Origin of the sequence: Pseudoprimorskyibacter insulae (assembly GCF_900302505.1) — a bacterium.
In the GTDB taxonomy this organism is placed as follows: Bacteria; Pseudomonadota; Alphaproteobacteria; order Rhodobacterales; family Rhodobacteraceae; genus Pseudoprimorskyibacter; species Pseudoprimorskyibacter insulae.
Window position 1 is genome coordinate 1 of sequence record NZ_OMOJ01000012.1, and the last position, 56,052, is coordinate 56,052.

At 60.3% G+C, this 56,052-nt stretch carries 57 protein-coding genes (1 of these 57 only partly in view); 38 read left to right on the forward strand and 19 right to left on the reverse strand.

Going from position 1 to position 56,052, the window contains the following annotated elements; all coding sequences use genetic code 11:
- The coding region (locus PRI8871_RS17115; RefSeq protein WP_146188704.1) for a cytochrome P450 at window positions 1-433 on the forward strand (433 nt) is incomplete at its 5' end.
- 3 nt (window positions 434-436) lie between these two features.
- On the opposite strand, the gene hpaH (PRI8871_RS17120) is transcribed toward PRI8871_RS17115, so the two are convergent.
- From hpaH (PRI8871_RS17120) to PRI8871_RS17130, 3 genes are read right to left on the reverse strand one after another with little or no spacing between them, the layout of a single operon-like run.
- Window positions 437-1,219 (reverse strand): 2-oxo-hept-4-ene-1,7-dioate hydratase, encoded by a 783-nt coding sequence (gene hpaH / locus PRI8871_RS17120; RefSeq protein ID WP_108887418.1) that lies wholly within the window; start codon window positions 1,217-1,219, stop codon window positions 437-439.
- 9 nt (window positions 1,220-1,228) lie between these two features.
- Window positions 1,229-2,122: a dioxygenase family protein gene (locus tag PRI8871_RS17125; protein ID WP_108887419.1), complete on the reverse strand. Its 894-nt coding sequence runs from the start codon at window positions 2,120-2,122 to the stop codon at window positions 1,229-1,231.
- Window positions 2,123-2,136: 14 nt separating this feature from the next.
- Complete coding sequence (locus tag PRI8871_RS17130) at window positions 2,137-2,838, reverse strand: GntR family transcriptional regulator (protein ID WP_181389510.1); 702 nt, start codon at window positions 2,836-2,838, stop codon at window positions 2,137-2,139.
- 198 nt (window positions 2,839-3,036) lie between these two features.
- On the opposite strand from PRI8871_RS17130, the gene PRI8871_RS17135 reads away from it, so the two are divergent.
- Window positions 3,037-3,474 carry a (R)-mandelonitrile lyase gene (locus PRI8871_RS17135; protein ID WP_108887421.1) on the forward strand — a complete coding sequence of 146 codons (438 nt, stop codon included), beginning with the start codon at window positions 3,037-3,039 and terminating at the stop codon, window positions 3,472-3,474.
- Here PRI8871_RS17135 and PRI8871_RS17140 read toward each other — a convergent pair.
- Window positions 3,442-4,032 (reverse strand): DUF1190 domain-containing protein, encoded by a 591-nt coding sequence (locus PRI8871_RS17140; protein ID WP_108887422.1) that lies wholly within the window; start codon window positions 4,030-4,032, stop codon window positions 3,442-3,444. The two genes, PRI8871_RS17135 and PRI8871_RS17140, sit on opposite strands and share 33 nt — an antisense overlap.
- A gap of 17 nt (window positions 4,033-4,049) precedes the next feature.
- Window positions 4,050-5,276 carry a glutathionylspermidine synthase family protein gene (locus PRI8871_RS17145; protein ID WP_108887487.1) on the reverse strand — a complete coding sequence of 409 codons (1,227 nt, stop codon included), beginning with the start codon at window positions 5,274-5,276 and terminating at the stop codon, window positions 4,050-4,052.
- Window positions 5,277-5,454: 178 nt separating this feature from the next.
- Here PRI8871_RS17145 and PRI8871_RS17150 point away from each other — a divergent pair, with 178 nt between their 5' ends.
- A complete protein-coding gene (locus PRI8871_RS17150; protein ID WP_108887423.1) occupies window positions 5,455-7,746 on the forward strand; it encodes an arginine/lysine/ornithine decarboxylase in 2,292 nt (763 codons plus the stop codon).
- A gap of 81 nt (window positions 7,747-7,827) precedes the next feature.
- On the opposite strand, the gene ilvD is transcribed toward PRI8871_RS17150, so the two are convergent.
- Window positions 7,828-9,675: a dihydroxy-acid dehydratase gene (ilvD, locus tag PRI8871_RS17155; protein WP_108887424.1), complete on the reverse strand. Its 1,848-nt coding sequence runs from the start codon at window positions 9,673-9,675 to the stop codon at window positions 7,828-7,830.
- A 97-nt stretch (window positions 9,676-9,772) separates the two neighbouring features.
- Here ilvD and PRI8871_RS17160 point away from each other — a divergent pair, with 97 nt between their 5' ends.
- The 6 genes from PRI8871_RS17160 to hpaH (PRI8871_RS17185) all read left to right on the forward strand — a co-directional run bounded on the left by PRI8871_RS17160 (window position 9,773) and on the right by hpaH (PRI8871_RS17185) (window position 15,380).
- Window positions 9,773-10,660 (forward strand): LysR family transcriptional regulator, encoded by an 888-nt coding sequence (locus tag PRI8871_RS17160; RefSeq protein WP_108887425.1) that lies wholly within the window; start codon window positions 9,773-9,775, stop codon window positions 10,658-10,660.
- Window positions 10,661-10,755: 95 nt separating this feature from the next.
- A complete protein-coding gene (locus tag PRI8871_RS17165; protein ID WP_108887426.1) occupies window positions 10,756-11,151 on the forward strand; it encodes a 5-carboxymethyl-2-hydroxymuconate Delta-isomerase in 396 nt (131 codons plus the stop codon).
- A gap of 3 nt (window positions 11,152-11,154) precedes the next feature.
- A complete protein-coding gene (gene hpaE, locus PRI8871_RS17170; protein ID WP_108887427.1) occupies window positions 11,155-12,666 on the forward strand; it encodes a 5-carboxymethyl-2-hydroxymuconate semialdehyde dehydrogenase in 1,512 nt (503 codons plus the stop codon).
- 34 nt (window positions 12,667-12,700) lie between these two features.
- Window positions 12,701-13,681: a 3,4-dihydroxyphenylacetate 2,3-dioxygenase gene (gene hpaD, locus PRI8871_RS17175; protein ID WP_108887428.1), complete on the forward strand. Its 981-nt coding sequence runs from the start codon at window positions 12,701-12,703 to the stop codon at window positions 13,679-13,681.
- Window positions 13,682-13,707: 26 nt separating this feature from the next.
- Entirely contained in the window at window positions 13,708-14,580 is an 873-nt protein-coding gene (locus PRI8871_RS17180) for a fumarylacetoacetate hydrolase family protein (RefSeq protein WP_108887429.1), read from the forward strand.
- Window positions 14,577-15,380 (forward strand): 2-oxo-hept-4-ene-1,7-dioate hydratase, encoded by an 804-nt coding sequence (gene hpaH / locus PRI8871_RS17185; RefSeq protein ID WP_108887430.1) that lies wholly within the window; start codon window positions 14,577-14,579, stop codon window positions 15,378-15,380. The genes PRI8871_RS17180 and hpaH (PRI8871_RS17185) overlap by 4 nt, the downstream gene beginning before the upstream one ends.
- 45 nt (window positions 15,381-15,425) lie before the next feature.
- On the opposite strand, the gene PRI8871_RS17190 is transcribed toward hpaH (PRI8871_RS17185), so the two are convergent.
- Window positions 15,426-15,713, reverse strand: a complete 288-nt coding sequence (locus tag PRI8871_RS17190; protein WP_108887431.1) for a WGR domain-containing protein — start codon at window positions 15,711-15,713, stop codon at window positions 15,426-15,428.
- Window positions 15,714-15,885: 172 nt separating this feature from the next.
- On the opposite strand from PRI8871_RS17190, the gene PRI8871_RS17195 reads away from it, so the two are divergent.
- Both PRI8871_RS17195 and PRI8871_RS17200 read left to right on the forward strand, forming a co-directional pair.
- Entirely contained in the window at window positions 15,886-16,578 is a 693-nt protein-coding gene (locus PRI8871_RS17195; protein ID WP_108887488.1) for a fumarylacetoacetate hydrolase family protein, read from the forward strand.
- Window positions 16,579-16,602: 24 nt separating this feature from the next.
- Window positions 16,603-17,619, forward strand: a complete 1,017-nt coding sequence (locus PRI8871_RS17200) for a class 1 fructose-bisphosphatase (protein WP_245897933.1) — start codon at window positions 16,603-16,605, stop codon at window positions 17,617-17,619.
- A gap of 38 nt (window positions 17,620-17,657) precedes the next feature.
- Here the strand turns inward: PRI8871_RS17200 and PRI8871_RS17205 are convergent, their stop codons facing one another.
- Both PRI8871_RS17205 and PRI8871_RS17210 read right to left on the reverse strand, forming a co-directional pair.
- Window positions 17,658-18,548, reverse strand: coding sequence for a fructose bisphosphate aldolase (locus tag PRI8871_RS17205; RefSeq protein ID WP_108887432.1), 891 nt, complete (start codon window positions 18,546-18,548; stop codon window positions 17,658-17,660).
- A gap of 414 nt (window positions 18,549-18,962) precedes the next feature.
- On the reverse strand, window positions 18,963-19,979 hold the full coding sequence (locus PRI8871_RS17210; protein WP_108887433.1) for a replication initiation protein: 1,017 nt from the start codon (window positions 19,977-19,979) through the stop codon (window positions 18,963-18,965).
- A 626-nt stretch (window positions 19,980-20,605) separates the two neighbouring features.
- On the opposite strand from PRI8871_RS17210, the gene PRI8871_RS17215 reads away from it, so the two are divergent.
- The 5 genes from PRI8871_RS17215 (at window position 20,606) to PRI8871_RS17235 (ending at window position 25,220) form a co-directional block, all read left to right on the forward strand.
- Entirely contained in the window at window positions 20,606-21,808 is a 1,203-nt protein-coding gene (locus tag PRI8871_RS17215; protein WP_108887434.1) for an AAA family ATPase, read from the forward strand.
- Complete coding sequence (locus PRI8871_RS17220) at window positions 21,805-22,770, forward strand: ParB/RepB/Spo0J family partition protein (protein ID WP_108887435.1); 966 nt, start codon at window positions 21,805-21,807, stop codon at window positions 22,768-22,770. The genes PRI8871_RS17215 and PRI8871_RS17220 overlap by 4 nt, the downstream gene beginning before the upstream one ends.
- A 232-nt stretch (window positions 22,771-23,002) precedes the next feature.
- Entirely contained in the window at window positions 23,003-23,707 is a 705-nt protein-coding gene (locus tag PRI8871_RS17225) for an ABC transporter permease (RefSeq protein ID WP_108887436.1), read from the forward strand.
- A 5-nt stretch (window positions 23,708-23,712) separates the two neighbouring features.
- The gene (locus PRI8871_RS17230; RefSeq protein WP_108887437.1) at window positions 23,713-24,417 is read left to right on the forward strand and encodes an ATP-binding cassette domain-containing protein; all 705 of its coding nucleotides are present in this window, start codon (window positions 23,713-23,715) and stop codon (window positions 24,415-24,417) included.
- The gene (locus tag PRI8871_RS17235) at window positions 24,414-25,220 is read left to right on the forward strand and encodes an ABC transporter substrate-binding protein (RefSeq protein ID WP_108887438.1); all 807 of its coding nucleotides are present in this window, start codon (window positions 24,414-24,416) and stop codon (window positions 25,218-25,220) included. The genes PRI8871_RS17230 and PRI8871_RS17235 overlap by 4 nt, the downstream gene beginning before the upstream one ends.
- Before the next feature lie 8 nt (window positions 25,221-25,228).
- On the opposite strand, the gene PRI8871_RS17240 is transcribed toward PRI8871_RS17235, so the two are convergent.
- Window positions 25,229-25,903 (reverse strand): GntR family transcriptional regulator, encoded by a 675-nt coding sequence (locus tag PRI8871_RS17240; protein ID WP_245897935.1) that lies wholly within the window; start codon window positions 25,901-25,903, stop codon window positions 25,229-25,231.
- Between the two features lie 94 nt (window positions 25,904-25,997).
- On the opposite strand from PRI8871_RS17240, the gene PRI8871_RS17245 reads away from it, so the two are divergent.
- The 9 genes from PRI8871_RS17245 (at window position 25,998) to PRI8871_RS17285 (ending at window position 35,724) form a co-directional block, all read left to right on the forward strand.
- Entirely contained in the window at window positions 25,998-27,347 is a 1,350-nt protein-coding gene (locus PRI8871_RS17245) for a glutamine synthetase family protein (protein WP_108887440.1), read from the forward strand.
- A complete protein-coding gene (locus PRI8871_RS17250) occupies window positions 27,348-28,658 on the forward strand; it encodes an NAD(P)/FAD-dependent oxidoreductase (protein WP_108887441.1) in 1,311 nt (436 codons plus the stop codon).
- Window positions 28,659-28,906: 248 nt separating this feature from the next.
- Complete coding sequence (locus PRI8871_RS17255; RefSeq protein ID WP_108887442.1) at window positions 28,907-29,356, forward strand: M14 family metallopeptidase; 450 nt, start codon at window positions 28,907-28,909, stop codon at window positions 29,354-29,356.
- A 93-nt stretch (window positions 29,357-29,449) separates the two neighbouring features.
- A complete protein-coding gene (locus tag PRI8871_RS19830) occupies window positions 29,450-30,874 on the forward strand; it encodes a mechanosensitive ion channel family protein (RefSeq protein WP_219929045.1) in 1,425 nt (474 codons plus the stop codon).
- Window positions 30,871-31,482, forward strand: a complete 612-nt coding sequence (locus PRI8871_RS17265) for a paraquat-inducible protein A (RefSeq protein ID WP_245897937.1) — start codon at window positions 30,871-30,873, stop codon at window positions 31,480-31,482. Before PRI8871_RS19830 ends, PRI8871_RS17265 begins: the two co-directional genes overlap by 4 nt.
- Complete coding sequence (locus tag PRI8871_RS17270; RefSeq protein ID WP_108887443.1) at window positions 31,452-32,093, forward strand: paraquat-inducible protein A; 642 nt, start codon at window positions 31,452-31,454, stop codon at window positions 32,091-32,093. The genes PRI8871_RS17265 and PRI8871_RS17270 overlap by 31 nt, the downstream gene beginning before the upstream one ends.
- On the forward strand, window positions 32,086-34,425 hold the full coding sequence (locus PRI8871_RS17275) for a PqiB family protein (RefSeq protein ID WP_108887444.1): 2,340 nt from the start codon (window positions 32,086-32,088) through the stop codon (window positions 34,423-34,425). The genes PRI8871_RS17270 and PRI8871_RS17275 overlap by 8 nt, the downstream gene beginning before the upstream one ends.
- A gap of 2 nt (window positions 34,426-34,427) precedes the next feature.
- Entirely contained in the window at window positions 34,428-34,973 is a 546-nt protein-coding gene (locus tag PRI8871_RS17280; protein WP_108887445.1) for a PqiC family protein, read from the forward strand.
- Window position 34,974: 1 nt separating this feature from the next.
- Window positions 34,975-35,724: a MipA/OmpV family protein gene (locus tag PRI8871_RS17285; RefSeq protein ID WP_181389511.1), complete on the forward strand. Its 750-nt coding sequence runs from the start codon at window positions 34,975-34,977 to the stop codon at window positions 35,722-35,724.
- Window positions 35,725-35,762: 38 nt separating this feature from the next.
- On the opposite strand, the gene PRI8871_RS17290 is transcribed toward PRI8871_RS17285, so the two are convergent.
- The 4 genes from PRI8871_RS17290 to mgtE are packed head-to-tail and all read right to left on the reverse strand — an operon-like array spanning window position 35,763 to window position 39,581.
- Window positions 35,763-36,815 (reverse strand): succinylglutamate desuccinylase/aspartoacylase family protein, encoded by a 1,053-nt coding sequence (locus PRI8871_RS17290; RefSeq protein ID WP_108887447.1) that lies wholly within the window; start codon window positions 36,813-36,815, stop codon window positions 35,763-35,765.
- Complete coding sequence (gene rimK / locus PRI8871_RS17295; RefSeq protein WP_108887448.1) at window positions 36,815-37,720, reverse strand: 30S ribosomal protein S6--L-glutamate ligase; 906 nt, start codon at window positions 37,718-37,720, stop codon at window positions 36,815-36,817. The genes PRI8871_RS17290 and rimK overlap by 1 nt, the downstream gene beginning before the upstream one ends.
- Complete coding sequence (locus tag PRI8871_RS17300) at window positions 37,717-38,211, reverse strand: ATP-dependent zinc protease family protein (protein WP_108887449.1); 495 nt, start codon at window positions 38,209-38,211, stop codon at window positions 37,717-37,719. The genes rimK and PRI8871_RS17300 overlap by 4 nt, the downstream gene beginning before the upstream one ends.
- Entirely contained in the window at window positions 38,211-39,581 is a 1,371-nt protein-coding gene (gene mgtE / locus PRI8871_RS17305) for a magnesium transporter (RefSeq protein WP_219929046.1), read from the reverse strand. The genes PRI8871_RS17300 and mgtE overlap by 1 nt, the downstream gene beginning before the upstream one ends.
- Window positions 39,582-39,660: 79 nt before the next feature.
- Between mgtE and PRI8871_RS17310 the strand changes: the two genes are divergently transcribed.
- The gene (locus tag PRI8871_RS17310; protein ID WP_108887450.1) at window positions 39,661-39,936 is read left to right on the forward strand and encodes a hypothetical protein; all 276 of its coding nucleotides are present in this window, start codon (window positions 39,661-39,663) and stop codon (window positions 39,934-39,936) included.
- Between the two features lie 173 nt (window positions 39,937-40,109).
- Window positions 40,110-41,042 (forward strand): LysR family transcriptional regulator, encoded by a 933-nt coding sequence (locus tag PRI8871_RS17315; protein WP_108887451.1) that lies wholly within the window; start codon window positions 40,110-40,112, stop codon window positions 41,040-41,042.
- A gap of 4 nt (window positions 41,043-41,046) precedes the next feature.
- Here the strand turns inward: PRI8871_RS17315 and PRI8871_RS17320 are convergent, their stop codons facing one another.
- The 4 genes from PRI8871_RS17320 to PRI8871_RS17335 are packed head-to-tail and all read right to left on the reverse strand — an operon-like array spanning window position 41,047 to window position 43,489.
- Window positions 41,047-41,526 carry a DUF6505 family protein gene (locus PRI8871_RS17320; RefSeq protein WP_108887452.1) on the reverse strand — a complete coding sequence of 160 codons (480 nt, stop codon included), beginning with the start codon at window positions 41,524-41,526 and terminating at the stop codon, window positions 41,047-41,049.
- Entirely contained in the window at window positions 41,523-42,227 is a 705-nt protein-coding gene (locus tag PRI8871_RS17325) for a biotin/lipoate--protein ligase family protein (RefSeq protein ID WP_108887453.1), read from the reverse strand. The genes PRI8871_RS17320 and PRI8871_RS17325 overlap by 4 nt, the downstream gene beginning before the upstream one ends.
- A 2-nt stretch (window positions 42,228-42,229) precedes the next feature.
- Entirely contained in the window at window positions 42,230-43,297 is a 1,068-nt protein-coding gene (locus tag PRI8871_RS17330) for an Mrp/NBP35 family ATP-binding protein (RefSeq protein WP_108887454.1), read from the reverse strand.
- On the reverse strand, window positions 43,298-43,489 hold the full coding sequence (locus PRI8871_RS17335) for a DUF6494 family protein (protein ID WP_108887455.1): 192 nt from the start codon (window positions 43,487-43,489) through the stop codon (window positions 43,298-43,300).
- A gap of 58 nt (window positions 43,490-43,547) precedes the next feature.
- Here PRI8871_RS17335 and PRI8871_RS17340 point away from each other — a divergent pair, with 58 nt between their 5' ends.
- A complete protein-coding gene (locus PRI8871_RS17340) occupies window positions 43,548-44,285 on the forward strand; it encodes a hypothetical protein (RefSeq protein ID WP_108887456.1) in 738 nt (245 codons plus the stop codon).
- On the opposite strand, the gene PRI8871_RS17345 is transcribed toward PRI8871_RS17340, so the two are convergent.
- Window positions 44,279-46,228: a 4Fe-4S binding protein gene (locus PRI8871_RS17345; RefSeq protein WP_108887457.1), complete on the reverse strand. Its 1,950-nt coding sequence runs from the start codon at window positions 46,226-46,228 to the stop codon at window positions 44,279-44,281. The genes PRI8871_RS17340 and PRI8871_RS17345 overlap by 7 nt on opposite strands.
- 373 nt (window positions 46,229-46,601) lie before the next feature.
- Between PRI8871_RS17345 and PRI8871_RS17350 the strand changes: the two genes are divergently transcribed.
- The 10 genes from PRI8871_RS17350 to PRI8871_RS17390 form a co-directional block, all read left to right on the forward strand.
- Window positions 46,602-47,138 carry a DUF3305 domain-containing protein gene (locus tag PRI8871_RS17350; RefSeq protein WP_108887493.1) on the forward strand — a complete coding sequence of 179 codons (537 nt, stop codon included), beginning with the start codon at window positions 46,602-46,604 and terminating at the stop codon, window positions 47,136-47,138.
- Complete coding sequence (locus PRI8871_RS17355) at window positions 47,135-47,725, forward strand: DUF3306 domain-containing protein (protein WP_108887458.1); 591 nt, start codon at window positions 47,135-47,137, stop codon at window positions 47,723-47,725. The genes PRI8871_RS17350 and PRI8871_RS17355 overlap by 4 nt, the downstream gene beginning before the upstream one ends.
- A 13-nt stretch (window positions 47,726-47,738) precedes the next feature.
- The gene (locus PRI8871_RS17360) at window positions 47,739-48,344 is read left to right on the forward strand and encodes a TorD/DmsD family molecular chaperone (protein ID WP_108887459.1); all 606 of its coding nucleotides are present in this window, start codon (window positions 47,739-47,741) and stop codon (window positions 48,342-48,344) included.
- Window positions 48,345-48,392: 48 nt separating this feature from the next.
- On the forward strand, window positions 48,393-48,584 hold the full coding sequence (locus PRI8871_RS17365; RefSeq protein WP_108887460.1) for a twin-arginine translocation signal domain-containing protein: 192 nt from the start codon (window positions 48,393-48,395) through the stop codon (window positions 48,582-48,584).
- Between the two features lie 116 nt (window positions 48,585-48,700).
- Window positions 48,701-51,706, forward strand: a complete 3,006-nt coding sequence (locus PRI8871_RS17370; protein ID WP_108887461.1) for a formate dehydrogenase subunit alpha — start codon at window positions 48,701-48,703, stop codon at window positions 51,704-51,706.
- 11 nt (window positions 51,707-51,717) lie between these two features.
- A complete protein-coding gene (gene fdh3B, locus PRI8871_RS17375; protein WP_108887462.1) occupies window positions 51,718-52,311 on the forward strand; it encodes a formate dehydrogenase FDH3 subunit beta in 594 nt (197 codons plus the stop codon).
- A 146-nt stretch (window positions 52,312-52,457) separates the two neighbouring features.
- Window positions 52,458-53,648 carry a formate dehydrogenase subunit gamma gene (locus PRI8871_RS17380; protein ID WP_108887463.1) on the forward strand — a complete coding sequence of 397 codons (1,191 nt, stop codon included), beginning with the start codon at window positions 52,458-52,460 and terminating at the stop codon, window positions 53,646-53,648.
- Window positions 53,649-53,705: 57 nt separating this feature from the next.
- Complete coding sequence (locus PRI8871_RS20155) at window positions 53,706-53,831, forward strand: hypothetical protein (protein WP_281258645.1); 126 nt, start codon at window positions 53,706-53,708, stop codon at window positions 53,829-53,831.
- A 28-nt stretch (window positions 53,832-53,859) separates the two neighbouring features.
- Window positions 53,860-55,194, forward strand: coding sequence for a sigma-54-dependent transcriptional regulator (locus PRI8871_RS17385; protein WP_108887464.1), 1,335 nt, complete (start codon window positions 53,860-53,862; stop codon window positions 55,192-55,194).
- A gap of 23 nt (window positions 55,195-55,217) precedes the next feature.
- On the forward strand, window positions 55,218-56,052 hold the start of the coding sequence (locus tag PRI8871_RS17390) for a sensor histidine kinase (protein ID WP_108887465.1). It continues 1,121 nt past the right edge of the window; only the first 835 of its 1,956 coding nucleotides appear in the window; the start codon lies at window positions 55,218-55,220; its stop codon lies off the right edge, out of view.

Below are 56,052 nucleotides of genomic sequence, written 5' to 3' on the forward strand. Positions count from 1 at the left end.
GGGGCGGCACCCGGAACACCATGCGCTGCTGACGGCAGACCCAAGCCTGATCATCGACGCGACCGAAGAATTGCTGCGCCTCTATACGCCCTATCGCGGCTTTGCCCGCACAGCGCGGGTGGATACAGAATTGGCCGGATGCCCGATCAAGGCGGGTGATCCGCTGGCTGTTGTCTTTACCTCGGCCAATCGGGATGCCGCAGTGTTCGAAGACCCCGACACCTTCCGGCTGGACCGCGAAGCGCGGGATCTGCTGACCTTTGGCCGTGGCCCGCATATGTGCCCCGGATCGCCGCTTGCACGCATGTTGCTGCGCGAAGTGCTGCGCCAACTGGTCACCAAGACGCGCGTTTTGCGCCCAGTTGGCGGGTTGGAAATGACGCGCTGGCCGGAATATGGCCCGCTCAGCGCGTCCTTCCGAGTTGAGGTCTAATAGCTATTCGAACGACACTCCGATGGCCCCAAGCGGGCCATAATCGGCGAAAATCACGTCCCCGGACCGGATATCAACGGGCCGGGTGAACGACCCGCCCAAAACGATATCACCCTTCTTCAGCCCGTCGCCCTGCGCAGCCAGCTTGTTCACCAGCCACGCCAGCCCCGCCGCCGGATGGCCCATCACGCCCGCCGACAGGCCCGTTTCTTCGATATTGCCGTTTTGCGACAAGGTCGCCCCCAGCCAGCGAAGATCCACATCGAAAGGGCGCACCGGGCGGCCGCCCAGCACGATCGCTCCATAGGCCGCGTTGTCGGCAATCGTATCCACGATCTGGCGCGGCACTTCGGTGCGATAGTCGATAATCTCAAGCGCGGGGGTCACGTATTCCGTGGCGCGCAGCACATCATGCACCTGACACCCTGCGCCAATTAGATCCGCACCCATGACAAAGGCCAATTCGACCTCTAGTCGGGGTTTGATGAAAGTGCCGGCCTTGATCCGGGCACCGTCGCGGAACAGCGCATCATCCAGAATGACGCCGTAATCTGGCTCGGTCATCTTCGACGCTTGCTGCATCGCCCGAGAGGTCAGACCGATCTTGCGGCCGACGATCTTGGCCCCGTCGGCGACCCGCGCCTCGGCCCAGCGGCGCTGAACGTCATAGGCGTCTTCGAGCGTCATTTCGGGCCATGTCTTGGACGGCTGCGGGCAGACAATGCGGCTCTGTTCCGCCTGAAGAATAGCCTCGGCGGCCTCTTGTCGTTGAGCTTCGGTTAGCATCAGGTCACCTCACTTGATCGGGGGAATGGGCAGCTTGGACACGCCCGGTTCCAGCATGAACGTGTGGTCTAGCGTGAACCATTCGCCCACATCGCCGTCATCGGGATGAGGCGTGTCATGCGCGGTCAGGTTGCCAACCAAGGCGCGGGTGACCCCGAACTGCACATCGGTGTGCAGGTAAACGGTGTCATCCACGTAGATCTGACTGATCAGCGTCTTGAAGCCCTCTTTATGCGCCAAGACATGCACATGGGCCGGGCGGTAGGGATGACGGCCCTGCGCCTCGAGCAGTTGCCCCACGGTCGTATTGGTCGGGATCGGATAGCCGATGGGCCGAACAGACCGGAACCGCACCATGCCATCAACCCCGGTCACGAACTTGCCGCGCAGGTTGTGATCGGCCTGACTGTCATCTTGGTTTTCATAAAGCCCAACCGGCGAGGCATGCCAGATATCGACTTCAAGCCCCTCAATCGGGTCGCCCGCCTTATCGATAAACCGAAACGCCCCATCCAGACGCGGCCCCGGCGTTTCAGACCGCAGCAGCGATCCGCCTTGTTCCGTCATCGGCTGATTCAGCCGCCAGAATGGGCCAAGCAGGTTTTGCGTGGTTTCAGTCGCGCCATTGTCGCCGTTGTTCAGCAGGCACACCAATGCCGACACCCCAAGCGATCCGGCCATCAGAACGAATTCATTGTGCTTGTCGTTGGTCTGCTGACCCATGGTATTGAGGATTTTGGTCGCTTGCTGGAACTCGGCCTCGGTCAGTTTCACATCCTGAACAAATCCGTGCAGATGTGTGATCAGGCTGTGCATGATTTCGCGCAAACGCGGGTCGGTCGTCTGCTCCATCACGCTTTGAACGGCAGGCGTGACATCCTGCAACGTGTTGATAATTGGCATGGTCTCCTCCTAAATCAGATGCTGGTCGCGTCAGGCAGTTCCGCCGCGATCAGGCGGCGCAGGTTCCGGGTTGAGCGGGTGATATGCCCGGTCAGCAAAGCCGCGGCCTCATCGGCACGGCGGTCCACAGCGGCATTCGCAATCGCGGTATGTTCGTCGATCACATCGCGCTGGATAGGCGTCGCCTTCAGGTAAATCAGGCGATATCGGTCATTCAGAGCGACCAGCTGATGGTACATCTTGATCAAAAGCGGCATGTCACATCGCGCGATCAACGCTTCATGGAAGGCGTTGTTGGCGGCTTCCCAATCGCTCAGACTGGCTGGATCGCCATGGATGCGGTCCGTATGGTTCAGCCGGTGTAATGCGCCCATAACGCCCGCCTCCCAATCCAAGCCGCCGTTTTCCATCGACCGGCGCAGGGCATAGGGTTCAAGCTCAATCCGCAGGGCCGCGACCTCATCAAGGTTGGCAACAGAAATCGGCGTGACGGTATAGCCCTTCATCGCCTCGGACTCGACCAAGCCCGTGGCCACCAAACGATTCACCGCCTCGCGCAGCGGCGACAGACCAACGGCCATCGACTCGCGCAGACGATCAAGGTTCAACTTGGAACCGGGGGCAAGCACGCCATGCAGAATGTCGTGACGCAACCGCGCTTCGATCTGCGCGGCGATGGTCTGCTTGGGTGTGGTTTGACGGTTGGTATTGGGCACGAGCATTCCTTTCCCGTGCATGGATAGACCGTCGGCAAGGCACGACGCAAAGGAATAATCCGTTATTTGGAAAATAATCGATTATTAAAAGTCGTTAAGAAAATATTAACATAAATCTCATTCTGCGCCCTATTCAATTCCACTTGGCAAGCCCCTGCAATAAGCGCAGGCTCCCCAAACGAGGACAGGAGGACATTCATGCAGATCCATCGCAACGGCAGCCGCCCCACGGTCAACGGCCCGTCAGACCGGTTCACGGGTCACGTCTGGCAAGACCCCATCATCTCGACTCCGGCGCCGGGTCTGCTGAAATCAAACCTTGTTCATTTTGACCCCGGCGCGCGCACCGCGTGGCACACGCACCCGATGGGCCAGACGCTTTATGTTACGCAAGGGTCCGGGCTGATCCAACGCTGGGACGGCGAAGCGCATTTTATCGTACCGGGGGACGTCATCTGGATTCCGCCGGGCGAAAAGCACTGGCACGGGGCGCGCTCTGCGAATGGCATGACGCATGTTTCGATGCAGGAATCCGAACCTGGCGACGAAGCCGTCGTCTGGTTGGAACATGTCACGGACGATCAATACACCAAGGCCGAAGCCCTAGCCGCCAAAGCCGCGCAAACCGCCGGTTGACCGCGTACTGCTAGATCCAAAGCCGCCGCGCGATGCAGCGGTGGCTTTGGTCATCGGCGGTTTGCCAACGGTCGTCGGGGCCTTGGCAAAGGTAGCCGGGTTCAGATTGGCCTTGCCCGAATTGCTGGAAAAGCTGGTGCCACCGCCGGGGGTGCTGAACCGCCCATTGGCATTCTTGTAAAGCGGTTGCGACGCGATCCCGCGCCCCCCGCCCAGCATATTGCCGATTAGGTAACCGGTCAGCAGCGGCATAAAGATGCTGCCCGACCCGCCCGACGTGGCTTGCTGTTCACTGCCGCAGTTGCCTTCGCCATACTGTTCTTCGCAGACCTGAAGGCTGTCGTAGCGCGGGGCGGTTTCCACGTGCAGCGCCTGCGCTTCGGCAAAGGCCGAGGTGCAGTCCGCCTCAGAAAACAGATTGTCAGCTTTGGCGCTGCGGATGCAGGCATCAAGGTCGGGAAAGGCCTGCGCGTCGACTTTTTCTTCTTTGCACCCCGAAAGGGCAAAGGCGGCAGCCCCCACGATGAACAGGGCGGCGGTTTTGGAACGTTTCGTCATGGTCGTCTCCTGTGGGGTCAGCCGCGGATGAAATGCGGTTTGAAGCGGGAAAGGTCTTGTGTGATGCGGGCGCGGTCTTCGCGAATGCCCATACCAACGCAGGCCTCGCCCACCATCCATGCGCCGATGATCGGATGGAAGCCGTCAAACTCTGGCAGCGGTTGGTAGGCTTGGATGATACGCGGGTGTTCGCCGTAGGCGGTGTCGGTCGCCGCTTCGGTCTTACGCCCGCCCTCAAAAATCTCGATCGACGATCCTTCCCGCGAAAACAGCGGCTTGCGCACATATCCGGCGTCCAGCGCATCTCCGGCCCGGTCGTAAAGCCCCGAGATCGCCGCAGCAGGCGCGCCAGTTCCGGCCAGAACATCGGCGATGTCGCTTTCAAAGAAGGCCGGCAGCAGGTTGGGGTGACCTTCGAACATCTGCCACAGCACCGGCAGCAACCCCTTGTTGGACAAGATCGCCTTCCACGCCGGTTCAATCATCTGGCACTGGGCTGTTGCCAGATGCTGGGCATAGTCATCGCGCAACAAATCTTCCCACGGGTAAAGCTTGAACAGCGTGCCAATCACCCGGTCTTCATCATCGACGAACTGGCCATCGGGGCTAATCCCGACCTTTTCCAGATCCGTGTAATGCGCACCCATACCGCCTTCGCGCGCGGCCCATGCGATGGCCTCGACCGTGGCGTAATCTTCGGGGTTGTAGCTGACGGCAGCAAAATGGATATCGGTGTTTTCGTGGAAAAGCTGGCGGAACCGGTCCACCAGAGCCTCGTGTATGCCGTTAAACTGGTCGTCGCCATCGGCCAGCACACCGGCGGCAATCTGCTCTTCCAGCCATTGCCATTGAAAGGCCGCGGATTCGTAAAGAGACGTCGGGGTATCGGCATTGAATTCCAGCAATTTGGCAGGCCCCTGCCCGCCATAGATCAGGTCGAACCGGCCATAAAGTTCAGGATCACCGCGCCGCCAGCTATCGGCGATGTAGTCGCGGTGCGCCTCGGGGATGGCCAGCTTGTCCAGCAACTCTTCGCTGACCAGAACATGCGCGACCGCCTCACGGCACATGGCGTGCAATTCAGCCGACGGATCTTCGATCTGGGTTTCAACCTCATCCAAGGTGAACGCATAGCACGAGGTTTCGTCCCAATAGGGTTCGCCATGCATATCGGCAAAGGTGAATCCGAGCTGTTCTGCCGTCTCGCGCCAGTTGGTACGCTCTGGTAAGTGTTGTTTCTGCAACCGCTGGTTCCCGCTGGGCAATTGATCTGCGCTCCTTACCTAAGCCGCGCAGGTGCATTTTGAAACGGTCAACTTGCAGAAACTCGGCCGGTATGAAAACGGTTGTCCCTTGCGCCCAACGGCGGAAACATGGAACAGACAAGCTACGCCTATTGCCAGTCCCTTTGAGGAGAGACTCATGAAATTTCGTTTTCCCATTGTCATCATCGACGAAGATTTTCGATCTGAGAACACGTCAGGTCTGGGGATCCGTGCGTTGGCCGAAGCGATTGAGCAAGAAGGCTTCGAGGTTCTGGGCGTCACCAGCTACGGCGACCTGTCGCAATTCGCCCAGCAACAAAGCCGCGCTTCGGCCTTTGTTCTGTCGATCGACGACGAAGAATTTACCCCCGGCCCCGATCTGGATCCGGCCGTTCTGAACCTGCGCAACTTCATTGAGGAAGTGCGCTGGAAAAACGCCGATGTGCCGATCTTCCTGCATGGTGAAACGAAAACCTCGCGGCACTTGCCCAATGACATCCTGCGCGAACTGCATGGCTTCATTCACATGTTTGAGGACACGCCGGAATTCATCGCCAAACATGTCATCCGCGAGGCCAAAAGCTATATCGAATACATCCAGCCGCCGTTCTTTAAGGCGCTGCTGGACTACGCCGAGGACGGATCTTATTCATGGCACTGCCCCGGCCACTCGGGCGGCGTTGCCTTCCTGAAATCGCCCGTTGGTCAGATGTACCACCAGTTCTACGGCGAAAACATGCTGCGTGCCGATGTGTGCAACGCGGTCGAAGAACTGGGCCAGTTGCTTGACCACAATGGCGCGATCGGCGAGTCCGAAAAGAACGCCGCGCGGATCTTCAACGCCGATCACTGTTTCTTTGTGACCAACGGCACCTCGACCAGCAACAAGATGGTTTGGCACCACACCGTTGCCCCCGGTGATATCGTGGTCGTGGATCGGAACTGCCACAAGTCGATCCTGCATTCGATCATCATGACAGGCGCGATCCCTGTGTTCCTGAAGCCGACCCGCAACCATTGGGGCATCATCGGCCCGATCCAGCGGTCCGAGTTCGAACCCGAAGCGATCAAAGCGAAAATCGCCGCCAACCCGCTTTTGGAAGGCGTGGACCCCGAAACCGTCAAGCCGCGCATCATGACGGTGACGCAATCGACCTATGACGGCGTTCTTTACAATACCGAGGTGATCAAAGGCGCGCTGGACGGCTGGATTGAAAACCTGCACTTCGACGAAGCATGGTTGCCCCACGCCGCATTCCATCCGTTCTATGGCACCTATCACGCCATCGGCGCCAAGCGCGAACGGTCGGAAAAGTCGGTCACCTATGTCACGCAATCGGTGCACAAACTGTTGGCCGGGATCTCTCAGGCCAGCCATGTCTTGGTGAAGGACGCCAAGGAAACCAAGCTCGACCGGCATCTGTTCAACGAAGCCTACCTGATGCACACGTCGACCAGCCCGCAATATTCGATCATCGCGTCCTGTGATGTGGCCGCTGCGATGATGGAGCCTCCGGGCGGCACCGCGCTGGTCGAAGAAAGCATTGTCGAAAGCCTCGAATTCCGCCGCGCCATGAAGAAGGTGCAAAAGGAATACGGCAACAACTGGTGGTTCAAGGTCTGGGGCCCCGAGGACTTTGACGAAAACGAAGACGGCATGGGCCGCGCCAAGGATTGGCAGTTGAATCGCACCGACAGCGACGGCGTCGAACAGGGTGGCAAAGATAGCTGGCACGGCTTTGGCGACATGGCCCGCGACTTCAACATGCTGGACCCGATCAAGGCCACGATTATAACGCCGGGCCTCGATATCGACGGGCATTTCGACGACTCCGGCATCCCGGCGTCAATCGTTTCGAAATACCTGTCTGAACATGGCGTGGTGGTCGAGAAGACGGGGCTTTATTCCTTCTTCATCATGTTCACCATCGGCATCACCAAAGGCCGTTGGAACACGCTTTTGGCGGCGCTTCAGCAGTTCAAGGACGATTACGACAGGAATAGCCCCCTGTGGCGTGTCATGCCGGAATTCAGCGCAAAGCAATCGCGTTATGAACGCATGGGCCTGAAAGACCTGTGTCAGCACGTGCACACGCTTTATGCCAAGTACGACGTGGCCCGCTTGTCGACGGAAATCTACCTGAGCGATCACCGCCCGGCGATGACCCCCGCCGATGCCTACGCTCATATCGCGCAGCGCAAAACCCAGCGGGTGCCGATTGACCAATTGGAAGGCCGGATCACCACCAGCCTAGTCACCCCCTACCCGCCCGGCATTCCGCTGTTGATCCCCGGCGAGGTGTTTAACGCACGGATCGTTGATTACCTTCGGTTCAACCGCGAATTCGCCCATGAATGCCCCGGCTTTGAGACCGACATTCACGGGCTGGTGCATGAGGTGAACGACAAGGGCGAAGGCGAATTCTTTGCCGATTGCGTGGCCGAATAACCCGCTTGCGGCGGAAGCTTCGATTGGTTTCAACAAAAAGGGCGGCCCACCAGGCCGCCCTTTTCAGCGCGTGATTTGCGCTTATTTTTTCAGCTGCGTCACATCCCGCACCGCGCCTTTGGAGGCCGAGGTGGTCAGCGCGGCATAGGCTTGCAGCGCGGTCGAGACCTTGCGCTTGCGCGGCTCGGCCGGAACCCAGCCCGCTGCATCACGCGCGGCGCGGCGCTCGGCCAGAACCTCGTCCGAGACAGCAAGGTGAATGCGGCGGTTGGGGATGTCGATCTCGATCTTGTCGCCCTTTTCGACCAAGCCGATGGTGCCACCTTCTGCCGCTTCGGGCGAGACGTGACCAATCGACAGGCCCGAGGTGCCGCCCGAGAAACGGCCATCGGTCAGCAGCGCGCAGGCTTTGCCAAGACCTTTGGATTTCAGGTACGAGGTCGGATACAGCATTTCCTGCATGCCCGGCCCACCGCGCGGGCCTTCATAGCGGATCACCACCACGTCGCCTGCCTGAACCTTGCCGGTCAGAATGTCGTTCACGGCGGCATCCTGGCTTTCGCAGACATGGGCCGTACCGGTGAATTGCAGGATCGAGGCATCCACACCGGCCGTTTTCACAATGCAACCGTCCAGCGCGATATTGCCGAACAGAACGGCCAATCCGCCGTCTTGGCTGAACGCGTGTTCCTTGCTGCGGATCACGCCGCCTTCGCGGTCGGTATCCAGTTCCTTGAAGCGGTTTTCGGTGCTGAAGGCCTGCGTGGTACGCACGCCGCCGGGGGCCGCTTTGAACAGCTGCTCGGCGTCGGGGTTGTTGGCAACCTTGATGTCCCACTTGGCAATCGCTTCGCCCATGGTGCTGGAATGCACCGTGCCGCAATCATTGTTCAGCAGGCCAGCGCGCGACAGTTCCCCAAGGATCGAGAAGATGCCGCCCGCGCGGTGCACGTCTTCCATGTGCACGTTGGCAATGTTCGGCGCGACTTTGCACAGGCAGGGGACTTTGCGCGACAGACGGTCGATATCGTCCATCGTGAAGTTCACCTCGCCCTCATTGGCGATGGCCAGCAGGTGCAGAACGGTGTTGGTCGACCCACCCATGGCGATATCAAGGCTCATGGCGTTTTCGAAAGCGGAAAAGTTGGCGATGTCGCGGGGCAGCAGGCCCTTTTCCTCGCCCTCGTAGTGGCGCTTGGTGATTTCAACGATGCGGCGACCGGCTTCAAGGAACAGGCCCTTGCGGTCGGCGTGCGTGGCCAGCGTCGAGCCGTTGCCCGGCAGGGCCAGACCAAGCGCTTCGGCCAGACAGTTCATCGAGTTTGCGGTGAACATCCCCGAGCACGACCCGCAGGTCGGGCATGCGTTCTCTTCGATGTGCTGCACCTGTTCGTCAGTGTAGGTGTCGCTTGCGGCGGCGACCATCGCGTCAACCAGATCGACCTTCTTGATATCAAGCGAATCCAGATCGATCTTGCCGGCCTCCATCGGGCCGCCGGATACGAAGATCACCGGAATGTTCAGGCGCATGGCGGCCATCAGCATGCCGGGGGTGATTTTATCGCAGTTCGAGATACAAACCATTGCGTCGGCGCAATGGGCGTTGACCATGTATTCCACGCTGTCGGCGATAATTTCGCGCGAAGGCAGCGAATAGAGCATACCGTCATGGCCCATGGCGATGCCGTCATCCACGGCGATCGTGTTGAATTCCTTGGCGACACCGCCCGCCTTTTCAACCTCGGCGGCAACAAGCTGGCCCAGATCCTTCAGGTGCACGTGGCCGGGCACGAACTGGGTAAAGCTGTTGACGATGGCAATGATCGGCTTGCCGAAATCGCCGTCTTTCATGCCGGTGGCGCGCCAAAGGCCTCGGGCGCCGGCCATGTTGCGGCCATGGGTGCTGGTTCTGGAACGGTAATACGGCATCTTATCCTCCCGATGTCTGGAACGGGCGGACTGTATCCGACTGGCAGACGCGGGTGAAGTATATTATTATCGCCTCATTAAGTCATGAGGCATATCAATGGACATGCGCCAATTGCGCCATTTCGCGGCGGTTGCTGAGACGTTGCACTTCGGCCGGGCGGCGGATCGGCTGGGGATGACCCAACCGCCGCTCAGCCAATCCATTCAAACGCTGGAACGCAGCCTTGGCGCGCCGCTGTTCGAACGCACCCGCCGCAGCGTGGCGCTAACCCCGTTCGGCGCCGAGTGGCTGCCCCATGTGCGGCAGGCCATCGCTGGGGTTGAGGGGTTGGGCGGTATCGCCGAGGCAATCCTGAAGGGCGAGGCGGGACGGCTGGATCTGTCGTTTGTATCCACCGCCGATTACAGCATCCTGCCTGCCTTGGTGCATCGCTATCGTCAACTTTACCCCGAGGTGGTGCTATCACTGACCGAAGCCACGACGGATATGCAGCTAACAGCTTTGGCCGAAGGGCGCGTGCAGGCCGGGATCATCATTCCGGGCACCGAAACAGACCTTGCCGGGTTCGCCTATCGCCAATTGGTGCGCGAACCCTTGGTGGCCGCTGTACCGGAACAATGGGTGACTGAGGGGCGGCTGCCAGAAACCGCCCTTAGCCCCGAGGCCGTGATTGCCTCGCCCTTGATCGTGTTTCCCAGACGTGCTGCGCCCTCGTTCCACGATCTGGTGACGGGTTATTTCACGGCCTGCGGCGGCACCGCCCATGTGGTGCAGCAGGCGATTCAGATGCAAACGATCATCAGCTTAGTCTCGGCCGGGATGGGGATCGCGCTGGTGCCTGCCTCGCTGCGCAATCTGGCGCGGGTCGGCGTGCGATACCTTGATCTTGAGGGCGACGCCCCGCAGCTTGAAACCGGGTTGGTTTGGCGCAAAGACGACACGGCACCGACGCTCCACAATTTCCTGTCCATCGCGGACCCATAGACGCCGACTTCCTGCCAATCACCGCGTTTTTCCCATTCCCGGTTGACAGACCCGAATTTACTTAACATGTTATGTATTCAGGAAGGGGAGTCGTCATGGCACATTTGTCGATGGAATATTCCGGCGGGCTAGAGCAGCGCGCGGATATGGCCAAACTTGCCGGTGCGGCACATCAGGCGATGTTGGATGCGGGCATATTTCCCGTCGCGGGCATCCGGGTGCGGCTGCACAAGGCAGATATTGCGATCGTCGCCGATGGCTTGCCCGAAAACGACTTTCTGGCCATGACGCTATCGGTTGGGGCCGGACGCAGCACCCAGGCCCTGAAGCAGGCCGGAGACGTGATCTTTGACGCCGTGCGCGGCGCGTTGGCCGGTCCGCTGGCCACAGAACATTTCGCCCTCTCGCTTGAAATTCGGGTCATTGACCCCGCCCTCAGCTGGAAAGACACCCCCATTCACGCGCGTCTTTCCGCGCAGAAGAAGGATTGAGACATGAGCGTTCTTGATGAGAACATCGCCAAAGCTGGGGCCTATATGGCTGGCTTCCGGGCTTCGGGCGTTCTGAACCATATCGGCGGCCAGACAGTCGCGGCCCTGTCTGGCGACACGATGGACACGATCAGCCCGATTGACGGCTCGGTTCTGGCGCAGGTGGCGAAATCGGACGCGGGCGACGTTGATCGGGCAGTGGCGGCGGCTAGGGCGGCCTTTCCTGCTTGGTCGAAGCTGCCGGGGGCGGAACGGCGCAAGATCCTGATCAAGGTCGCCGAGGCCATCGAGGCCCGCGCCGAGGAAATCGCCTTTACCGAATGCATGGACACCGGCCAGGCGCTGCGGTTCATGTCCAAGGCCGCCATTCGCGGGGCGGCGAATTTCCGCTATTTCGCCGATCAGGCCCCCAGCGCCGAGGATGGCGAAGTCACCCGCACGCCGACGCAAATGAACACCACCAGCCGTCGTCCGATTGGCCCGGTTGGCGTGATCACGCCTTGGAACACGCCGTTCATGCTCTCGACCTGGAAGATCGCTCCGGCGCTGGCCGCGGGCTGTACGGTGGTGCACAAACCCGCCGAATTCAGCCCGATGACCGCCAAGAAACTGGTCGAGATCGCCGAGGAGGCGGGCCTGCCCAAGGGCGTGCTGAACGTGGTCAACGGCTTGGGCGAAACGGCGGGCAAGCGCCTGACCGAACATCCCGACATCAAAGCCATCGCCTTTGTCGGCGAAAGCCGCACCGGCAGTATGATCATGGCCCAAGGGGCCGCCACGCTGAAGCGCGTGCATTTCGAACTGGGCGGCAAAAACCCGGTCATCGTGTTTGACGATGCTGATCTGGACCGCGCTGTGGATGCCGCGACCTTCATGATCTATTCGCTGAACGGCGAGCGCTGCACCTCGTCCTCGCGCCTGTTGGTGCAGGCCTCGATCTATGACGATTTCACCGCCCGTGTGGCCGAAGTGGCCAAACGCATCAAGGTCGGCCACCCGCTGGACCCGGAAACGGTTGTCGGCCCGCTGATCCACCCGGTGCATGAGGCTAAGGTGCTGTCATACTTCGACAAAGCCCGCACTGAGGGCGCGACCATCGCAGCCGGTGGAGCCAAGATCGGCGAGGCGGGATGCTTCGTTGCGCCGACGCTGTTCACCGGCGCGACCAACGACATGGCCATCGCTCAGGAAGAGATTTTTGGCCCGGTCCTGACCGCCATCCCGTTCCAGGATGAGGCCGAGGCGCTGGCCCTTGCCAATGACGTTGAATACGGTCTGGCCGCGTACCTTTGGACCAACGACCTGAACCGCGCGATGCGGATGACCGACACTCTTGAGGCCGGGATGATGTGGGTAAACTCGGAAAACATCCGCCACCTGCCCACCCCCTTCGGCGGCGTCAAAGCCTCGGGCATCGGGCGTGACGGCGGCGATTGGTCCTTCGATTTCTACATGGAAACCATCAACGTATCCTTCCCCCGCGCCCCGCATAATATCCCGAAACTGGGCGGCTAAGCCTGAACTGAAACCCGACGACAGGAGCGACAAAATGCCGATCCCAGCACCCGTTTTGAACCCGCCGTTCAACATCATCCGCCTGAGCCATGTCGAATTCGGCGTCATCAATCTGGCCGCCAGCCGCAAATTCTATACCGAGATTTTAGGTCTTCAGATCACCGACGAAGATGAAGACACGATCTATCTGCGCGCCATGGAGGAACGAGGCCATCATTGCCTTGTCCTGAAGAAAAAGCCCGAGGCCGGGATTGATTACCTGTCCTACAAGGTCTTCTCCGAAGACGAGCTGGACAAGGCCGAGGCGTATTTCACCGGATTGGGCCACAAGGTCGAATGGGTCACGCGCCCTTTCCAGGGCCGCACCCTGCGCACCCATGACTGTTTCGGCGCCCCGATGGAGTTCTATTTCAAGATGGATCGTCTTGCCCCGATCCACCAGCAATACGCGCTGTATCGCGGGGTCAAACCCCTGCGCATCGACCATTTCAACTGCTTTGCCCCGAATGTGGATACGGCGGTTGAATTCTACGGCAAGCTGGGCTTCCGCGTGACGGAATACACCGAGGACGAAGAAACCGGTGCTCTTTGGGCGGCTTGGACGCACCGCAAGGGCGGCGTGCATGACATTGCCTTTACCAACGGCCATGGCCCACGCCTGCATCACACCGCGTTTTGGGTGCCGACGCCGCTGAACATTATCGACCTGCTCGATCTGATGGCGACCACGGGCTATGTCGGCAACATCGAACGCGGTCCGGGGCGGCATGGCATTTCGAACGCGTTTTTCCTCTATATTCTTGATCCCGATGGCCACCGGATTGAGATTTATTGTTCGGATTATCAGACCGTTGATCCCGATCTTGAGGCGATCAAATGGGATCTGAAAGACCCGCAGCGCCAAACGCTATGGGGGGCCCCTGCCCCGCGGTCTTGGTTTGAGCATGGCTCAACCTTCACCGGCGTGGGCACCCGCGACGCCGATCTGAAAGCCAGCCCGATCATCGCGCCGTAAGGCACGACACTTGTAAGGAGAGACTTATGGATATTCCCGCAAAAGTCGCCGCGTTTCGCGCCGGTGGGCAGGACCGCTATGGCCTAGTCACGGACACAGGGATCATCGATCTGACGCCCGAATTCGGCGCGCGGTTCCCGACGCTGCAAGCGGTGATTGAAGCCGGTGCCTTGGAAGAGGTAATCGCCGCCGCAACGGGCCGTGCCCCCACATGGCGCGAAGAGGATGTCGCATTTCTGATCCCCATCGCCCGGCCCGAAAAGCTGATCTGTATCGGCGTCAACTTCCCCGATCGGAACGCCGAATACAAAGACGGCACGACCGACGCCAAGGCATACCCGTCGATGTTCATCCGCTTCCCCCGGTCCTTCACCGGGCATGGGCAAAGCCTGATCCGCCCGCCGGAAAGCGAACAGTTGGACTATGAAGGCGAGGTGACGATTGTCATCGGCAAAGGCGGGCGCCGCATTGCCCGCGAAAACGCCTATGACCATATCGCCGCCCTGACCCTGTGCAACGAAGGCACCATTCGCGATTGGGTCCGTCACGCCAAGTTCAACGTCACGCAGGGCAAAAACTGGGACCAAACCGGCGCGATTGGGCCGTGGCTGGTGCCGTTCCGGTCGCCTGAACAGCTTGACGATATCGAACTGACGACGCGGGTGAACGGCGAGGTGCGCCAGAACGACCGCACGGGCCGGATGATGTATGACTTTCGCTATATCATCAATTACGTGTCGACCTTCACGACGCTGGTGCCGGGTGATGTGATCGTTTGCGGCACACCCACCGGCGCGGGGGCGCGGTTTGATCCGCCGATCTGGCTCAAGCCCGGCGATGTAATCGAGGTTGAGGCCGAGGGCATCGGCATTCTGCGCAATACGGTGGCCGACGAATGACCCTGACAGACACCCAAATCACCCAAGCCGCCGCCGATCTGCTGGCCGCAGAAGACACCCGCAGCCAGATCGGCCTGTTGTCGCTGCGCCATCCGGGTATGACGCTGGATGATGCCTATCGCATCCAATCCGCACAAATGGCGCAAAATCTGGCTGCCGGGCGCAAGATCATCGGTTGGAAAATTGGTCTGACGTCGAAAGTGATGCAAGAGGCGCTGAACATCGACACGCCGGATTCAGGCGTGATCTATGACGATATGCTGTTCGAAACCGGCGGTACCGTGCCAGCGGGCCGGTTCATCCAACCGCGCGTTGAGGCCGAGATCGCCTTTGTCATGAAGGCCCCGCTGGATGGCGATGTGACCCGCGAGGATGTGCTTGCAGCCACCGATTACGTGGTGCCGTCGCTGGAAATCCTCGACACCCGCATTCAGCGCCAAGATCCGGCGACAGGCCGCGCCCGGGTCATCACTGACACAATCAGCGACAATGCCGCCAATGCGGGGCTGGTTCTGGGCGCGGAACGCCACGCGCCCGACACCCATGATCTGCGCTGGACCGGCGCGATTGTGCGCAAGAATGGCGAAGTTGTTTCAACAGGCTTGGGCGCTGCGGTGCTGGACGATCCGGTGATGGGCCTTGTCTGGCTGGCGCAGCGCATGCACGCCTATGGTCAAAAGATCGAGGCCGGTCAGGTGGTGCTGTCAGGATCTTTCATCGCGCCACTTGAATGCCCGCCCGGCACCCAGATCGAGGCCGATTTCGGCCCGTTCGGTTTTGTCGCCATTGGGTTCGATTAGTCACTGATCCGCCAAATTTCCCATACTGGCCTTATCCCTGTTCGGTCACTCGCTTTCGGTGCCGCGCGTCAGGTCTTGCAGAAATCCGTCGCGTCGCTTTTCGGCGACGCGCTGCATCAGCGCGGAAATGGCGCGGCCTTCGTCGTCGTGATGTTCAACGCTGCGCTGCAACCCGCGACCATCGCGCCCCCATTCACAGATCAGCCGGGCGCGGCCAAACAGATCAGACTGAACCGAGATACGATAAACCCGCCGCGCCGCCCCATCGGCGGCGGGTTTCATCAGAACGATGCGGGTTGGAAAGACATCCAACTGATCGTCTTTGCGGCCCATACCCTGACGTCCTGCCCCTTGGAGTTTGCCCGCGACTCGGTGCGGATTTGGCTTTGAATGGGCAGACTTGATGCCTTTGCCACGCGCCGGGGTCAATATGGAACGGTGGCCCTTTCCTTGCGCTGCGCATTGCGCCAAATTGCCGAAAACCGCCCCGCGCAAAGGACCAATGATGACACAGTATATTTTTGAACCGGCGGCCGTCGCCTCGGTCGCGATTGATGGATCGGACGCCCGCTTTCCGGTGCGGCGGATTTTCTGTGTGGGGCGCAACTATGCCGAACACGCCCGCGAAATGGGCCATGACCCAGACCGCGAACCGCCGTTTTTCTTTACCAAGCCCGCCGACGCGATAGTCGAGGACGGGGGCACCCTGCCCTACCCGACCAAGACCAGCAATCTGCACTATGAGGCCGAACTGGTGGTCGCCATCGGCAAGGGCGGTGCCGGGATCACGCAGGACGATGCGCTGACCCATGTCTGGGGCTATGCGGCGGGCAATGACCTGACCCGCCGGGATCTTCAATCGGAAGCCAAGAAGATGGGCCGCCCGTGGGATATGTCCAAGGGTTTCGACCAATCAGCTGTTTGTGGCGCCTTGGTTCCGGCAGAGCGGATTGGCCACCCGGCCAAGGGGGCGATCACCCTGCACCAGAATGGCGAGCTGCGTCAGGACAGCGATCTGACCGAATTGATCTGGTCGGTGCCTGAACTGGTGTCCTACCTGTCCGATTTCGTCGAACTGGCCGCCGGGGATCTGATCTTTACCGGCACCCCCGCTGGTGTTGGCGCGATTGCCAAGGGCGATACGATTGTTGTCACTGTCGATGGCATCGGCAGCGTCACCACCACCATCGCAGGCTAACCCCTCCCGCTACAGGAGAGTGACGTGACCGACACCTCAATGACCTTTATCCAGTTCCTTCTGGACGAGCGCCGCAGGCTGGATACCGACCGCGACCTGACGACCTTGCTGCATAGCGTGGCAACCGCCTGCAAGGCGATCTCCAACGCGCTCAAGAACGGCGCGTTGGCGGATGTTCTGGGCAGCCTTGAGTCTGAGAATGTGCAGGGCGAGACTCAGAAAAAGCTGGATGTGATTGCCAATGAAATCTTCCTGAAACGCTGCGAATTCAGCGGCGTTTTGGGGGCGATGGTTTCTGAAGAAATGGATCACATCTATGAAATCCCGGCCAAGTTTCCCAAAGGCCGGTATGTGCTGTTGTTCGACCCGCTGGATGGGTCGTCGAACATCGATGTGAACGTCTCGGTCGGGTCGATCTTTTCGATCCTCAAGCTGAACGACGTGCCCGACACCAATTCCTACGATCAGGTGCTGCGTCCGGGCGTTGAACAGGTCGCGGCGGGTTATGCGCTTTATGGGCCGTCGACCATGCTGGTGCTGTCCACCGGGTCCGGGGTGCATGGGTTTACGCTTGATGGCAATATCGGGGAATTCCGTCTGACCCATCGCGATATCACCATTCCCGCCGATTGTGCCGAATTCGCGATCAACATGTCGCGCGAACAGTGGTGGGAACCGCCGGTGCAGCGCTACGTCAAGGAATGCGTCGAGGGTGAGGCCGGACCGCGCGGCAAGTACATCAACATGCGCTGGATTGCGTCAATGGTGGCCGAAGTGCACCGCGTTCTGATGCGCGGTGGTGTGTTCATGTACCCGATTGACGAAAAGACCCGCGACAAAGGCGGCCGGTTGCGCCTTTTCTATGAGGCAAACCCGATGGCCTTCCTGATTGAACAGGCGGGGGGTGCTGCCTCAACCGGGCGGGGCCGCATCATGGAGGTCGCGCCGAAGGATCCGCACCAGCGGGTGCCGGTCATCCTAGGGTCGCGCAATGAGGTGGCGTTGATCGAACAGTATCACGCCGAACACGACGCCACATAAGAAAACCCCGGTCAGGCAACCGACCGGGGTTTGTTTTATCACTTCACCGAAGCGTCAAAGATCGACTGAACGGCGGCGTCCAGCGTCGCGTTGAAATCGGTATCCGATTGCTGGGCCGACAGGCCTTCTGACAGGCCGCGGCTGAAGCTGGCGATCATGCCGTCGTTCTTCGACAGCAGCTCGTTCGCCTCATCCCGCGAATAGCCGCCCGATAGGGCCACAACGCGCATCACCTTCGGGTGGTCGATCAGCGGCTTGTATTGGTTGGCCTTGGTCGGCAGCGACAGCTTCAGCATAACGCTTTGGCCTTCGGGCAGCGCGTCCAGACCCTTCAGGATTTCGGCCAGCAGGATATCTTCGGCTTCGGCCTTATCCGCGATCGAGATGGTAACCTCGGGCTCGAGGATCGGCATCAGGCCGTGCGACAGAACGGTTTTGCCCACTTCGAACTGCTGGGCGACCACATCGGCGATGCCCTTTTCGTTCGCGGCATTGATAACAGACCGTTCCTTGGTGCCAAAGATGCCCTTGGCGGCGGCGCGGTCCAGAAGATCGCCCAGACCCGGCATCGGCTTGAGCAGCTGAACGCCGTTTTCTTCGGCTTCCAAACCCTTGTCGATCTTCAGGAACGGCACAACGTTCTTGGTTTCCCACAGGTATTGCGCGGTGGGGGTGCCTTCGACGTCGCGGTCCATGGTCATTTCGAACAGGATTGCCCCAATCACACGGTCCCCATTGAAGGCGGCGTCGGTGATGATCCGGCTGCGCATCTGGTGGATCAGATCGAACATGCCGGCTTCGTCGGAATAGGCATCTTCGTTGATACCATAAAGACGCAGCGCCTTGGGGGTCGACCCACCGCTTTGGTCCAGCGCAGCAATGAAACCGCGCCCTTCGCGCATCTGGGTGGCCATCTTGGTATTGGTCATGAAAGGTTCCTTGAAAGGTTGTGTATGCAAACGCCCAACGCTGTCACGTCGCTTGATCAAATTCTGCGTCTCTCGGTCGGCGGCAAGAACTCATCTACAATCGTCCCCGTGGGCATTCTAGCGCCATCTGAACCGCGCCCCGTTTTGGGATCACGGATCAGTGCGCCGGTGTGGTGCGGGTGCGTCTTTACCTTAGCCGAAGGGCCACGTCCGGGCGAGATATCGCCCGATTTGTGGCAATGCCCCTGCCCTACTTATCGCCGCGCCTGAATGATGGCGCGTCTTTAGCGCTAGCAATCTTTGGCAAGCGGCCTGATCGCCGAACAAGCCGGGTTCCGGGCCGTTTTGGCCCTGCCCTATTTGGTAAGATACAGCTCGTTATGTGACAATCCGCCGCAGGCAGTCCGCAGCGGGCTAAATCGGGTTCTTTTCCACATAGCTGCGGAAGAAGGCCAGAAAGGCGCGGTCCAAATCGCGGGCGGGTTCCTTGCCCGCTGACCAGCTGCGCCATTCGCCCTCGACATGGTAAATGTCATAGCCCGGATAGCGCAGGCGCGCGGTTTCATAGGTTTCCGTACGCAACGCCTCGCCCTTGGAGGCGAGCCATGCGGGCCGGGGTTTGACCTGCGCGACCGTCTCAGCTTCGCCCGAGATCCGCGCCTTGCGCCCCACCTTGGAAAAGCTCAACTCGCGTTCCGCCTCAGCGGTGGTGCCCGCATCCTTCCGCCACCAGCGCAATTCGATATGCGTGACCTTGCGGCCCGTTTTCACCGGATGCACCTCGACCAGATAGTCAGACAGGGCGTTCACCTCAGTCACGGCAGGATCGATGGCCCGCAGCTTGAGGTTCGACCACGATGTCAGCTTACCCTTCGGCACGCCCAGAATGCCGCGCAGATCATCGAGCGAGAATTTCTCAGACGACCGATACCGCAGGTTCCCGCGCTTCTGGATCATCTCGTAAAGGGTCAGCGCATATTTCGAACTGAGGGCAAACATGACCTCGCGCTGAAGACGGGCAAAGACGGTGCTGTCCTTGATGATCCGGCGCAGGCGCTGCGGGATTTCGTATTCCAACAACCCGTCGCGGCGGGTGGTCTCGATGTTCCCGCCGAGCAGCTGCACACGCTCAATCGCGTCTTCGCCGTCGCGGGTCACTTTGATTTTCACGATGGCCGACATAAGCCGTTCAATCGACTCGCCCACACGGTCATTGGAATTGTGCGACCCGCGCAGATCGGCCTTGGCTATGACATGAGTCACCGGCTTGTCGATCGCGTCCCAAGCATTTTCGAGCAACTGGTTATAGATCCTGCGGTCGGCCAAGGTCAGTGGCGTGACCTCGACTAGGTCGACCAGCTCTCCGGGTTTGACCAGGCTTTCGGCGTTTGGCCGTGCCTCAATAGTGCGGTACGTTTGTTTGGTGGCCATGTCTCTTACCTGACTGCTCTTACTTTTGCAGGCCTTTGCGCGTAAGGTATCACGAAGCCGTCGCGCGGTCTATCCACCCAAAACGTAAGGGTTCAAACAGCCCAATCCGAGGAAGCGATTCGCAAACCAGTGTAATTACACGCAAAAAATCAAGGAAAATGGCAGGTTTTCCGGGCTCCCGAAACGTAAGGTTTCAGCCTCACCCAATGCGTAAGGCCACAGGTCCCGAAGCGTAAGAATTCACGTCCCGAAAGGTAAGCCAATCAACCCCGATACGTATGATTTGCCGGTAATTTTGTTTTAAGGTCAAAGGCTTAATTCCCACGAACCTTGAACAAATAGAATCTCGAATAGGGGGTGTTTGTTTATTTGGTTTTTTTTGGGGTCTTAGGGCCTCGGATTCAACAAAACGACCATTGGCAGTGCATATTCATACTTTTCGGGTGGATATCGATAGACAGGTAGCGAGAATACCAGAGTTTCAGACATTCCCCATCAGGGTCGCGTCATTTCCACCCCTTCCCCAGATTTCCGCTTTTTTCAGCCCTTCCTCGAAATATTCGCACTTGAGTCGCCTGCCGTGAGGGTTCATGATTCGCGCAGCACCACCCAAACAGAGGATGGAAATGGAGCAGTCTGCCCTACCCCCCGTAACTTTGGCCGAACTCGATCAGCTGGCAACCCGTGCCTCGACCGTCATCGCGCGGCTGCGAGATCGGCTGTATGCGCCGGGCCATGAAAAGCAGCTAGAGCTTCGGTTCAACGTCCGCCGCGCCGCTGAGATGGTCGGTCGCAGTGATAAATTGATCCGCGACGCCGAGGCAGATGGCCGTTTGCCTGAGCCTGAGAAAGATCCAGAAACGGGCCGCCGCACGGGCTATAGCCTGACGGATGTGAACCGCATGCGCAGCGTCTTTGGCACCCTGCCCTACCGGGCGGATTCCGATCCGGCAATGGTTCTCGCCGTTCAGAACTTCAAAGGCGGCGTTGGCAAGTCGACAATGGTTTGTCATTTGGCGCAGTATCTGGCGCTGAAGGGTTACCGGGTCTGTGTCATCGATTGTGATAGTCAAGCCTCGACCACGTCGATGTTCGGTCTGAACCCCGATGTGGACGTGGACGAAGAAGAAGACACGCTTTACCCCTTCTTCCGCCACGGCGGCCCGTCGGACCTGTCCTTTGCGCTGCGAGCGACCTATTGGCCGAACATCGCGCTGATTCCGGCGAACCTTGGCCTGTATGACGCCGAGTATGAGTTTGCCGCACGTATGGCCCGCGATCAGGCTTTTGTGCTGGACCGTCTGCGCTATGGGATTGAGACAATCAAAGACCGCTTTGACGTCATTCTGCTGGACCCGCCGCCGGCGCTTGGGATGCTGTCCCTGTCGGTGTTGCGTGCAGCTGAGGCATTGGTGATCCCTGCCCCGCCGAACAACATCGATTTCGGCTCAACCGCGCATTTCCTGAAAATGCTTGGCGCCACGCTGAACGAATTGGCCCGCGCTGGCGGCGAACGGGATTACGCCTTTGTTAAGATCTTGGCGACCAAGATGAACGACACGAAATCGGCGCATGTCGCGATCAAGCGGATGATGGATGCGGTCTTTCCGATGGACATGATTCAGGCCGTCATCAAAGACAGCGCCGAGATTGACAACGCCACGGCCAATCTGGCCACGGTTTATGAACTGACCGGGGCGGCGACACGGACGGATACGCACAAACGGTGCCGGGCCTATTTGGATGCGGTGGGCAGAGAGATTGAGATTTTGATCCGTAAAACCTGGCCATCGCATCACGCCGCATTGCGCAAGGAGGGGCTTCTGTGACCCGCAAACACGACGCAATTTTCGACGATGTTCTAAGCGGGCTTGATGCCCCTGCCCCGGCTGGCGGTGAACGGGCCGGTGCGCGGTTCCTCAAGCGCTCGACCGCGATCAGCGAACGTATGTCTGGTGAGCTGGAGGAAAAGACGCTGCGTTGGGTCGATCCCGGACGTTGCCGTATGTGGGACAGGCACAATCGCGACTACGCCCTTCTGACCGAAGACAATTGCCGCGATTTGATTGATGGCATCCGCTCTCAGGGGCGGCAGGAATTCCCGGCAATCGTGCGCCCATCCAGTGACCCGGCTTTTGACTATGAAGTGATCTGTGGGGCGCGGCGGCATTTCGCGGTCAGCTGGCTGGCTTGGAACAATTACACACAGTTCAAGTATCTAATCGAAGTGCGCGATCTGAGCGATGAAGAAGCGTTCCGGCTGGCTGATATCGAAAACCGTGACCGCGAAGACATCAGTGATTATGAACGCGCGATGGACTATGCCGATGCGGTTGAGAGGTATTATGGCGGCCGCCAAAAGGCGATGGCTGAACGGTTGGAAGTGTCTCAGCCCTGGCTCAGCCGTTACCTGCAACTGGCGAAATTGCCGTCCGAAGTTGTCCGCGCCTTCCCTTCCATTCGGGACATCAAAGAACGCAATGCGCGGGATTTGAAGCCGCTGCTCTCGGACCCGGACACAGCGCCTTTGGTTTTGGCCGAGGCGCGGAAGATCGCCGAAACGCAGGCGAAGGCGGCCGATGGCCAGGGCGGTTATGTCGATGGCTTGGCTGTGGTTCGCCGTTTGGTGAAGGCTGGGAAGCCTGCTCGGGTGGCAGTTGACGGCAAGGCAGACTCGGAGGATGGGGTCAGTCTTCGAAAGCGCGGTCGCAAGGTTGTGATGGAGTTTTCCGCCGACATTCCTGAGAGAGAATTGCGCGCCGCCGTCGAGGCCTTTTTGACGACTCGGTAGTTGAAATCTAGAAAATTGCCCGTGGGCAATTCTACAAGACAAAGGCCCGTGGGTAGTAATTGCCCACGGGCAATTTTTTGCCCCGCGCGGATAATGGACAAAATGTCCCTCCGGAAACGCAGCGCAAAAAAACCGATAGTCACGATGACGCAAACGCGGGCCAAGCTGACTTTCCCGGCTGGACAGAGCGCGGTGAAGTGTGGACCGTCCCCGCAGGGAGGACGACGATACCATGGGCGATCTGTGGAGCGGTTTGACGCAAGCCTTTTGGCTGGTCGTCACGCTTGATTCCGAACTAGTGGAAATTGCGCTGAGGTCACTGCAAGTGACGCTTGGTGCATTGGTTGTGGCATCTGCGATTGCGATGCCGATGGCCGCGTTTCTGGCGGTCAAGCGGTTTCGGTTCCGCCGTCCGGTGATCGCTCTGCTGAACGCATTGATGGGCCTGCCGCCGGTTGTCGTGGGGCTGGTGGTCTATGTGGTGCTGTCGCGGTCCGGTCCGCTTGGGGCCTTGGGGTTGCTGTTTACGCCAACCGCGATGGTCATCGCGCAGGTGATCATCATTGTGCCGTTGATCGCTTCGATCGCGCATCAGTCCATTCGGGACCTTTGGCAGGAATATCACGACCTGCTGATTTCGATGAACGTCAGCCAGCGCCAGAAAATGCAGACGCTGATCTGGGACGCGCGGCGGGCCTTGTTGACCGCGGCTCTGGCCGGGTTTGGCCGCGCCATCGGTGAGGTCGGCGCGATCATGATCGTTGGCGGCAACATCGACCACGCCACACGCGTTTTGACCACAGCCATCGCGCTAGAAACAGGCAAGGGTGACTTCGCGCTGGCGCTGGCGCTCGGGTTTGTGCTGATCGGCCTTGCGATCACGGTTAACCTTGGCATCCACTGGCTGGGCCGAACCGAGCGGGAGGGCCGCTGGTGACACAGATGTTTCCCGTAACGCTCTCTGGGGCGACCGCACGCCGTCAGGGGCAAACGCTCGTTGGTCCTGTTGACCTAACGCTCGACGGGGGCGGCACCTGCGTCGTGATCGGCCCCAATGGATCGGGCAAGACCACGCTACTGCGGCTGTTGCACGGGGCGGCACGGCTTAGCACTGGGCGCATTGATTGGGCGTGCGACACCGAACTGGCGCATCGCGCCCAAGCCTTTGTGTTCCAGTCGCCGGTGATGTTGCGCCGGACGGTGGAGGAGAACCTCGCCTATCCGCTGCGCATCAAGGGCGAGCCGAAAAAGGCCGCGCACGCGAAGGCTCGGGACTGGGCGGCGCGCGTGGGATTGGCCGGGCTACTGAACCGCCCTGCGCCAGTGCTCTCGGGGGGCGAGCAGCAGAAACTGGCGCTGGGGCGGGCGCTGATATCCTCGCCTGAGTTGTTGTTTCTGGACGAGCCTTGCGCGGCTTTGGACGGGCGGTCCATGCGCGATATTGAAACGATCCTGACCGAGGCGAAGGCGCAGGGGACCAAGTTGATCCTGTCGACCCATGACATGGGACAGGCGCGCCGCTTGGCTGACACGGTTGTATTTCTATTGCGTGGCAAGGTGCACGAAGTGGCCGATGCCAAGCAGTTTTTCGATGAGCCTGAAACAGCACAGGCCAAGGCATTCCTGAAGGGGGACATTGTCGAATGATCAAAGCACTATTTTTGGCAGGGGCCTCCATTGCGGTGGGCACCATTGCACAGGCCGGGGACGTGATGCGCATGGCGGTCACCACCTCGTTCCATAACTCGGGTCTGGCCGAGGTTCTTCTGCCGGCCATTCAGGAAGATCTGGATTTGGAAGTGCAACTGCTGGTCGTTGGGACGGGACAAGCAATCAAGCTGGGCGAGGCTGGCGACGTGGACGCGATCCTCGTGCACTCCAAGGGCGCTGAGATGAAGTTCCTTGAAGGCGGTTATGGCACGCATCGCCGTGAAATCATGTACAACGACTTTGTCGTGATTGGCCCCAAAGCTGACCCGGCAGGCATTGCCGACGACGGCTCTGCCGCCGAGGCGCTGCAGGACATCGCCGCCGCTGAGGCCGCCTTTGTCAGCCGCGGCGATGACAGCGGGACGCACAAGAAAGAACTGAGCCTTTGGTCATCCGCCGGGTTGGATGTGGCGACCTTTGGTGGCTGGTATAACGCCGTTGGTGCGGGCATGGGCGCGGCGCTGAACACCGCATCGGGGATGAATGGCTACATCCTGTCCGACCGTGCCAGCTGGCTGAACTTTGGCAACAAGGGTGATCTGGCGTTGCTTTATGCTGGCGATCCGGTGCTGTTCAACCAATACGCCTATCTGCCCGTGAACCCCGAAAAGCACCCCCATGTGAAGCATGATCTGGCGATCTCGCTAGAAGAGTGGCTGACCTCGGACCGCGCGAAAGAGCTGATCGACGGTTACACGATCAACGGCGAAACGCTATTCGTGTTCAACGCACAGCAGTAAGCCATATATCAAGGGGCAGGGGGCGTATCCAGCAGAACGCGCCCTGCCTGAATCGATCCGTTGCGAATGTCCTGTTCCAAGGCACGGGTTAATGCTTCGGCATCGCGGGCGCGCAGCGCCGACAGAATTGCCTTGTGATAATCCGCGCCATCTTGGTCAATCCGGTGCAGCACTTGCCGCAGGAACGGGCCCAGTTGCAGCCAGATAGACTCGACCAAAGGTACGGCGGCTTGGTCCGGGTTTGCCGAATAAAGCGACCGGTGAAACGTCTGGTTGGTCCGCGTCAGGGCGTCCAGGTCGCCTGCGGCCAAAGACCGATCCATATCATCGTCAAGCGCCTGCAATTCGTCGATCTGAAGGTCTGTCAGATGGGGCAGGGCGCGCTTGGCGGCGTGACATTCGAGCGATACGCGCAATTCCAAAAGTTCATCCAATCGCCCGGCGGTCATCTCGGGCACGCGCAGGCGGCGGTTTTCTAAGACTTCGATGGCGTTTTCTGTGCTGAGGCGGCGAATGGCTTCGCGCACCGGCGTTGGGCTAAGTCCGAATTCCAGCGCGATACCGCGAAAGGTCAGCGACGTGCCCGGGGGAATAGCCCCCACAATCACCGCGTTTCGAAGGCGGTGGTAGGCATAGTCCTGCGTTGTCATGTCCTCAGACCGGGGGGTCTCGGGAATCCGCATTTTTGTCATTGCGCGAAGATGACGCGAAGCGCTGCTTGACTCAAGGGGAAATAGTATCACATTATACAAAATGATATCACATTATGAGTGGCCCATGATTGACACCTCCGTCGCGGCAGGCTTCGACGCCGATAACGAAGTTGAAACCGTCTTTGCCTGCATCTGCGACCTGAACGGTGTGATGCGGGGCAAGCGACTTCCGATTGAACAACTGGACAAAGTGGTCGAGGGCAAGCTTCGCATGCCGCTGTCTTTGCTGAGCATGGACATCTGGGGCGAAGACATCGAAGGCAACGATCTGGTCTTTGATACCGGCGATGCCGATGGCATATGCGAATTCACCGGACGGCCCCTCAGTTTGGTGAACTGGACGTCGCGCCCGGCGGCCTTTGCCCAGCTTTGGATGCGGCAAGAGGATGGGAAACCCTTCGACGGCGACCCGCGCCGCGCGCTTGAATCAATCGTGCAACGCTATGCCGATCTGGGCCTAACGCCTGTCGTCGCGACAGAGCTTGAGTTCTACGTCGTTGATCCGTCTGAAGCCGCGCCGCAACCGCCCTTGTCGCCGGTCACGGGCAAGCGCTTGGATTCCGATGGTGCGCTGTCGCTGGATGAACTTCAGCACTTCGACGCCCTGTTGAATGAGATCTATGACGCCTGCCATGCACAGGACATTCCCGCTGATGCCGCGATTTCCGAAAACGGGGCAGGGCAGTTTGAAATCAACCTGATGCATGTCGCGGACCCTCTGAAGGCTGCCGACGATGCTGTTTTGTTCAAACGCCTGGTGCGCGGGATCGCCCGCAAACATGCCTTGGCCGCGACCTTCATGGCCAAACCATACGGTGACCGCGCCGGGTCGGGTATGCATGTGCATTTTTCGTTGATCGATAAGGATGGTAACAACGTCTTCGACGATGGCGGCCAAGAAGGCACGACGATGATGCGGTCTGCTGTCGCCGGGCTGATCCGCACCATGCAGGAAAACGCGTTGGTCTTCGCGCCGCACGAAAACTCGTTCCGGCGGTTGTTGCCGGGGGCGCATGCGCCGTCATCCGTGGCTTGGGGCTATGAAAACCGCACAGCGGCCATCCGCATTCCCGGCGGGTCGCATAAGGCGCGGCGGATTGAACACCGGGTTGCCGGGGCGGATGCCAACCCCTATCTGGTTCTGGCGTCAATTCTGGGCGGGGCTTTGCTGGGCATTGAAAACAACTGGACCGCGCCAGAGCCCATCGTGGGCGATGCCTACTCACTCGATCTGGACCAACTTCCGCTGGACTGGGCGTCTTCGATTGACGCCTTTGCCAAGGGACCAAATGTGGACGGGATCTTTTCCAAGCGCTTGAAACGCATGTTCGTGCAGTGCAAGCAGCAGGAACTGCGCCGCTTTACCCGCCAAGTGACCGATTTTGAATACCACAGCTATCTGGAGGCTGTCTGAATGTCCGCCAATTCGCATCCCTATGCCGGCACGGGCCAGCATGTGGGCAGCTACTATGCCGCGTCTGCCAATCCGGCCCCGCTGCGCCCTGCTGTCAAAGGCGCGCATGAGGCCGAAATCTGTGTCGTTGGTGCGGGTTATTCTGGCCTGTCCACCGCGCTGCATCTGGCCGAAAAGGGCTATTCCGTCACGGTGGTCGAAGGTGCGCGGATTGGTTGGGGCGCGTCGGGCCGCAACGGTGGTCAGATCGTAAACGGGCTGAACGCCAGTCTGGATACAATCGGTAAGCGCTACGGGGCGGATACCGCCAAGTTCGTGGCTGGTCTGGTCCAGGAAGGCGGAGAGATCATCCGCGAGCGGATCAAGACCTATGACATTCAGTGCGACCTGAAAGACGGCAACGTCTTTGCCGCCATGACCCCGCGCCACATGAAAGAGCTGGAGCACACCAAGGCGGTCTGGGAAAGCCACGGGCTAAACAACTACCGGATGCTCACCCGCGATGAGATGCGCCAACACGTGACCACCGACGCATATGTCGGCGGGATGCTGGATGTCACGGGCGGGCATATGCACCCGCTGAACCTTGCCTTGGGGCAGGCGGCGGCGGTCGAAAAGTTGGGCGGCACGATCTATGAAATGTCGCCCGTCACCCGTGTTGATACCGATGCCGAACGCCCGGTGATCTATACACCCGAAGGTCAGATCACCTGCAAAACGCTGGTCCTCTGCGGCAACGCCTATCTGGGCCATGTGGTGCCAACCTTGGAATGGCGCGTCATGCCTGTCTCGACGCAGGTTATGGCGACGGAACCGCTTGGCGCGGAACGGGCGGCGGCGCTGATGCCGTCGGACACTTGTATCGAGGACGTGCGCTATATCCTGGACTACTACCGCATGTCTGCGGACAAGCGTCTGCTGTTCGGGGGCGGCGTGGTCTATTCGGGCACCGATCCCAAGGACATCAAGGCAAGCCTGTGGAAGAACATGATGAAGGTCTTCCCACAGTTGTCTGACGTGAAGATCGACTATGCCTGGAGCGGCAACTTTGCCCTGTCCTTCAGCCGTGTCCCGCAGATGGGCCGGATCGGCGCGAACACCTACTTCGCCCATGGTTATTCGGGCCACGGGATCACCGGCTCGCATACCTTTGGCCGCATCCTTGCAGAGGCAATCGACGGTGATTTGAGCCGGTTCGACGTCTTCGCAGGCTTGCCGTGGATTCCCTTCCCCGGCGGACGGGCCCTCCGCGTGCCCTATTCCATTGTTGGCGCGTGGTGGTATTCACTGCGCGACCGGCTCGGGGTCTAGGTCATGACGCGGATTTGGCCCTTGTCATTCCGCGCCGCTCTCTTCCGGGTTGCCCATGGGCAATCAGCGCTGTTGCCCTGTCCCGACCGGACAGGGCGTTTTTATGGAGCCGGGAAAACATCCATAAGCAAAACTCGGTTCAACGATTATTATTTTGAATTTCCCTTTTGGAAGGCGTCGCGGCAAATTTCAAATATACGTGACGCCCGAACCATGTCTTTTGGCCGGGCACTGATAGGAGGCACCACATGGCCGTTTCGATGACGTACTTTGAACAAGACGCCCAGCACCTAGAGGTTCTGACGGCGGAATTCAGCGGTGAACCTGTGGGCTATGTGTATCGTGGCGCCCGTCCGGGGCCGAACGTATTGGTGGTGGGCGATGGTCTTGGCGCGCAGATGGTCTTTGACCGGGTTCTGAACATGCCTGCATTGGCCAAACTGCGCGGGTCGCTGACCATGATCTGGATCGGCGGGCGTGACCCGAAGAAAGTCCTCAGCAGCCGCGTTGTGCCGGATCAGGATGATTTTGACGATATGATGTATCTGCCCGTCACTGGCCGCGGGTCGCCGCAAGGCACCGCGCAAGGGTCTTCCACCGTAATGCGTCTTTGCACCCGGCTTGGGATGATTGACGGGCGCGGCGTAAGCCTGTTCAAAGCGTTCGATTTGAAAACCGCCGTGCTGGTCAAACAGTAACCGCGCCAAGTCGCCCAATTGCATGATCGACAGTGCCCTGCTTGGATGGCAGGGGGGCGGTCGATTTGTTCGACACATTGCGGAGGACCCACCATGGCCGATCCGACAGCCGAAACCATCACCGAGGAAGCCGTAGAAACGGTTGAAGACGCCGTCGAAACGGTCGAAAGCCTTGCCGAAGACATCACCGAAAGCGTGTCGCCCTTCCTGGACTACGGTCATCAGGTTGCGCAGCGCTTTATTGAGCAATTCTCGGGGCTGGATGGGGTTATATCGCTGGCCATTCTGGTGGCTGCGGCCTTTGTCGGCTGGTCCCTGCGCCGCCCGGTGCATGCCTTGGTCGAACAGGTCTGGCCCAATGTCGATCAGGGGCGGCCCTTTCTGGGCAATTTGAAACATGTGGTCCACCGGGTCGCCGTGCCGTTTGTGCTGGCGGTGCTGCTCTGGATCGCGATTCCGGTGCTGCGCGAACTTGGCGTCGTAAACGAGGTTTTGCGGATCGTCGCCTCGATGCTTCAGGCGTGGATCGTCATCAACCTGTTCTCCGCCGTTGTGCGTGATCCGTCTTGGTCCCGGACCTTTGCAGCCGTGGCTTGGGTGCTGGCGGCGCTGTACATCATGCGGCTGCTCAACCCGTTGATTGCCCTGCTGGACGGCATGAGCATGACCTTGGGCACCAGCGTTATTTCGCTTTACGACATCATCAAAGCCTCGGGCCTGTTGGTCATTCTGATCTGGCTGGCACGGGCCTTTGTCAGCTTTGTGCAGGCGCGTTTGAACCGGTCGCAAAACCTTGCCCCGGCGGTGCGGTCGCTGATCGTGCAGACGGTGAAACTGCTGACGTTGTTTGTTGCCGTGCTTTTGGCGCTCAATGCCGTCGGCGTTGATCTGACGGCACTGGCGGTCTTCTCGGGTGCGTTGGGTGTCGGGATCGGGATCGGCCTTCAGGCCATCGTGGCGAACCTGTTTTCAGGTCTGACCCTGATGATGGAAGGCGCGATCAAGGTGGGCGATTACATCGAACTTCCGTCGGGCGTGCGCGGCGAGGTCAAGGAAATCAGCACCCGCGCCACGCGGATCACCACCAATGACAACGTCGATATTCTGGTGCCGAACTCAGAATTCGTGAACGGCCAAGTGGTCAACTGGACGCTGAAAGACCGCGTCTGCCGGGTCCATATTCCCTTTGGCGTGGCCTATGGCAGCGACAAGGAACTTGTGCGCAAAGCCGCGCTTGAGGCCGCCGCCGAGGTTGAGCACGAACTGAAAGGGCCGGGGTCCCGCCCGGCCGAGGTGTGGCTGACCAATTTCGGCGCAAGCTCGCTGGACTTTGAGCTGGTCGTATGGCTAAAGCCCGAAGCCGTTCAACGGCAGGCGCGGGTGCGTGCGGATTACAACTGGGCGCTGGAAACGGCCCTGACCAAGCACGGCATTGAAATACCGTTCCCGCAGCTAGATCTGCATGTGAAACCGGGGGCCAAGCCCTTTATCGTGACTGGCAAGGAGTCTGAGAGTTGAGCGGCGACAACATCGCCTGTCCTGTGTGCGACGTGATGTACCATTTGCCGCCAGAACTGGCGGATGGGGAAACGCGCTGCGCCCGCTGCGGTTACCGGCTGACCCTTGGCCAGTCCGAGGCCATCACCCGCGTGGTGGGGCTGGCACTGACGTCGGTTGTGCTGATGGGCATGGTGGTGTTCCTGCCGTTCCTTGATCTGGAGGCGGGCCAGTTCAGCAACTCGGCCACGGTTTATGACGCGGTGATGGGGTTCTCGACCGGGATCATGATGCCTTTGTCGCTGGCGGTGATGGGCTTCATCATCGTGCTGCCCTTGTTGCGGTTCGGGCTGCTGATCTATGCTCTCGCGCCCGTGGTCCTGCATCGCCCCAACGCGCCCGGTGCAAATGCCGCGCTGCGTGTTGCGATCCGGCTGAAACCCTGGGCCATGGCCGAGATTTTCATGGTCGGCGTCGCGGTTGCGCTGGTCAAGCTGGCGGGGATGGCAACGCTTCATATGGGTCCAGCCTTCTGGGCCTTCGTCGGGGTGGTGGTGGTGGCCGCCCTTAAAGATACGCTCATGTGCAGGAATACGTTATGGACCGCGCTGGCCAACAACAAAGCCTGACTACGGCCCGCGAAGCGGGAATGGTCGGGTGTACCTATTGCGGGCTGCTGTTGCCGATGGATCAAGCGCATTGCCCGCGCTGTGGTGCCGGGTTGCAAAGTCGCGACGACCAGAGCCTGCAAAAGGTTTGGGCGTGGTTGCTCGCGGGTCTGATCGCCTATGTTCCGGCGAACCTGTATCCGATGCTGCGCACAACGCAGATGTTCCACACGACCGAAAGCACCATCGTCGGCGGTGTCAGTGATCTGATCCATCACCATGCCTATGGCATTGCTTTCATCGTGTTCTTTGCCAGCGTGGTGATCCCGATCGGCAAGTTCATCGTGATTGCCTATCTGGCCTACCTGATGAGCAGGCCGCACAAAAGCGATCCGCACAGGCTCCACCTTCTGTATGAGGTGGTCGAATTTATCGGACGTTGGTCGATGATCGACGTCTTTGTCGTGGCCATCCTGACTGCGTTGGTGCAGTTCGATGTCTTGGCGACGATCAACCCCGGAATTGCGGCCGTTTGCTTTGCGCTCTCTGTCGTTTTCACAATGCTGTCGGCCCAAAGCTTCGACTCTCGTCTGATCTGGGACCGGCTTGAGAAAGGATCCTTCCATGGATGAAAGCCAACTTGCCACGCCGGTCAGCGCCCCAAAGCGCAAGCGCCTGTCGCTGGTCTGGCTGATGCCGGTTCTGGCGGTGGTCGTGGCCGTTGCCGTTGTTGCCAAGAACTATGCCGAAAAAGGCCCGTTGATTTCGGTTTCGTTTCAGGCGGCGTCGGGCATTGAAAAGGGCCAGACCGTCGTCCGGTTCCGCGATCTTCAGGTCGGCATCGTCGAAGACATGAGCTTTGCCCCCGGCTTGACCGCCATTGAGGCGCATATCCGTCTGGACAAGAAAATCGCCGACTACGTGGACGAGTCCGCCGAATTCTGGCTGGTGGAACCGCGCGTTTCGGCGCGTGGGGTTTCGGGTCTGAACACGGTCCTGTCGGGCGTTTATATCCAAGGCAACTGGGATGCGACGCCGGGCGAAAAGGTCCAGCATTTCGTCGCCCGCAAAACGCCGCCGCTTGTCACCCATGGTGACAACGGGTCCGTCGTGGTGCTGCGTTCGCGCGGCGACACGCAACTGTCCAATGGCGCGCCGGTGATGTTTAACGGGATTGAGGTGGGCCGCTTGGGCGAACCCAAGCTGTCGGACACCGGATCAACCGTCACGGTTGAGGCCTTTATCGAAGCGCCGCACGACCAGCGCCTGACCACCAACACCCGGTTTTGGGACATTTCGGGCATTTCGCTGAATGTCGGGGCAGGGGGGCTTTCGGTTGATGTTGAGAGCCTTGCCGCACTGGTTGAAGGCGGCATCAGCTTTGGCACCATGGTGGCGGGCGGAGATGCGGTCCTGCCGGGCCATGTGTTCGACATCTACGACACCGAAGAACATGCCCGCGAAAACGTCTTTGACGGCGATAGCGCGGAAAACCTGCGTCTGTCGGTACTGCTAGACAACCATCAGGGCGGGCTGACCGTAGGCGGGAATGTCCGCTTTCAAGGCGCCAAGGTGGGCGAGGTCACAGACCTGAACGGCTATGTCGATCCCGAAACCCGCAAGGTGAAACTGCTGGTCGAATTTGCTGTATCGCCATCGAAGCTGGGGCTTGGGGACGACTCTGCCCTGCATATGGACGGCTTGAAAAGCCGTGTGGCAAATGGCCTGCGGGCGCGTTTGGCCTCCGAAGGGTTGCTTGGTCAGACGGTTGTTCTGGAACTGGTCGACTTCGACGACGTCGCCCCGGCGGAACTGGTGACCAATGTGACCGATCTGCCGCTTGTGCCAAGCGGCGAGTCAAACCTGAAAGACGCTTCGCAGACGGTGGACGGGTTGATTGGCCGGATCAACAGCTTGCCGATCGAAGAGCTGATGAACTCAGCCATCGGCACCTTGGACGGCATTACCGCCTTCGTGGCCAGCCCCGAAGCCCGGGAAATCCCGGCCAATGCCAATGGTCTGCTAGTCGACACGCGTGAGGTCATCGCCTCGGGCGCGACGCGCAAGGCCATCCAAGACCTTCAGACCGCCGCATCGGACGTTCAGGCCCTTGTTGGCCGGATCGAGTCCAGCACCGGCCTAGACACGTTCCTGGGCGCGCTCGAACGCTCTGACAGCATCATGACCAACATTGACGCCTTCTCGGGCAAGCTGCCTGCGATTGCCGATGATATGGAGCAGATCACCGCGCAACTGGCGGCCCTGCAATTGCAGGAACTGGTCAGCGATGCCTCGGCTGCTGTGGCCGCCCTGTCCGATGTTGTGACCGACCCGAGCTTGAAGACCGTCGGCCCGGATGCGGCGGCGTCGATGGCGTCCTTGCAGCAGATCCTTGCTGATTTGGAGCAAAGCGGTCTGGTGGCCGAACTCAGCGCTGCCGCAACGAATGCCGATGGCCTTTTGTTGGATCTGCGCAGCGCCACCGCCGATGTGCCGACGCTGGTCAATGACGCAAGCGCGGTGGTCGCCTCGATCAAGGATCTGCCGATCGAAACGGTTGTGCAATCGCTGGACCGTCTGCTGAACCGCGGCGAGGCTGTGCTATCGGCACCGGGGATCGAAGACATTCCCGTCGCCCTGCGCAACACTCTGGTCGAACTTGAAACCAGCCTGACTGCATTGCGCGAAGGCGGCGTTGTCGATAGCCTGAATGCAACGCTGAAATCTGCGCAAAGCACGATGGAGGCCATCGAAACCGCGACGGTGCAAGTGCCGGACGTGGTCGCACGCCTGAACCGTGTGGCCGGCGCGTTGGAGCAGACAATCGCGGGATACGGGCCTGAGTCGCGCCTGAACCGGGATGCTCAGAACGCCATCAACGAAGTGGCCCGCGCGGCCGAAGCGTTCCGATCCCTGGCGCGCACCATCGAACGCAATCCCAATTCTCTGATTACGGGACGATAGATATGAAACCCATTGCTGCCCTTTTGATTGCAACCGCCCTTTGGGGCTGTGCGGGGGATCCTGCCCGCGTCGTCGTTGCGCCTGAAACCTCAACCATGACCGTCCGCACCACCGCGCGGTCGGTGGAAATCAAAGAAGTTTCGCTTCCGGCCTATGCCAAGGAAGACAAGATCGCCCTGCAAAACGCCGACGGGTCTGTCACGTCGTTGGAGGATTCCATTTGGGCGGATGAACCCGAACGCGCGATGACCAACGCCTTGGTGCGCAACCTGACCGCCATCACGGGCCGGCAGATCGCCGCTTCACCCTGGCCGCTGCGCGGGTTCCCCGATGCTGAGTTGAGCGTCCGGGTTGAACAGATGTTGGTTCAGGCCGGGGCTGGCCTGCTGCTGACGGGGCAATATGCCGTTGGCTTTGAATCCGGGGCAGGGCAGATCAAGCCCTTCTCGATCACTGTACCTGTTTCCGCGACCGACCAGAACGGCGTTGCCCAAGCGCATGATGCAGCTTGGCGCCAGCTGGCGGAACGCATTGCGAAGGACCTGTAAAATGCTACAGAAATTGAAGTTTGTCGCCCTTGCCGCTGGCCTTGCCTGCGCCGGGGCCGTCCATGCCGAAACCGTTGTCGATGTGCACGCGGGCCTTGGGGTCAAGTATGGCCCGGCCTATTTCGGTGCCAAGAAAATGGTTGCCGGTCCCACGGGCCGTTTGCAGGTGAACGAGTTGTCGTTCGGCAAAATGGCCTATGATGGCCGGGTTGAGAAAACGGGCTTTGGCCTGCGCGGTGGTTTCCGCTTTGTCGGCGCACGCCGGGCCTCGGACTCGCCCGAGCTGGCGGGCCTGCCTGATATTGATCCGGCGTTGGAGCTGGGACTTGGCATCGGCTATGAGGCCAAGAACTGGCGTGCCTTCGCCGATCTGCGCCAGGGTCTGGGCGGACATCACGGGCAGGTTGCCGAACTGGGCGCGGATCTGAAGCTGCCGGTATCGGACAAGCTGACCGTGACCTTTGGGCCGCGCGCGCTTTATGGCTCGGCGGATTATATGAACACCTATTTCAACGTCAGCGCGGCCTCGGCCCTGACCAGCAGCTTTGCCGCCTATTCGGGCGGCGCCGGGCTGGTGTCGACGGGCGTGTCGCTCAAGGCCAATTATGACATCAGCCCAGTTTGGCGTGTCACCTTCGGTGCGGATTACGACGTGCTGCGCGGCGATGCCGCCAAAAGCCCGATTGTACAGACCGACAAGCAGGGATCGGTGTCTGTGGTCCTAAGCCGGGCACTGCGCATCGCATTCTAAAGCAAATGGCCCGCCTTGATCGGGCGGGCCATCCTTTGTCAGATGATTTCGTCTTCGTCGAACATCGGGTCATCGCCCAATTGGGCGTTCAACCCTTCGACAGCATTCTCCGCCCTGACAACCGAAGCCACGCGGCCCAAGTGGAACAGGGCATCGCCTTCGTTGACAATCGGCATAACGGCGCGGCCCACAACGATGCCGTCGAACGGGGCGCGGATGTCCTTTTCCTGTTCGCCGAACGGGTCGGACACGGTGGCCATCAGATCGCCTTCGCGGACCAATTCCCCATCGGCCTTATAGAGCCGCAACAGCCCGCCCATCGGCGCACGCAGCCATTTGGACGATGGGCAGAATTGCGGGGCGGCCTTGGGTTTCGAAACCCCCTTGGATGAGATCATATCCAAATGACGCATGACCCGCAGAATGCCTGCCAAACCGGCCCGCACCGACAATTCATCGAACCGCAGCCCTTCGCCGGATTCATATAGCAGCACATCCTTGCCCAGATCCTGCGCCGTTTGCCGTAGCGATCCTTCACGCAGGGGCGAGCGCATGACGATGGGCGCGCCGAACACCTTTGCCAGTTCCTCGGTCCGGGGGTTGTCGGGCGAAATACGCACCTGCGGATAGTTCGTCCGGTGAATCGCCGCGGAATGCAAGTCGATCCCCAGATCGGACTTGGCCACGATTTCGTTGGTGAACAGATCGGCCAAACGCCCCGCGAGCGATCCCGTCGCGCTGCCCGGAAAGACGCGGTTCAGGTCGCGCCGGTCGGGCAGATATCGCGAATGGTTTAGAAACCCGTAGGTGTTGACGATGGGAATGGCGATCAGCGTGCCGCGCAGGGCGTTCAGGTTGGTCGCGCGCAGCAAGCGGCGCACGATCTCAACGCCGATCACCTCATCGCCGTGCACGCCGCCGCTGACAAAGATCACCGGGCCGGGGCGTTTGCCGTGGACCACATGCGCCGACATGGTGACGGGCGTGTGGTCTGACAGAACGCTGACGGGCAGGTTTACGGTTTTCCGTTCGCCCGCCGCGATCTTGTGGCGGCCAAGCTGAAACGCCGGGCGCGGCGTCGTCTTGGGCATCAACCTTTGCCCTTGGTGCGGGTCTTACCGGGGGTCGCGTTCTTTTCCAGATACTCGATCATCTTGCCAGCAATATCGAGGCCAGTGGCTTTTTCGACGCCTTCCAGACCCGGAGAGGAGTTCACCTCCATAATCACCGGCCCATGGTTGGCGCGCAGCATGTCCACGCCGCAGGCATTCAAACCCATCGACTTGGCCGCACGAATGGCGGTTGCGCGTTCCTCGGCGGTCAACTTGACCACCTGGGCCGAGCCGCCCCGGTGCAGGTTCGACCGGAATTCGCCTTCGGCCCCGGTGCGTTTCATTGCGGCAACAACCTTACCGCCCACGACGATGGCGCGGATGTCGGTGCCACCTGCCTCTTTGATGAACTCTTGGACCATGATGTTCACACCCGCGCCGCGGAACGCTTCGATCACGGATTTCGCGGACCGGTCGGTATCGGCCAGAACCACACCGATGCCCTGCGTTCCTTCCAGCAGCTTGATGACCAGCGGCGCACCGCCTGCCAGTTTCAGCACTTCTTCGGTTTGCTTGGGATCATGGGCAAAGGTGGTGACGGGCAGGCCAATGCCGTCGCGCGCCAGCAATTGCATCGACCGCAGTTTATCGCGCGACCGTCCAATGGCGACGCTTTCGTTCAAGGGGTAGACGCCCATCATCTCGAACTGGCGGAGCACGGCGGTTCCGTAGAACGTGACCGAGGCCCCGATGCGCGGGATCACCGCGTCAAAGCCCGTTAGCTTTTCGCCCTGATAGTAAATTTCGGGGCGACGTGCGGCGATGTTCATATAGCACCGCAGGGTATCAATGATGTGCAATTCGTGCCCACGTTCCTCAGCGGCTTCTTTCAGACGCTTGTGGGAATACAGGTTCGCGTTGCGGGCAAGCATGGCGATTTTCATTTGGTGTCCTTTCTGCGGCGCTGGTCGGTGCGGGCGGATAGTAGGAAAGCGCGTTTTGTGTGAACGGCGATCGCGTGATTCTTTAACGCCGTCCGACCGACGATCATGGGAAACGTCATGTTGGTCCGATCGGCAAGTGACAAATCTATGACCCATGTTTTGGCCCCGAAACGGGCCTTGGTTCGGATCACATATCGGTCTTCGGGCACGCCCGATGTGTTCTTGATGGCGCGTTCTTCGTGAACGGGGGCTTCGCGCAGGGGGCCGGGGGCGTTGTGTTCATCCACAACCCGAAACCGCACCCAAGGCTTGCCACCTTTTTCAAAGGCTTCAATATCGGTGGCATGCAACGCAGTTGTGCGTGCGCCGGTGTCGATTTTGGCTTTGATCGGGTCGATATGCAACTCGGGCAGGGTGACATATTCCATCCAGCCGATGACCGACACCTGCCCGATGGACCGGGGTTTCTGCGGGGCGTGTTTAACAGGCATTAGACCAACCAGGGCATCATCAGCGATGCAAAGCTAAGAACAAAGAAGAAGCCGGCCATATCGGTGATTGTGGTCAGCAACGGGCCGCTGGCGGCGGCGGGGTCTTGGCCAAGACGTTTGAGCAGCAAAGGCACCACGCCGCCGATCGATACGGCCAGAACGGTGTTCAGCGCCAGCGCCGAACCAATGACCAGACCCAAGGCCGGATTGCCCTTCCAGATCCAAGCGACGATGCCAATCAGCAGGCCAAGCGCCACGCCGTTGATCAGACCGACCGACACCTCTTTCATCCAGACGCGCATCGCGTCCATCGGCCGCACGAGCCCAAGGCTCAGTTCGCGCATGGTGACGCCCACGGCTTGGTTGCCGGAACAGCCGCTCATGTCCGAGACCATCGGCAGGAAGACCGCCAGCGCGATGACGGCGGCAAGCGTTTCCTCATAGGCCGAGATGACCGAGGCCGCGACAACGTTCAGCACAATATTCGCCGACAGCCACGCGAGACGGCGGCGCGATCGAAGCCACAGCGGCATTGAGCGCAGTTCGTCCCCCACAAGGCCCTGACGTTTCAGGCTTTCGGTTTCGGACCGTTCCAGCACGGCGTCGGACACGGCGGTACGGGATACGACACCCACCAGAATTCCGGTTTCATCCACAACCGGAATGCCCAGGAACGGATGCTTGTCAAAGACGTCTTCCAGATCGGGCAGCGGCATATCCACCGGCACGGTCAGCGGTTCGACCATAATGGTTGGCAGCAGGGCGCTGCGTTTGGCCGTCAGCAGGCCGCGCAGGGACACCACGCCAACCGGGCGGCCCTCTTCGTTGACGACATAGGGGTGCTGACCGCGATAGCGTTCAAATTCCTCATCATCCGAAGCGACCCAGCGCAGAACCTTGCCCACGGTGTCCGTATCAAGGAACCGCAGCATTTCGACCATCATCAGGCCGCCGGCGGTATTGTCGTCATACTGGGCAAGGCGGCGCACGTCGTCGGCGTCTTCCTCGTCCATCTCATTCAGAATGGCCTCGGCGTCTGCGTCGTCCAATTCGCCAATCACGTCAGCCTGAATGTCCGAGTCCAGTTCCTCAAGGATCTCGGCGGCGCGGTTCGACTCCAGCATTTCGACCAGTTCGACGGCCACCTCATTGGGGGCCTCTTCGATCAGGATGGCGGCCATTTCGGCCGGCACCAGTTCGAGCACGCGCGACCGGTCGTCGACATGCAAGGTCAGCAGTTCGCGCAGGGCTTCGCTATGGGACAGCGGATCCAGAATTTCTGTGAGCAGTTCCGCATCAGATGACTGAACCGCCCCAAGAATTGCCTGTGACCGATCTGGGGCTTCAAGGGTCTCGATGTCTTGTTCCAATTGCGCCTCCTGTTTTCTGGGTTGAATCGGCTATAAAGTACGTGATAAATTTTTGTCTATAGACAATTTTGGATTTACTATGATCTGTACTGACTATGCTAGCGTGGCCGTGCGTCTGGCCAAACTCTATTCCGAAGACTTTGGCGGGAAGGCGTCAGGCCGGTATCGCATCCCTGAAAAGATCCTTCGGGATATGATGGGGCGGCGGCGTCTGTACGAAACAGACATTCTGGCATTGCAGCGTGCGATGTCCGAAGAGGGCTATGTTCTGATCGATATGGACAATTTCTTTGTCGTCATGAGCGCCAATTCCTTTGTCAATTACAGACGGGTCAGCAAGGACGCGCTGGACTAACCTGCGCGCCCTTACCGGGGCCGAGCCGTGATCCGAAACTGTTCGGCGTGTCCGGTGACGCGCCTCTGACCCCCTCCCTGTGTCATCAGAATGGGACTTTTGCTTGCAAAAGCAAAATTCAAAATAATAATGGATGAAACGAGAATCCGTTATTTTCCGATGCAGGGGCCGCGATGGACATTGTTCTGATCCGCACCTTTCTGGAAGTTGCCGCAACCGGCAGTTTCGTCAATTCCGCCGAACGATTGTTCGTGACGCAATCTGCGGTCAGCCTTCGCATTCAGCGGCTTGAGGATTCGCTAGGCCGTCCTTTGTTCACCCGGTCCAAGGCCGGGGCCGAATTGACGGCGGCGGGGCGCGAGTTTGAGCGCTATGCCCTGTCGCTGATCAAGATCTGGGAAGAAGCCCGCCAGCAGGTCGCCATTCCCGAAGGCTTTACCGAAAGCCTGACCATTGGCGCGCAGTATTCGCTTTGGCCGCGTTTGGGCTTTCGCTGGATCGATGCCTTGCAAGTGGATCGCCCACAATTGAACCTGCGGGCTGAACTGGGCATGCCCGACCGTCTGACGCGGTTTCTGATCGAAGGCGTGGTGCAGGCGGCGCTGATGTATACGCCGCAGCTCAGGCCGGGCCTGTCGACCGAACAGGTGATGGAGGAAGAGCTGATCCTTGTCGCCGGGTGGCCTGATCCGACGCTGGACCAACTTCCGGGCCGCTATGTCTTTGTCGATTGGGGGCCAGAATTTGTGCAGGCCCACGCGCTGCATCTGCCTGATCTGGTCAATCCCGGTCTGACCATGGCGCTAGGGGCGATGGCGGCGGATTTCATCTATCGCCGGGGCAAAGCCGCCTATCTGCCCGCGCGCTACGTGGGCAGGTATCTTGAGCGGGGGGAATTGCACCTTGTGCCGGATGCCCCGATCTTTCCCTATCCGGTCTGGGCCGTCTGGCGCGATGATCTGCCGCCCGAGATCAAGACCGCAGCTTTGCACACGCTGCATAACGTGGCGCGGCAGTTGAACTCAGATCAGGATGAGGTGATGCACGCCCTGGAAGAAATCAGCGAAGAGGATTTGGAAATCCTCGGTCACGGTGACGAAGGCTAGGCCCTTATTCGTCCAACGATCCGTGGATCGCGAACTGCTCTAGCCCGGCGTCTTGCGCCTCAATGATGCGGTACGCCTCGTTCACCCCGGCCTCGGTCAATTCTCGTGCGACGGTCAACAGGGTGTTCGGCGCATGGTCTTCGCACAGGTCAGCCATTTGAAACAGCTCTTCGCGGGCAACGGGGCGGGCGGCATCGATGGATGGGGCGCCATAATAGGTGACGAAGTGCTGGGCCAGCGCCGTTTCCAGCGTGGACAATTCTGCCGCTTCGAGCTGCGTGACGGCGACAAAGGTCACACGGCCCCCGGTTTCCAACCCGAACCAACCATTGGCAAAGGCCTGACGTGCTTTGCCGGTCAGGTCCGCCTCGGTCCAGTTGGAAAACTCAAACCCGCCGGGAATGCACCATTCGCCGGTTTGGGCAGGCGTGGCAAACACATGCGTGTCGCTTTCGTCAAAGTGAATAGCTCGGGCGAGTTTCATGGAGTGTCCTCCAACAAGGTGGTCAGGGGGATAAGATGGGTCGTTTCGCTGTCACGCAGCAGCATGCCAAAGTCTTCATCGACGCCAAGGAAGGTGCCGGTCAGTCCGTTACGGGTTGTTTCTTCGCCCATGCCATGGGCCAGCCCGCGCCATTCGCCATGCAGCGGGCGGGTGCCTTCGGCGTCCCATCGGGTGATCCAATGCAGGGTGTGCCGCGCCCAGGCCTCTAGCAGGGCGGTCGGGTCCACATCGGCGCAGCCTTCGGCAAACAGCGATGTCCGGTCAGGCCGGTCGCCGGGGCGGTCATCTTCGGGCAGCAAGGGCAGGCGGAACCCAACGACCAGCCAATCGGGGACCGCTTCAGGGTCGGTGGAGGATGCCAAGACCCGCAATTGCCCGCACGAGGCCCCGTTGACCCGGATGCCGCCTTCCCAATCAAGATGTACGGCGACTTCGGGCGGGGCCAGAACGCCAAGCGCGTTCTGAAACCCGATCCCGCAGGCAGGCAGCATGGCCATGGCTTTGCCCAAAGGCACCTCGGGCGCAAAGACCAAGGCCGCCTCAAGCGTGGTGGTGCCTTTGGCGTAGGCAACCAGCCCGGCATCGCAGCCCGTGGTTGCCCGCAGGCAAGCATGTTCGAACGCGCCGCCTGTGGCCGGCTCGCCATATAGCAAAGGCGGGAAAGTCAGCGCGTCAGTCATGCTCAGGCCACCCCCATCGCCACCAGCGCATTGGCCACATCGCGGAAGGCGCGGGCCTGCGGGCCGTCGGGTTGGCTGACGGTGATTGGTGCGCCACCATCAGCGGCCAGCCGGATTTGCAGATCCAAGGGCACCTCGGCCAGCAAGGGCACGCCCAGCTTTGCCGCCTCGGCCGCCACGCCGCCATGGCCGAAGACATGTTCTTCGTGGCCGCAGTTCGAGCAGATATGCGTGCTCATGTTCTCGATCATGCCAAGGATCGGTACGTTCAACTGCTTGAACATATCAATCCCCTTCCGCGCATCCAGCAAGGCCACGTCCTGCGGGGTTGAGACGACAATCGCGCCGTCCACCTTGGCCTTCTGGCTGAGGGTCATCTGCACGTCACCGGTGCCCGGCGGCAGATCGACGATCAGCACATCCAAAGCGCCCCATTGCACCTGCATCATCATCTGCTGAAGCGCGCCCATCAGCATCGGCCCGCGCCACACAACGGCCTGATCTTCGTTGGTCATCAGGCCAATCGACATCATCGTCACGCCATGGTTGCGCATCGGCAGGATGGTTTTGCCATCGGGGCTGGCCGGACGGCCCGACACGCCAAGCATCCGCGGCTGGCTGGGTCCATAGACATCGGCATCCAGTAGGCCAACCTTGCGGCCCTGCTGTGCCAAGGCACAGGCGAGGTTGGCCGAAACGGTGGATTTGCCCACACCGCCCTTGCCCGAGGCAACCGCGATGATATGCGCCACGCCGGGAATGGATTGCGGTCCTTTGGGTTCCGCTGGTTTGCTGGGCTTCAGATCGGGCGGTGCCTTTTCGGAATGGCCGGTCAGCACGATCATCACCTTGCTGACGCCGTCCAGCGCGTTCAGCGCGGCTTCGGCCTGTTCCTTGATGGCGGTGTATTGCGTTGCAAGGCTTGGCGGGATTTCCATCACGAAACGCACTGCGCCCGCCTCATCGACGTTGAGGGCGCGGACAATGCCGCTGGCCATCAGATCGCTTCCGCTGGCCGGGTCGGTGATGGTTTTCAGAACCGCAAGAACGGCATCTCTGCTGGCTGGCACTTAAGCGTCTCCCTTGATCTCGCCGGTCACTTCATGGGTCATGCCCAGTTCTTCGATCGTGACAACGGCTTTGACGGAGTAGGTTTTGCCTGCCGCGTCCGAATTGCGCAATGCCTCTTCGATGGCTTGCTGCGAAGTGACCCCAACTTGCTTGAGGAATTTCCGCATCGACATGTTGAATTCGTCTGGCATTTTACGCTCCTTGCGTGGGAATTGACGCATCCATCATGGGCCGATTAGGCTCTAACACATGTGGATTCGTGGTTTTCTGATGATCTTCGTGGCGGCCTTGATGCCGCTTGGCGCAATGGCTGACGACCGGTTGGTGCGCCTGCGTGTGCCGGATGCTTTGGTCGAAACCGGGGCGCTGAAATACATCCTGCCGCGGTTTTCGCTGAAGACCCAAGTGCGGGTTCAGATCACCCAAGGCGACGCGGACATGGTGTTTGGCGATGTCGGCGCGCCGCTGTTCGAAGGCGCGGGTAGGCTGTGGCGGATGGAGATTCTGAGCCCCGATCACCCCGGCACTGCGCGGCTTGTTGAATGGCTGACGTCGGACATCGGTATGCGCACCATTTTGGCCTATGCCCCGGAAGGCGAGGCGCTGTTTACCTTGCCAAGCGCCCCCGAACCCGAGGTGGTTGAGGTTGCTTTTGACGGCGACCCGGATCAGGGGCTGGTGATGGCGCGGGCGCAATGCAACCGGTGCCATGTGGTGGATGATGACGTGCGGCGCGGGATCGGCTCGACCCCCAGTTTCGCCGTGCTGCGCAGCCTGCCCGATTGGGCCGATCGGTTCAGCACCTTCTACGTGCTCAACCCGCACCCGTCCTTTACGGCTATTGATGGCGTGACATTGCCCTTCGCCAAGGATCGCCCGCCACCCATCGTTCCCGTGACCCTGACGCTTGAGGATCTGGAAAACGTGCTGGCCTATGTGGCCGCGATGACTCCGGCCGATCTGGGCGCACCGCTTGCGCATCAGTGATCGCGCCGCTTGCTGAAGTAATCATCTGTCGTGCGCGGCTTGGGCCGCTCGCCCCCGGCAAAGGGATTGTTGTCGGTGTGATACTGGGCATTGACGCGGCAATCGTCACACATCTGGATCATGCGGATGCGGTCGCCATCGGCGAACATCGCGTGGGACGATAGCTTTTCGGTGATCCGGTCGATGGTCGATTTCACGCCAAACAGCGTGCCGCATTCGACACAGGGGAATGGCTCTTCCTCGTTGATGACCTCTTGGCGCAGGGCGCTGTCTGTCAGGTTCAGGCGCGGCTCTAGCGTGATCGCCTTTTCCGGGCAGATGGTGGCGCACAATCCGCATTGCAGGCAGGCATCCTCTTGGAAACGCAGCTGCGGCAGGTCCGGGTTGTCGCCCAACGCGCCCGACGGGCAAAGCGAGACGCAGGACAGGCACAGCGTGCAGGCGTCTTGATCCACCAGCACCGCGCCATAGGGTGCACCGGCGGGCAGGGCCAGTGTTTCGGCTTCGGGATGCAAGGCGCGGGCGGCTTGGCGGGTGATCTGACGGCGCTGGCCCATCGGGCGCACAGGGTTGGCCACCGGCGCGGGGGCCGCTTCGGCATACAGTTGATCGGACAGCGCATCGGGGTCAGGCGTGTCGATCAGGATCACGCGGGTTTCACCACCAATAGCCCCGGCCAAGGCAACTTGCGCGGCAAGCGCTTCGGCATCGGCCTTGGGTCCCGGCAGAAGCGAAACCGAGGCAAATCCAGCGGCTAGGGCGGCGACGATCTCGGCATGGCCAAAGGCGCCGATGGCTGACATCTCCAGCGGGATCACGTCGGCAGGCAAGCCGCGCCCATAGCGGGCGGACAGGCGGATCATCTCGGCGCCGTGGGCGTCATGGACCAGCAGGCGCGGTGCGGAGCCGCCCGCGTCCAGATAGGCTTTGGCCAGCGTTTGCGTTCGGCGCATGGTCAGATCTACGGGCGGCGCATCGTAGGAAATCGCGCCCGACGGGCAGGCCGAGGAACAGGCCCCGCAGCCCGCGCAGATCATCGGATCAATGGTCACATGATCGCCGTCAGGTGTGATCGCCCCGGTCGGACACAGGTCCAAACAGCGGGTGCAGCCGGTTTGCCCGGCGCGGGAGTGCGCGCAAAGCAGCGCCTCGGTCCGCACATACAGCGGCTTTTCGAACACCCCAACCAGATGCGAGGCAGCCAGCACCGCCGCAGCCACACCCGGCGCATGGCGCGGGTCGGCGCGCAGATAGCCTTCGCGCTTTTCATGGGCGGGGAACAGTGGATCGGTGCCGCGCAGATCCAACAGGATATCGCAGTCAGACACCCCGCCGTCTTGCGGCGCGGTTAACGTCAAGCCGCCGCGCCCGCCCGGTTCGACCTGTTGCAGCCGGTCGATGACCACTTCGAACTGCCCCAGCGCTCCTTTGGCGCGGCGCAACTGGCCGACGACCACGTCAAAATCGCGGGTGTCTGGGATGTCGCCCGCGCTACCCAGAAGCACCGTGACCCCAAGAAAATCCTTCAACTGATCCGCCGCAGCAAGCGCCACAGCCGCCGGGCCAAGGATCAGGCAAAGCCCTTCGGATACCACATCGAGCGATTTTTCCAGCGGCGCGGGCAGCATCGCTTCGGCCACAAGGGCGGACATTTTGGGTAGCTTTGAGGCGGAATCCGCGCTCCAGCCGGCCCGATCACGCAAGTCCAGCAGGGCAGGGGCCTCGACCCCTAGTTCCTCGGCCAGAGCCTCAAAAACGCGTCCCTCTTGGGTGCAGCAAAAAATTGACTCGCCTGCCGTGATCGCCGCAGCGGCGCGGTCAATTTGCGTGGTGCAAAGCGCAGAACAGGTGGGCGGCACGTCAAGCCCGGTCGCATCAGCGAGTGCCTTGGCGTCAATGGTCTGACTGTCCAAACAATCACATGTTATCAAAGTCTTAGACATGCGTGCCTCCCTGTGTTTTGGGCCTGTAACTGACTGTTTTTTGCCCTCATTTGCCCAAATGCTACGCATGATTCGACTGCGCTCACAACCGGATTTCTGTCTCGCTCGGGCGACAAGGACCACCCTGAAAGCCCGGAAATGGGCTAGGTGATTCGGTCGAAACTTGGCGGGGCGATAACCAAGCAAATCACTAGGATTAGACATTTCGTCCTTTGCGGTTTCCCGGCGTCGGGCCATCTGCCCATTTTGTCCGAGAATGAAACTTCCCTTGGTAAAGTCCCGAATTCTCGTTGCCCGAACGGCAGTCGCTCGCTCTTATTTTCAAAAGGGAGGACGCCGGTCGGTGTATCATAATCCAAGAATGTATCGCGTGATGCCGGTTGGCATCGTCCTGCGCAAAGCGCCGGGCGTGACACGTTGGGTGCCTTGGAACTGGACCGCAACCGCCGTTCTGCCGGGCGCTGGCCCCGCTGATTGGCGAGAGTTGCGCCGTGAAGGTGAGGTGGTCGAATATCACGCGGCCACCGTTCCGCTTGAGCTTCATGGCGCTGAGACTGAGGCCTATCTGACCGGACTGACCGCTGAGGTGCCCTCGGTCTATGTGGTGATGCGCGAAGCCGATGAAGGCCCGATGCCCTATGAGGTGCTGCTGATCACCGCATCGCCCTACCAAGCGCAGGATTACACCGACAGCGGCGACGAGATCGTCGAGAAGATTCCGATGCCGCATGGGTTGGTGGCTTGGGTGCGGGAATTCGTCGAAGAGTTTCACCAAGAAGAAGTCTTCGTCAAACGTCGCCGCGATAAGAAGCGGGTCGATCTTCAGGAAGACGGGATCGGCGACGCCCGCGTTGCCAAAGCCGGGGATATCTATGCTTCGCCCGCGCTGAAGCGGAGACGTCTGCAATGAGCGATTTTTGGTCCCGCCGCAAAGCCGCCGTCGAACAAGAGGCCCGCGCCGAAGAAGACGCGCAGGCCGCCGCCGTTGTTGCCGCCGAACAGGCCGCGCTTGAGGAACGGACGGACGAGGACATCCTTGAAGAGCTGGGCCTACCCGATCCTGATGTGATGGAAACGCCGGACCAAGTGCGCAGCCTGCTGGCCGCCACCGTGCCGCAACGCCTGAAGACCCGCGCCCTGCGCCGGTTGTGGCGGCTCAATCCGACGTTGGCCAATCTGGATGGGCTGGTCGATTACGGCGGCGATTTCACCGACAGCGCGAATGTGATCGAGAACCTGCAAACCGCTTATCAGGTCGGCAAGGGCATGGCCTCGCGCATTCAGGAAATGGTCGAAGCCGCCGCGCAAGAGGCCGAAGACAAAGAGGCCAAAGCCGAGCCGGAAGCGCCGCAAACCGTTGCCGCCGAACCCGAGGCCGCGCCGCAAATTGCGCCCGCCCCGGCACCGGCACCCGAATTTACACCTGAACCCGAAGACGCACCCGTTCTGGCCGCTTCGTCGCGCCGGATGCGGTTCCGCTTTGACCATGCCACATGATGGAAAGGACAAGATGACAGCCGCCGTTGCCGCCACCATCGCCGAAGAAGACCGCTTGCGCGCGGATCTTTATAATTTCCTAGGGGTTATTCTGGCGAATCCGCCGGACCAAATGTTGTTGGATCAAACGGCAGGTCTGTCGGGCGATGCGTCGGATCTGGGTCAGGCGATCACCACGCTGGCCAAGGTGGCCAAGCTGTCCAAGCCCAAAACGGTCGAGAGCGAGTTTAACAAGCTGTTCATCGGTTTGGGCCGGGGCGAATTGCTGCCCTATGCCAGCTATTACCTGACCGGCTTTCTGAACGAAAAGCCGTTGGCGGTGCTGCGCCAGGACATGACCGCCAAGGGCCTGGCACGGTCCGAAGCGGTGTTCGAACCCGAAGACAATATTGCCAGCCTGATGGAGATGATGGGCGCGATTATCGTTGGCCGCTTTGGAGCGCCTGCGGATCTGGCGTCTCAGAAGGAATTCTTCAACCGGCACATCGGCCCATGGGCCAGTCACTTTTTCGCAGATTTGGAAGCCGCCAAGAATTCGGTCTTTTACACGCCCGTCGGCACTGTCGGGCGCTTGTTCATGGAGATCGAGGCCGAGGCCTTCCGGATGAGCGCGACCTAAGGGCCGCAAACCGGCGGGCAACCGCCTTAACCAGAGAGGAGGACTCTCATGACCAAGAAAACCGAGGACGGCAAAAGCCGCCGCGATTTTCTGAAACTGGCCGGGACTGCTGCGCCGCTTGCGGCGGTGGCAGTGGCGACCAGCGGGACGGAGGCGACCGCCGCCGAACCCGACCTGTCTCTGAATGAGATGCAGGATACCGCGCATACGCGCGCCTACTACAGCAGCGCCCGTTTCTAAACGGACGATGCCAAACCGGCAGGGAACAACTGGTTGCGTGACGCCCGACCGTTCCAAGCCAAACTGAGTGCCACGCGAGCAAGGCCGGACGGCCGGGCAAGCAAGGGAGAGAACAAATGTTGAGGAAAAAGACCAACGGGGTTGCGCGACGCCCCCAGCGGACAAGTATCCTTTCCGAAGCTGCGAATGCTTCGGTGGACCGCCGCGCCTTTTTGCGCGGGTCGGGTCTGGCCATCGGCGGCCTGGCAGCGATTGCTGCCACGGGAGGAACCGTCACTCAGGCCAGCGCGGCAACAGCGGCCAAAGGAACTGTTGAACTAAAGAAATCTGTGTGCACCCACTGTTCGGTGGGCTGTACCGTGGTTGCCGAGGTGCAAGACGGCGTCTGGATCGGGCAAGAGCCCGGCTGGGACAGCCCGTTCAACCTGGGCGCCCATTGCGCCAAAGGCGCAGCCGTGCGTGAACACGCCCATGGCGAACGCCGCCTCAAGTACCCGATGAAGAAAGAGGGCGGTGAGTGGAAGCGCATCAGCTGGGAACAGGCGATCAACGAGATCGGCGACCAGATGATGACGATCCGCGATGAAAGCGGACCGGACAGCGTTTACTGGCTCGGCTCGGCCAAGCACAACAACGAACAGGCCTACCTGTTCCGCAAGTTCGCCGCCTACTGGGGCACGAACAACGTGGACCATCAGGCGCGGATTTGTCACTCGACCACGGTTGCCGGTGTTGCGAACACCTGGGGCTATGGTGCGATGACCAACTCGTACAATGACATCCACAACTCCAAGGCCATCTTCATCATCGGTGGCAACCCGGCCGAGGCGCACCCTGTGTCCCTGCTGCACGTCTTGCGTGCCAAGGAACAGAACAACGCCCCGCTGATCGTCTGCGACCCGCGCTTTACCCGCACCGCAGCCCATGCCGATGAATATGTGCGCTTCCGTCCGGGGACGGACGTTGCCCTGATCTGGGGCATTCTGTGGCACATCTTTGAAAACGGCTGGGAAGACAAAGAGTTCATCCGCACCCGCGTTTGGGGCATGGACCAGATCCGCGAAGAGGTGAAGCGCTGGACTCCGGAAGAGTGTGAGCGCGTTACCGGCGTTCCCGGTGAACAGCTGCGCCGCGTGGCGCTGACCATGGTCAACAACCGCCCCGGCACCGTGATCTGGTGTATGGGTGGCACGCAGCACACCAACGGCAACAACAACACCCGCGCCTATTGCGTGCTTCAGCTTGCGCTTGGCAACATGGGTGTTTCGGGCGGCGGCACCAACATCTTCCGTGGTCACGACAACGTGCAGGGCGCAACCGACCTTGGTGTTCTGTCGCACACCCTTCCGGGCTACTACGGTCTGGCCAAAGGGTCGTGGGGCCACTGGGCACGCGTCTGGGGCGAAGACTTTGACTGGCTGAACGCACAGTTCGCCAAGGACAAAGGCGCCGACGGCAAGGACAAGGATCTGATGTATGAAACCGGTATTCCGGTATCGCGTTGGATCGACGGTGTTCTTGAAAAACCGGAAAACATGGACAACCCCGACAAAGTCCGGGCCATGGTGTTCTGGGGCCACGCACCCAACTCGCAGACCCGAATGGTCGAAATGAAGAAGGCGATGGAACTGTTGGACATGCTGGTCGTGATCGACCCGTATCCCACGGTTTCGGCGGTTCTGCATGACCGCACCGACGGTGTTTACCTGCTTCCGGCAACCACGCAGTTCGAAACCTACGGCTCGGTCACCGCGTCGAACCGTTCGATCCAGTGGCGCGAAAAGGTTGTTGATCCGCTGTTCGAGTCCAAGACCGACCATGAGATCATTGGCCTGTTCGCCCAGAAATTCGGCTGGCATGACCGGTTCTTCCGCAACATCGGGATCGAAGATGACGGGGTAACCCCCAACATCGAAGACACGCTGCGCGAGATCAACAAGGGCATGTGGACCGTTGGCTATACCGGCCAATCGCCAGAGCGCCTCAAGCTGCACATGGAAAACCAGCATACGTTTGACAAAACGACGTTGCGCGCTGTGGGTGGCCCGGCCGATGGGGATTACTACGGTCTGCCGTGGCCATGCTGGGGCACTGCCGACATGAAGCACCCCGGCTCGCCGAACCTCTACAACATCAACCTGCCGGTAAAGGATGGCGGTCTGCCGTTCCGCGCCCGCTATGGTGTTGAGCGGAATGGCGAAAACCTTCTGGCCGAAGGCGTTTCGAACCCCGGTGCTGAAATTCAGGACGGCTATCCCGAATTCACCATGGCCATGCTGCATGATCTTGGTTGGGACAAAGACCTGACCAAAGCAGAATGGGCCGTGATGGAGGCAATTGCCGCTGGCAGCTTCTCGGGTGTCGAAGAGCTGAACCTTGCAGCCGCCGACTATGAAGACGGTGAAACCCCTGATGCCATTGAGGCGAAGTGGTCCACATCGGGCGATGCAATCGGTAAGATCAACTGGAAAACCGACCTGTCGGGCGGCATCCAGCGGGTCGCGATCCTGCATGGCTGTGCACCTTATGGGAACGCGAAAGCCCGGACCGTTGTCTGGACCTTCCCCGATCCCATTCCGGTTCACCGCGAACCGCTCTACACGAACCGCCGGGATCTGGTGGCGGATTATCCGACCTATGAAGACCGTAAGTTCTATCGTCTGCCGACGATGTACGCTTCGATCCAGAAGAACGACTTCAGCAAGGATTATCCGATCATCCTCACCTCGGGCCGACTGGTCGAATACGAGGGCGGCGGGGATGAAACCCGATCCAACCCGTGGCTGGCCGAACTTCAGCAGGACATGTTCGTCGAAATCAACCCGCGTGACGCCAACAATCTTGGTGTGCGGGACGGCGCGCAGTGCTGGGTCGAAGGGCCTGAAGGCGGCAAGGTCAAGGTTAAGGCAATGGTGACCAATCGGGTCGGCGAAGGCGTTGCCTTCATGCCGTTCCACTTTGGCGGCCATTTCCAGGGTGAAGACCTACGGAGCAAATACCCCGATGGGTCCGATCCGTATGTGCTTGGTGAATCCACCAACACCGCCCAGACCTATGGCTATGACAGCGTGACCCAGATGCAGGAGACGAAAGCGACTCTCTGCAAGATCATGCCAGCGTAAGGAGATAGAGAATGGCTAGAGCAAAATTTCTCTGTGACGCCGAGCGCTGCATCGAATGCAATGCCTGCGTCACCGCCTGTAAAAACGAGCACGAAGTGCCGTGGGGGATCAACCGCCGCCGTGTGGTAACGATCCAAGACGGCCTTCCGGGCGAACGCTCGATCTCGGTTGCTTGTATGCACTGTTCGGATGCGCCTTGTATGGCCGTCTGCCCTGTGGACTGTTTCTACCAGACCGAAGACGGTGTGGTGCTGCACTCCAAGGATCTGTGCATCGGCTGTGGTTACTGCTTCTACGCGTGCCCCTTCGGCGCGCCGCAGTACCCGCAGGCTGGCAACTTCGGATCGCGCGGTAAGATGGACAAGTGTACCTTCTGTGCCGGTGGCCCTGAGGAGAACAATTCCAACGCGGAATTCTCCAAGTATGGCCGTAACCGGATCGCCGAGGGCAAGCTGCCGATCTGCGCCGAAATGTGTTCGACCAAGGCCCTGCTGGCGGGGGATGGTGACGTCGTGTCGGCCATCTACCGCGAGCGTGTGGTATCGCGTGGCTTCGGCTCCGGTGCCTGGGGTTGGGGTACGGCCTACGAACAGAAGGCCAACTGATCCACCTTCGTTGACAGGCCGGACTGTGTTCGGCCTGTCCTTCGCATGCCTAAGGTGAGGTGGGGGTGTCCCCACCCCGTCTGCACGGCTGGCCGGTAGGGCGGGTTTGTAACCCACCGCCCCTTGCGACAAGACAGGAACAAACCATGCTGCGCTTTTTTGCGGCCTTCTTTGCAGTTCTGTTGATGCTTCTTCCCCTGCATGCCGGGGCGCAGAGCACTGACACGGCTGCCCCCGCGATTGACCGCACCGCCACGGGCGGCGCGCAAACCCTCGACGATATTCTGCGCCGCCAGGCCCAGATCAAGATGGATGACAGTTTCCGGTCGGACAATACCGGCGGAACCTCGGTGCCGCCGCCGAATGGTGCGCCGCTTGGCACGTCATCCGATTCCGATGTTTGGCGGGCGCTTCGATACAACAAGGCGGATGTCCGGATTAGTACCGCAAACCCCGTCGGCACCGTGCTGATGCAAGACGGCGGGATGAAATGGTATGAATTCCGCGAAGGGCCGTTGACCCATTACGGCAGCTGGCTGTTGCTGGGCACCATGGCCGCGCTGATCGTCTTCTACCTGCTGCGCGGCCGTATCCGCATCGACGAAGACATGACGGGCCGCACCGTCACCCGTTTCCAGTTCTTCGAACGCTTTTCCCATTGGCTGCTGGCCGGGTCGTTCATCTTGCTGGGTGTGACGGGCCTGCTGACCCTGCTGGGGCGGCTTTATATTGCGCCCTACCTGGGCAAGGACGTGAACGCCACCCTGCTGACCGCGTCAAAGTTCATCCACAACAACGTGTCTTGGGCCTTCATGCTCGGGCTGATACTCGTGTTCTTCCTGTGGGTCTGGCACAATATCCCGAACCGGCTTGATCTGGTGTGGTTCTCGCAGGCGGGCGGCATCATCGGCAAAAAGCACCCGCCCGCAAAAAAGTTCAACGCAGGCCAGAAGATCATCTTCTGGTCGGTCATCCTGCTGGGTGGGTCGATCTCGATCTCGGGTCTGTCGCTGTTGTTCCCGTTCGAACTGCCGCTGTTCGCCGCATCATTCCACCACCTGAACGATCTGGGCGTGCCGGGCTGGTTTGGCATGGCCCCGCTGCCCACCGAACTAACGCCGCAGAACGAAATGCAACTGGCGCAGCTGTGGCACGCGATCGTGGCCTTTGTTCTGATGGCGATCATCATCGCGCATATCTACATCGGCTCTGTCGGGATGGAAGGTGCGTTTGATGCCATGGGCACGGGCGAGGTAGATGAGGCATGGGCCCATCAGCACCACTCGATCTGGCTGGACGAAGTCAAAGCCAAAAAGGGTGCGCCCCCGGCGGAATAATCAGGGCCAGCGACCCAGTGCGGGCGCGACTTTGCAGCGAAAGAGAGTGATCGAGATATGAAAGCAATGTTGACAGGCTTTGCCGCGCTGATCGTGATAGGCGTCGGGGCTTGGTACGGTCTGAGCCAAGCCGGGTTTTCGTCCCAGCAGGTTTACTCGGGCGCGAATGTTCGGTTGGACTAATCCCCGGCAGGCCGAGTAGACATAGGGGATGACCATCGCGGACGTATACGGAGGCACCATGTCGGGCGCGTCGATCCTTGTGATCGACGACGAACCGGGCATGCGCAATTTCCTGACCAAGATTCTGGGAACGCGGGTGAAACGCGTTGAACAGGCGGCCTCGGCCAAGGAAGCCAGCCAAAAGCTGGACGAGGCGCATTTTGATCTGGTCGTTCTGGACAATATCATGCCCGGCGGCACCGGCCTTGATTGGGTGACCGAACAGCGCCGCAAAGGGTTTTATGCCGACGCGATCCTGATCACAGCCTATGCCGATCTGGATACGGCGATCACCGCGTTGCGGGCCGGGGTCAGTGATTTTGTGCTGAAACCCTTTGGCGCGAACCAGATCCTTGGGGCGGTCAGCCGCGCCTTGGACCGCAAGTATCTGCGCCGTGACAACGCGCTTTTGCGGCGCGAGCTATACGCCGATACCGGGCGCGGCCAGTTGCTGGGCAAGTCCGAAGCCTTGGCCACCGTCCGAGCGATGATCGAAAAGCTGGCGGGCCTGACGACCCCGGTGCTGTTCACTGGCGAAAGCGGCACGGGCAAGGAACTGGCCGCGCGTCATTTGCACAGCCTGTCTGACCGGCGGGACAATCCTTTTGTCGCGGTGAACTGTGCGGCAATCGCCCCTGACCGGATCGCGACCGAGTTGTTCGGCGTGATGGAAAGTGATGAGCGGCTGAAACCGGGGCTGTTGCTGTTGGCCGACGGCGGGACGCTGTTTCTGGACGAAGTGGCGCAAATGCCGGACCAGCTTCAGGCGGCACTGCTGCGCGTACTGGAAGATCGCAAGGTTCGCCCGGTTGGGGCTGAACGGGAAATCCCGCTGAACCTGCGGTTCTTGTTTGCTACGAATGCCGATCTGCAAAAGGCCGTGGCCGAAGGCCGGTTCCGGGCTGATCTGTTTCACCGCATGAACGTCATGCAGATCAAGATGCCACCGCTGAAGGACCGGTCTGAAGATATCGTCGAACTGGCCGCAATGTTCATGACGCATTTTTCTGTCAGCATGGGCATGCCGCCTTTGCCGCTGGATGACAGCACCTTGCTAAAGCTGCGCCGCTACGATTGGCCGGGCAATGTGCGCGAATTGAAAAACCTGATCGAACGCTCGGTGATCCTTGGGGCATTCCCCGAAGAGTTTGCGGGCAACGGCGGGTTTTCAGGGGCCGAAGCGATTGAGAACCTAGATCTGGTCGTACAGCGCCACATCATGCACCTGCTGGATATGTGCGATGGAAACCGGGCCGAAGCCGCAAGGCGCCTAGGCGTGTCGCGCAAGACGATTGACCGGAAACTCGCCGCCTGGTCCATGTGAACGCCATGCAGAGGGGAACGCTTTTGACCTCTGTTCGGCTGCGGCTTCTGGTGCTGGCACTGGCACCGCTGATCGTGCTGATGCCCTTGCTTTTGCTGCTGGGCATGACCCGCTGGACGGCGGATTATGACAAGGTATTGATCGCCAACGTCGAAAGCGATCTGCGGATTGCTGAACAGTATCTGGCCCGGATCATGGCCGGCACCGGCGAAGAGCTGAAAGGCGTGTCGGAATCGCTGGAATTCGCGATTGAGCTTCAGAAACAGCCCGACAACCGGCGACCCTTCTTTGACCGTAAGAAGGCCGAGCTGGGCCTCGATTTTCTGTACTACCTGCCCATGAAAGATGTCGGCACTGCCGGGGATTGGCCGGTGATCGCTTCGGCGGTGAAAGGGCGCGGGGATACGCGGATCGACATTTTCGGGGCTGAGCAATTGGTTGCCCTTGCCCCCGGCCTGTCCACCCGCGCCCGGATTGAACTGATCGAGACCGAAGCCGCCGTGCCAACATCCCGCCGCGTCGAAGATCGTGGTATGGTCGTGCATTCGGCCAGCCCGGTGCATCTGGCGGGCAAAGAGGGCGTCTTGGTCGGTGGTATCCTACTGAATCGCAACCTTGATTTCATCGACAGCATCAACGCGCTTGTCTACCTGAACGCGGTCACGGGCGGCGACCGGCAGGGGACGGCGACCCTGTTTCTGGACGATGTGCGGGTCTCGACCAATGTGCGCCTGTTCGAAGATGTGCGCGCCTTGGGCACACGGGTGTCGGCGGCGGTGCGAGGGCAGGTGCTTGGTGCGGGGGAAACTTGGCTCAACCGCGCGTTTGTGGTGAACGAATGGTATATCTCAGGCTATC

Coding starts and splice junctions, on each gene's coding strand:
- PRI8871_RS17205 (WP_108887432.1), bottom strand. CDS start 18,548: ATGACCAATACCAAGATGGCCACCCAGATGCGCGAAGGGCGCGGTTTC.
- PRI8871_RS17255 (WP_108887442.1), top strand. CDS start 28,907: ATGGCCGTTTCGATGACGTACTTTGAACAAGACGCCCAGCACCTAGAG.
- PRI8871_RS17280 (WP_108887445.1), top strand. CDS start 34,428: ATGAAACCCATTGCTGCCCTTTTGATTGCAACCGCCCTTTGGGGCTGT.
- PRI8871_RS20155 (WP_281258645.1), top strand. CDS start 53,706: ATGAAAGCAATGTTGACAGGCTTTGCCGCGCTGATCGTGATAGGCGTC.
- PRI8871_RS17225 (WP_108887436.1), top strand. CDS start 23,003: ATGGGCGATCTGTGGAGCGGTTTGACGCAAGCCTTTTGGCTGGTCGTC.
- PRI8871_RS17315 (WP_108887451.1), top strand. CDS start 40,110: ATGGACATTGTTCTGATCCGCACCTTTCTGGAAGTTGCCGCAACCGGC.
- rimK (WP_108887448.1), bottom strand. CDS start 37,720: ATGAAAATCGCCATGCTTGCCCGCAACGCGAACCTGTATTCCCACAAG.
- PRI8871_RS17270 (WP_108887443.1), top strand. CDS start 31,452: ATGGACCGCGCTGGCCAACAACAAAGCCTGACTACGGCCCGCGAAGCG.
- PRI8871_RS17235 (WP_108887438.1), top strand. CDS start 24,414: ATGATCAAAGCACTATTTTTGGCAGGGGCCTCCATTGCGGTGGGCACC.
- PRI8871_RS17365 (WP_108887460.1), top strand. CDS start 48,393: ATGACCAAGAAAACCGAGGACGGCAAAAGCCGCCGCGATTTTCTGAAA.
- hpaH (WP_108887430.1), top strand. CDS start 14,577: ATGACCCTGACAGACACCCAAATCACCCAAGCCGCCGCCGATCTGCTG.
- PRI8871_RS17150 (WP_108887423.1), top strand. CDS start 5,455: ATGAAATTTCGTTTTCCCATTGTCATCATCGACGAAGATTTTCGATCT.
- PRI8871_RS17285 (WP_181389511.1), top strand. CDS start 34,975: ATGCTACAGAAATTGAAGTTTGTCGCCCTTGCCGCTGGCCTTGCCTGC.
- PRI8871_RS17215 (WP_108887434.1), top strand. CDS start 20,606: ATGGAGCAGTCTGCCCTACCCCCCGTAACTTTGGCCGAACTCGATCAG.
- PRI8871_RS17245 (WP_108887440.1), top strand. CDS start 25,998: ATGATTGACACCTCCGTCGCGGCAGGCTTCGACGCCGATAACGAAGTT.
- PRI8871_RS17320 (WP_108887452.1), bottom strand. CDS start 41,526: ATGAAACTCGCCCGAGCTATTCACTTTGACGAAAGCGACACGCATGTG.
- hpaD (WP_108887428.1), top strand. CDS start 12,701: ATGCCGATCCCAGCACCCGTTTTGAACCCGCCGTTCAACATCATCCGC.
- PRI8871_RS17125 (WP_108887419.1), bottom strand. CDS start 2,122: ATGCCAATTATCAACACGTTGCAGGATGTCACGCCTGCCGTTCAAAGC.
- PRI8871_RS17335 (WP_108887455.1), bottom strand. CDS start 43,489: ATGCCAGACGAATTCAACATGTCGATGCGGAAATTCCTCAAGCAAGTT.
- PRI8871_RS17240 (WP_245897935.1), bottom strand. CDS start 25,903: ATGCGGATTCCCGAGACCCCCCGGTCTGAGGACATGACAACGCAGGAC.
- PRI8871_RS17345 (WP_108887457.1), bottom strand. CDS start 46,228: ATGTCTAAGACTTTGATAACATGTGATTGTTTGGACAGTCAGACCATT.
- PRI8871_RS17310 (WP_108887450.1), top strand. CDS start 39,661: ATGATCTGTACTGACTATGCTAGCGTGGCCGTGCGTCTGGCCAAACTC.
- PRI8871_RS17190 (WP_108887431.1), bottom strand. CDS start 15,713: ATGGGCCGCAAAGACGATCAGTTGGATGTCTTTCCAACCCGCATCGTT.
- PRI8871_RS17350 (WP_108887493.1), top strand. CDS start 46,602: ATGCCGGTTGGCATCGTCCTGCGCAAAGCGCCGGGCGTGACACGTTGG.
- PRI8871_RS17210 (WP_108887433.1), bottom strand. CDS start 19,979: ATGGCCACCAAACAAACGTACCGCACTATTGAGGCACGGCCAAACGCC.
- PRI8871_RS17230 (WP_108887437.1), top strand. CDS start 23,713: ATGTTTCCCGTAACGCTCTCTGGGGCGACCGCACGCCGTCAGGGGCAA.
- hpaE (WP_108887427.1), top strand. CDS start 11,155: ATGAGCGTTCTTGATGAGAACATCGCCAAAGCTGGGGCCTATATGGCT.
- PRI8871_RS17340 (WP_108887456.1), top strand. CDS start 43,548: ATGTGGATTCGTGGTTTTCTGATGATCTTCGTGGCGGCCTTGATGCCG.
- PRI8871_RS17380 (WP_108887463.1), top strand. CDS start 52,458: ATGCTGCGCTTTTTTGCGGCCTTCTTTGCAGTTCTGTTGATGCTTCTT.
- PRI8871_RS19830 (WP_219929045.1), top strand. CDS start 29,450: ATGGCCGATCCGACAGCCGAAACCATCACCGAGGAAGCCGTAGAAACG.
- PRI8871_RS17300 (WP_108887449.1), bottom strand. CDS start 38,211: ATGCCTGTTAAACACGCCCCGCAGAAACCCCGGTCCATCGGGCAGGTG.
- PRI8871_RS17160 (WP_108887425.1), top strand. CDS start 9,773: ATGGACATGCGCCAATTGCGCCATTTCGCGGCGGTTGCTGAGACGTTG.
- fdh3B (WP_108887462.1), top strand. CDS start 51,718: ATGGCTAGAGCAAAATTTCTCTGTGACGCCGAGCGCTGCATCGAATGC.
- PRI8871_RS17385 (WP_108887464.1), top strand. CDS start 53,860: ATGACCATCGCGGACGTATACGGAGGCACCATGTCGGGCGCGTCGATC.
- PRI8871_RS17275 (WP_108887444.1), top strand. CDS start 32,086: ATGGATGAAAGCCAACTTGCCACGCCGGTCAGCGCCCCAAAGCGCAAG.
- PRI8871_RS17355 (WP_108887458.1), top strand. CDS start 47,135: ATGAGCGATTTTTGGTCCCGCCGCAAAGCCGCCGTCGAACAAGAGGCC.
- PRI8871_RS17195 (WP_108887488.1), top strand. CDS start 15,886: ATGACACAGTATATTTTTGAACCGGCGGCCGTCGCCTCGGTCGCGATT.
- PRI8871_RS17165 (WP_108887426.1), top strand. CDS start 10,756: ATGGCACATTTGTCGATGGAATATTCCGGCGGGCTAGAGCAGCGCGCG.
- PRI8871_RS17370 (WP_108887461.1), top strand. CDS start 48,701: ATGTTGAGGAAAAAGACCAACGGGGTTGCGCGACGCCCCCAGCGGACA.
- PRI8871_RS17180 (WP_108887429.1), top strand. CDS start 13,708: ATGGATATTCCCGCAAAAGTCGCCGCGTTTCGCGCCGGTGGGCAGGAC.
- PRI8871_RS17140 (WP_108887422.1), bottom strand. CDS start 4,032: ATGACGAAACGTTCCAAAACCGCCGCCCTGTTCATCGTGGGGGCTGCC.
- PRI8871_RS17135 (WP_108887421.1), top strand. CDS start 3,037: ATGCAGATCCATCGCAACGGCAGCCGCCCCACGGTCAACGGCCCGTCA.
- PRI8871_RS17360 (WP_108887459.1), top strand. CDS start 47,739: ATGACAGCCGCCGTTGCCGCCACCATCGCCGAAGAAGACCGCTTGCGC.
- ilvD (WP_108887424.1), bottom strand. CDS start 9,675: ATGCCGTATTACCGTTCCAGAACCAGCACCCATGGCCGCAACATGGCC.
- hpaH (WP_108887418.1), bottom strand. CDS start 1,219: ATGCTAACCGAAGCTCAACGACAAGAGGCCGCCGAGGCTATTCTTCAG.
- PRI8871_RS17325 (WP_108887453.1), bottom strand. CDS start 42,227: ATGACTGACGCGCTGACTTTCCCGCCTTTGCTATATGGCGAGCCGGCC.
- PRI8871_RS17290 (WP_108887447.1), bottom strand. CDS start 36,815: ATGCCCAAGACGACGCCGCGCCCGGCGTTTCAGCTTGGCCGCCACAAG.
- PRI8871_RS17250 (WP_108887441.1), top strand. CDS start 27,348: ATGTCCGCCAATTCGCATCCCTATGCCGGCACGGGCCAGCATGTGGGC.